This is a genomic window from Enterobacter sp. 118C5 (assembly GCF_034107645.1).
GTDB lineage: Bacteria > Pseudomonadota > Gammaproteobacteria > Enterobacterales > Enterobacteriaceae > Enterobacter > Enterobacter nematophilus.
The window spans coordinates 798,759-856,429 of record NZ_JAWNEU010000001.1; the positions used below are offsets into that span (position 1 = coordinate 798,759).

The 57,671-nt window shown below is 56.7% G+C and carries 52 protein-coding genes (2 of these 52 cut by a window edge); 27 read left to right on the plus strand and 25 right to left on the minus strand.

Annotation, left to right across the window (positions count from 1 at the left end):
* On the minus strand, positions 1–262 hold the start of the coding sequence (locus UTO39_RS03735; protein WP_320726511.1) for an aldehyde dehydrogenase family protein. 1,238 nt of this gene lie to the left of the window's left edge; only the first 262 of its 1,500 coding nucleotides appear in the window; the start codon lies at positions 260–262; its stop codon lies beyond the left edge, outside the window.
* 241 nt (positions 263–503) lie between these two features.
* On the opposite strand from UTO39_RS03735, the gene feaR reads away from it, so the two are divergent.
* A complete protein-coding gene (feaR, locus tag UTO39_RS03740; protein WP_320726656.1) occupies positions 504–1,412 on the plus strand; it encodes a transcriptional regulator FeaR in 909 nt (302 codons plus the stop codon).
* Here feaR and UTO39_RS03745 read toward each other — a convergent pair whose 3' ends face one another.
* From UTO39_RS03745 to UTO39_RS03755, 3 genes are read right to left on the minus strand one after another with little or no spacing between them, the layout of a single operon-like run.
* Entirely contained in the window at positions 1,413–1,730 is a 318-nt protein-coding gene (locus UTO39_RS03745) for a YdbL family protein (protein ID WP_320726512.1), read from the minus strand.
* Positions 1,731–1,737: 7 nt separating this feature from the next.
* Positions 1,738–1,923, minus strand: a complete 186-nt coding sequence (locus UTO39_RS03750; protein WP_028013019.1) for a YnbE family lipoprotein — start codon at positions 1,921–1,923, stop codon at positions 1,738–1,740.
* Positions 1,920–4,559: a YdbH family protein gene (locus UTO39_RS03755; RefSeq protein ID WP_320726513.1), complete on the minus strand. Its 2,640-nt coding sequence runs from the start codon at positions 4,557–4,559 to the stop codon at positions 1,920–1,922. The genes UTO39_RS03750 and UTO39_RS03755 overlap by 4 nt, the downstream gene beginning before the upstream one ends.
* A 210-nt stretch (positions 4,560–4,769) precedes the next feature.
* Here UTO39_RS03755 and UTO39_RS03760 point away from each other — a divergent pair, with 210 nt between their 5' ends.
* Complete coding sequence (locus UTO39_RS03760; protein WP_116340177.1) at positions 4,770–5,759, plus strand: 2-hydroxyacid dehydrogenase; 990 nt, start codon at positions 4,770–4,772, stop codon at positions 5,757–5,759.
* A 19-nt stretch (positions 5,760–5,778) separates the two neighbouring features.
* On the opposite strand, the gene UTO39_RS03765 is transcribed toward UTO39_RS03760, so the two are convergent.
* The 3 genes from UTO39_RS03765 to dcp all read right to left on the minus strand — a co-directional run bounded on the left by UTO39_RS03765 (position 5,779) and on the right by dcp (position 11,406).
* On the minus strand, positions 5,779–6,987 hold the full coding sequence (locus UTO39_RS03765; protein ID WP_320726514.1) for an MFS transporter: 1,209 nt from the start codon (positions 6,985–6,987) through the stop codon (positions 5,779–5,781).
* Positions 6,988–7,415: 428 nt separating this feature from the next.
* The gene (locus UTO39_RS03770; protein ID WP_320726515.1) at positions 7,416–8,963 is read right to left on the minus strand and encodes a methyl-accepting chemotaxis protein; all 1,548 of its coding nucleotides are present in this window, start codon (positions 8,961–8,963) and stop codon (positions 7,416–7,418) included.
* 409 nt (positions 8,964–9,372) lie between these two features.
* Positions 9,373–11,406 (minus strand): peptidyl-dipeptidase Dcp, encoded by a 2,034-nt coding sequence (gene dcp / locus UTO39_RS03775; RefSeq protein ID WP_320726516.1) that lies wholly within the window; start codon positions 11,404–11,406, stop codon positions 9,373–9,375.
* 142 nt (positions 11,407–11,548) lie between these two features.
* On the opposite strand from dcp, the gene ydfG reads away from it, so the two are divergent.
* Together ydfG and UTO39_RS03785 are read left to right on the plus strand one after the other, a co-directional pair.
* Positions 11,549–12,295, plus strand: coding sequence for a bifunctional NADP-dependent 3-hydroxy acid dehydrogenase/3-hydroxypropionate dehydrogenase YdfG (gene ydfG / locus UTO39_RS03780; RefSeq protein ID WP_320726517.1), 747 nt, complete (start codon positions 11,549–11,551; stop codon positions 12,293–12,295).
* 91 nt (positions 12,296–12,386) lie between these two features.
* The gene (locus tag UTO39_RS03785) at positions 12,387–13,073 is read left to right on the plus strand and encodes a GntR family transcriptional regulator (protein WP_320726518.1); all 687 of its coding nucleotides are present in this window, start codon (positions 12,387–12,389) and stop codon (positions 13,071–13,073) included.
* A gap of 33 nt (positions 13,074–13,106) precedes the next feature.
* Here UTO39_RS03785 and UTO39_RS03790 read toward each other — a convergent pair whose 3' ends face one another.
* Positions 13,107–13,538, minus strand: coding sequence for a universal stress protein (locus UTO39_RS03790; RefSeq protein WP_151413836.1), 432 nt, complete (start codon positions 13,536–13,538; stop codon positions 13,107–13,109).
* Positions 13,539–13,826: 288 nt separating this feature from the next.
* Between UTO39_RS03790 and ydfZ the strand changes: the two genes are divergently transcribed.
* Positions 13,827–14,030 carry a putative selenium delivery protein YdfZ gene (ydfZ, locus tag UTO39_RS03795; RefSeq protein WP_028013008.1) on the plus strand — a complete coding sequence of 68 codons (204 nt, stop codon included), beginning with the start codon at positions 13,827–13,829 and terminating at the stop codon, positions 14,028–14,030.
* Between the two features lie 43 nt (positions 14,031–14,073).
* Here the strand turns inward: ydfZ and UTO39_RS03800 are convergent, their stop codons facing one another.
* The 4 genes from UTO39_RS03800 to manD form a co-directional block, all read right to left on the minus strand.
* On the minus strand, positions 14,074–15,537 hold the full coding sequence (locus tag UTO39_RS03800; protein ID WP_320726519.1) for a mannitol dehydrogenase family protein: 1,464 nt from the start codon (positions 15,535–15,537) through the stop codon (positions 14,074–14,076).
* 219 nt (positions 15,538–15,756) lie between these two features.
* Positions 15,757–17,124, minus strand: coding sequence for an MFS transporter (locus UTO39_RS03805; protein WP_320726520.1), 1,368 nt, complete (start codon positions 17,122–17,124; stop codon positions 15,757–15,759).
* A gap of 73 nt (positions 17,125–17,197) precedes the next feature.
* Positions 17,198–18,217: a Zn-dependent oxidoreductase gene (locus tag UTO39_RS03810; protein ID WP_320726521.1), complete on the minus strand. Its 1,020-nt coding sequence runs from the start codon at positions 18,215–18,217 to the stop codon at positions 17,198–17,200.
* A gap of 14 nt (positions 18,218–18,231) precedes the next feature.
* A complete protein-coding gene (manD, locus tag UTO39_RS03815; RefSeq protein WP_061098342.1) occupies positions 18,232–19,446 on the minus strand; it encodes a D-mannonate dehydratase ManD in 1,215 nt (404 codons plus the stop codon).
* 298 nt (positions 19,447–19,744) lie between these two features.
* Here manD and UTO39_RS03820 point away from each other — a divergent pair, with 298 nt between their 5' ends.
* Positions 19,745–20,083 (plus strand): DUF1283 family protein, encoded by a 339-nt coding sequence (locus UTO39_RS03820; protein ID WP_008502414.1) that lies wholly within the window; start codon positions 19,745–19,747, stop codon positions 20,081–20,083.
* Positions 20,083–20,643: a spermidine N1-acetyltransferase gene (gene speG / locus UTO39_RS03825; protein ID WP_262770196.1), complete on the plus strand. Its 561-nt coding sequence runs from the start codon at positions 20,083–20,085 to the stop codon at positions 20,641–20,643. The genes UTO39_RS03820 and speG overlap by 1 nt, the downstream gene beginning before the upstream one ends.
* Before the next feature lie 17 nt (positions 20,644–20,660).
* On the opposite strand, the gene UTO39_RS03830 is transcribed toward speG, so the two are convergent.
* Positions 20,661–21,407, minus strand: coding sequence for a YnfC family lipoprotein (locus UTO39_RS03830; protein WP_407065095.1), 747 nt, complete (start codon positions 21,405–21,407; stop codon positions 20,661–20,663).
* A gap of 69 nt (positions 21,408–21,476) precedes the next feature.
* Between UTO39_RS03830 and UTO39_RS03835 the strand changes: the two genes are divergently transcribed.
* From UTO39_RS03835 to dmsD, 3 genes are all read left to right on the plus strand, one after another.
* A complete protein-coding gene (locus UTO39_RS03835) occupies positions 21,477–21,770 on the plus strand; it encodes a DUF1161 domain-containing protein (RefSeq protein ID WP_048956357.1) in 294 nt (97 codons plus the stop codon).
* A 131-nt stretch (positions 21,771–21,901) separates the two neighbouring features.
* Positions 21,902–24,340 carry a selenate/tellurate reductase subunit YnfE gene (gene ynfE / locus UTO39_RS03840; RefSeq protein WP_320726522.1) on the plus strand — a complete coding sequence of 813 codons (2,439 nt, stop codon included), beginning with the start codon at positions 21,902–21,904 and terminating at the stop codon, positions 24,338–24,340.
* A 92-nt stretch (positions 24,341–24,432) separates the two neighbouring features.
* A complete protein-coding gene (dmsD, locus tag UTO39_RS03845; RefSeq protein ID WP_253541806.1) occupies positions 24,433–25,047 on the plus strand; it encodes a Tat proofreading chaperone DmsD in 615 nt (204 codons plus the stop codon).
* Between the two features lie 81 nt (positions 25,048–25,128).
* Here the strand turns inward: dmsD and UTO39_RS03850 are convergent, their stop codons facing one another.
* Both UTO39_RS03850 and UTO39_RS03855 read right to left on the minus strand, forming a co-directional pair.
* Positions 25,129–26,316, minus strand: coding sequence for an outer membrane protein transport protein (locus tag UTO39_RS03850; RefSeq protein ID WP_320726523.1), 1,188 nt, complete (start codon positions 26,314–26,316; stop codon positions 25,129–25,131).
* 31 nt (positions 26,317–26,347) lie between these two features.
* A complete protein-coding gene (locus tag UTO39_RS03855; RefSeq protein ID WP_320726524.1) occupies positions 26,348–27,961 on the minus strand; it encodes a mechanosensitive ion channel domain-containing protein in 1,614 nt (537 codons plus the stop codon).
* A 308-nt stretch (positions 27,962–28,269) separates the two neighbouring features.
* Between UTO39_RS03855 and UTO39_RS03860 the strand changes: the two genes are divergently transcribed.
* Complete coding sequence (locus UTO39_RS03860) at positions 28,270–29,748, plus strand: DUF1254 domain-containing protein (RefSeq protein WP_320726525.1); 1,479 nt, start codon at positions 28,270–28,272, stop codon at positions 29,746–29,748.
* A 12-nt stretch (positions 29,749–29,760) separates the two neighbouring features.
* Complete coding sequence (locus UTO39_RS03865; protein WP_320726526.1) at positions 29,761–31,224, plus strand: DUF1254 domain-containing protein; 1,464 nt, start codon at positions 29,761–29,763, stop codon at positions 31,222–31,224.
* A gap of 55 nt (positions 31,225–31,279) precedes the next feature.
* Here UTO39_RS03865 and UTO39_RS03870 read toward each other — a convergent pair whose 3' ends face one another.
* Positions 31,280–32,113: a MipA/OmpV family protein gene (locus tag UTO39_RS03870; RefSeq protein WP_320726527.1), complete on the minus strand. Its 834-nt coding sequence runs from the start codon at positions 32,111–32,113 to the stop codon at positions 31,280–31,282.
* A 203-nt stretch (positions 32,114–32,316) separates the two neighbouring features.
* Between UTO39_RS03870 and UTO39_RS03875 the strand changes: the two genes are divergently transcribed.
* From UTO39_RS03875 to UTO39_RS03885, 3 genes are all read left to right on the plus strand, one after another.
* Positions 32,317–32,994: a response regulator gene (locus UTO39_RS03875; protein WP_320726528.1), complete on the plus strand. Its 678-nt coding sequence runs from the start codon at positions 32,317–32,319 to the stop codon at positions 32,992–32,994.
* Entirely contained in the window at positions 32,994–34,382 is a 1,389-nt protein-coding gene (locus tag UTO39_RS03880; RefSeq protein WP_320726529.1) for an ATP-binding protein, read from the plus strand. The genes UTO39_RS03875 and UTO39_RS03880 overlap by 1 nt, the downstream gene beginning before the upstream one ends.
* Before the next feature lie 137 nt (positions 34,383–34,519).
* Positions 34,520–34,999, plus strand: coding sequence for an Rrf2 family transcriptional regulator (locus UTO39_RS03885; RefSeq protein WP_061098353.1), 480 nt, complete (start codon positions 34,520–34,522; stop codon positions 34,997–34,999).
* Positions 35,000–35,058: 59 nt separating this feature from the next.
* On the opposite strand, the gene oqxB is transcribed toward UTO39_RS03885, so the two are convergent.
* Both oqxB and UTO39_RS03895 read right to left on the minus strand, forming a co-directional pair.
* Positions 35,059–38,211, minus strand: coding sequence for a multidrug efflux RND transporter permease subunit OqxB (oqxB, locus tag UTO39_RS03890; protein ID WP_028012992.1), 3,153 nt, complete (start codon positions 38,209–38,211; stop codon positions 35,059–35,061).
* Between the two features lie 24 nt (positions 38,212–38,235).
* The gene (locus UTO39_RS03895; RefSeq protein ID WP_320726530.1) at positions 38,236–39,411 is read right to left on the minus strand and encodes an efflux RND transporter periplasmic adaptor subunit; all 1,176 of its coding nucleotides are present in this window, start codon (positions 39,409–39,411) and stop codon (positions 38,236–38,238) included.
* 333 nt (positions 39,412–39,744) lie between these two features.
* Here UTO39_RS03895 and UTO39_RS03900 point away from each other — a divergent pair, with 333 nt between their 5' ends.
* A complete protein-coding gene (locus UTO39_RS03900) occupies positions 39,745–40,098 on the plus strand; it encodes a helix-turn-helix domain-containing protein (RefSeq protein WP_266178138.1) in 354 nt (117 codons plus the stop codon).
* A 69-nt stretch (positions 40,099–40,167) separates the two neighbouring features.
* Positions 40,168–40,485, plus strand: a complete 318-nt coding sequence (locus UTO39_RS03905) for a YebG family protein (RefSeq protein WP_061098355.1) — start codon at positions 40,168–40,170, stop codon at positions 40,483–40,485.
* Positions 40,486–40,564: 79 nt separating this feature from the next.
* On the opposite strand, the gene catA is transcribed toward UTO39_RS03905, so the two are convergent.
* Positions 40,565–41,242: a type A chloramphenicol O-acetyltransferase gene (gene catA, locus UTO39_RS03910; protein WP_320726531.1), complete on the minus strand. Its 678-nt coding sequence runs from the start codon at positions 41,240–41,242 to the stop codon at positions 40,565–40,567.
* Between the two features lie 114 nt (positions 41,243–41,356).
* A complete protein-coding gene (locus UTO39_RS03915; RefSeq protein WP_061098357.1) occupies positions 41,357–42,241 on the minus strand; it encodes a LysR family transcriptional regulator in 885 nt (294 codons plus the stop codon).
* A 115-nt stretch (positions 42,242–42,356) separates the two neighbouring features.
* Between UTO39_RS03915 and UTO39_RS03920 the strand changes: the two genes are divergently transcribed.
* The 3 genes from UTO39_RS03920 (at position 42,357) to UTO39_RS03930 (ending at position 45,651) form a co-directional block, all read left to right on the plus strand.
* Positions 42,357–43,484 (plus strand): alpha/beta hydrolase, encoded by a 1,128-nt coding sequence (locus UTO39_RS03920; RefSeq protein WP_320726532.1) that lies wholly within the window; start codon positions 42,357–42,359, stop codon positions 43,482–43,484.
* 48 nt (positions 43,485–43,532) lie between these two features.
* Complete coding sequence (locus UTO39_RS03925; protein ID WP_320726533.1) at positions 43,533–44,717, plus strand: MFS transporter; 1,185 nt, start codon at positions 43,533–43,535, stop codon at positions 44,715–44,717.
* Positions 44,718–44,913: 196 nt separating this feature from the next.
* Complete coding sequence (locus UTO39_RS03930) at positions 44,914–45,651, plus strand: YoaK family protein (RefSeq protein ID WP_061098359.1); 738 nt, start codon at positions 44,914–44,916, stop codon at positions 45,649–45,651.
* 6 nt (positions 45,652–45,657) lie between these two features.
* On the opposite strand, the gene UTO39_RS03935 is transcribed toward UTO39_RS03930, so the two are convergent.
* On the minus strand, positions 45,658–46,062 hold the full coding sequence (locus tag UTO39_RS03935; RefSeq protein ID WP_320726534.1) for a MerR family transcriptional regulator: 405 nt from the start codon (positions 46,060–46,062) through the stop codon (positions 45,658–45,660).
* 91 nt (positions 46,063–46,153) lie between these two features.
* Between UTO39_RS03935 and UTO39_RS03940 the strand changes: the two genes are divergently transcribed.
* The 6 genes from UTO39_RS03940 to clcB all read left to right on the plus strand — a co-directional run bounded on the left by UTO39_RS03940 (position 46,154) and on the right by clcB (position 52,221).
* Complete coding sequence (locus UTO39_RS03940; protein ID WP_061098361.1) at positions 46,154–47,101, plus strand: NAD-dependent epimerase/dehydratase family protein; 948 nt, start codon at positions 46,154–46,156, stop codon at positions 47,099–47,101.
* A gap of 275 nt (positions 47,102–47,376) precedes the next feature.
* Positions 47,377–48,087: an ABC transporter permease gene (osmY, locus tag UTO39_RS03945; protein ID WP_248178801.1), complete on the plus strand. Its 711-nt coding sequence runs from the start codon at positions 47,377–47,379 to the stop codon at positions 48,085–48,087.
* An 18-nt stretch (positions 48,088–48,105) separates the two neighbouring features.
* Positions 48,106–49,005: an osmoprotectant ABC transporter substrate-binding protein OsmX gene (gene osmX, locus UTO39_RS03950; protein WP_151413851.1), complete on the plus strand. Its 900-nt coding sequence runs from the start codon at positions 48,106–48,108 to the stop codon at positions 49,003–49,005.
* A gap of 8 nt (positions 49,006–49,013) precedes the next feature.
* A complete protein-coding gene (osmW, locus tag UTO39_RS03955; protein ID WP_028012983.1) occupies positions 49,014–49,661 on the plus strand; it encodes an osmoprotectant ABC transporter permease OsmW in 648 nt (215 codons plus the stop codon).
* The gene (osmV, locus tag UTO39_RS03960; protein ID WP_061098363.1) at positions 49,661–50,809 is read left to right on the plus strand and encodes an osmoprotectant ABC transporter ATP-binding protein OsmV; all 1,149 of its coding nucleotides are present in this window, start codon (positions 49,661–49,663) and stop codon (positions 50,807–50,809) included. The genes osmW and osmV overlap by 1 nt, the downstream gene beginning before the upstream one ends.
* A gap of 101 nt (positions 50,810–50,910) precedes the next feature.
* Positions 50,911–52,221, plus strand: coding sequence for a voltage-gated ClC-type chloride channel ClcB (gene clcB / locus UTO39_RS03965; protein WP_320726535.1), 1,311 nt, complete (start codon positions 50,911–50,913; stop codon positions 52,219–52,221).
* Here clcB and bioD read toward each other — a convergent pair.
* From bioD to UTO39_RS03980, 3 genes are all read right to left on the minus strand, one after another.
* On the minus strand, positions 52,156–52,851 hold the full coding sequence (bioD, locus tag UTO39_RS03970; protein WP_061098364.1) for a dethiobiotin synthase: 696 nt from the start codon (positions 52,849–52,851) through the stop codon (positions 52,156–52,158). The two genes, clcB and bioD, sit on opposite strands and share 66 nt — an antisense overlap.
* Positions 52,852–52,981: 130 nt before the next feature.
* Entirely contained in the window at positions 52,982–54,202 is a 1,221-nt protein-coding gene (mlc, locus tag UTO39_RS03975; protein ID WP_041910244.1) for a sugar metabolism global transcriptional regulator Mlc, read from the minus strand.
* 130 nt (positions 54,203–54,332) lie between these two features.
* On the minus strand, positions 54,333–55,229 hold the full coding sequence (locus tag UTO39_RS03980; protein ID WP_048961364.1) for a LysR family transcriptional regulator: 897 nt from the start codon (positions 55,227–55,229) through the stop codon (positions 54,333–54,335).
* Between the two features lie 121 nt (positions 55,230–55,350).
* Here UTO39_RS03980 and UTO39_RS03985 point away from each other — a divergent pair, with 121 nt between their 5' ends.
* Complete coding sequence (locus UTO39_RS03985; RefSeq protein ID WP_320726536.1) at positions 55,351–56,604, plus strand: MFS transporter; 1,254 nt, start codon at positions 55,351–55,353, stop codon at positions 56,602–56,604.
* Between the two features lie 70 nt (positions 56,605–56,674).
* Here the strand turns inward: UTO39_RS03985 and UTO39_RS03990 are convergent, their stop codons facing one another.
* A protein-coding gene (locus UTO39_RS03990) for an APC family permease (RefSeq protein ID WP_061098366.1) crosses the window boundary here: on the minus strand, positions 56,675–57,671 show its 3' portion. Its footprint extends 395 nt past the window's final position; 997 of the gene's 1,392 nt are visible here — the last part of the coding sequence; its start codon lies off the right edge, out of view — the gene reads right to left on this strand; it ends in the stop codon at positions 56,675–56,677.

Sequence of the window (57,671 nt, forward strand, 5' to 3'; positions counted from 1 at the left end):
GCAGGATCCGCTCGCGCTCCGCCGGTAATTTTCCGGCCCAGCAGCGGGTAACAAAGGCACGCCAGCCGGACATGACGGCCCGGTCAACGTCATCGACGCTGGCATCGGCTGTCGAGGCAATCACCTCGCCCGTGGCCGGGTTGTAGACGTTTAGCCGCTTTTCGCTGTCCGACGCGGCCTGACGCCCTTCAATCCACAGGCCGTGGTGTCGGTCTAAAAACTGCTGCACGGCAGGCAGAATAGCCACCGATGATTCAGACATAGGATACTCCTTCGTTATTCTTCGCAGGGTGTTCATCCAGTCTAAGTGGGGTTTTGCATTCTCGCTTTTGTCTCTGTGACATTCGCTTTGCCACCTGTGACAGGTGCCGCAAATCACGATAATCGCCGCTTATATCGCTGTTACCGGTGAGTGTTCTTTCCTATAGTCAGCCTCATAGCTCAGACAAAATGCAACACAAATGCAACAATGCGAAAACGTTGACGGTGCAGCGAGAGAAACGATGGCGTGTGCAAGCGAGCAGGAACAGTATCAGCAGTGGCTGGCGCAAATTAACCAGGTTTGCGGGCGTTTTAACGCCCAGCCCACCGAAGGCAAATTCTTCGGCGAACTGGAGACCAGCTACGCGCGCAGCCTGAAGCTCAGTACCGTCACCGCAGGCGGCGTTAACCTGTTCCGCTCCCGTCAGGAGATCGCACAGAGTAACGATGCGTGGTTCTATACCGTGTTCCAGCTTGAAGGCAGCGCGCAAGTTGAGCAGGATGCGCGGCGCGCGGTGCTCAGAACCGGGGATATCACGCTGATTGACGCCTCCCGTCCCTGCTCGATCAACTGGCAGGAAAAGTCCCGCCAGATTTCGCTGCTGGTTCCCCGTCAGATTATCGAGCAGCAGTGCCGCTTTCAGGAGATAAGCTGCGCGCTCGCCCTTTCCCGCACGTTGCCCACGGTACAGCTGAGCCATCGCCTGCTGATGGAGAGTATGAACAACCCCGACCTGAGCGACCGGGAGAGTGAAGCGGCGCTTGAGGCGATGGTCTGCCTGCTGCGCCCCGCGTTCCAGCAGCGCGACGTGACCCAGCCGCGCAAGGAGCGTCAGTTTCAGCACGTGGTGGCGCTGATTGACAACCATATTCAGTCTGAATCGCTGCGCCCGGAATGGATTGCCGCCGAGAGCGGAATGTCCGTGCGCAGCCTCTACCGCATGTTTGCCGAAAAGGGGCTGGTGGTAGCGCAGTACATTAAAAACCGTCGTCTGGATCTCTGCGCGCAGGAATTGCAGTCAACCGGCGATGATGAAAAGCTGGCGGGCATTGGCTACAGCTGGGGATTCACCGACCATAGCCACTTTTCAACGGCGTTTAAGCAGCGCTTTGGCGTCTCGCCGGGGGAATACCGCAAGCGCTACCGCTAGCTACTTTTTCAGCCACTTACCGTTAATGCCCTTCACGTACTCGCCAGGCTGCGCGCGGGCAACCAGCTTTTGCCCCGCCATTTTCGCCACTTCATCAACCGGCAAATTGTTGCTGTCGGCCAGCTTCTGGTAGCTCTCCGTGCGCGCCGCGTTAATGCGATTCACCAGCGCCAGCGTTTCGGCATCCTGTTGGATCGGGGCCAGGTAACCGCTCAGGGTTTCCCCCACGCGCCCCTGCGCGCGGGCATCGTTTAAGGTCAGGGCAGCCGCCTGCGCGTTCATCCCCAGAGCCAGTAAAATCAAAGCTACTCGTTTCATGGCGTCCTCAGAACAGATCGCTGCGCGATTTCAGCAGGGCTTCAACGTCTTTATCGACCTTAATGTGGATTTCGTGTTCGATTTTGACATTCATATTGATGGTAATCGGCTCCTTTGGCGCAGCGACTTCAATGCGCGGCGTACAGCCGGTCAGTAGCGCGGCAACGGTGAGCGCACCAGCCATCTTTTTCATTGTTGTTCCTCACTTTCCTTGCCGGTCGAACTGCGGAGACCGGGAATCGCCGCGTGTTGCTCAAACCAGGTTTGCAGGTTGTCTCCAAAACGCAGGCTGCGCCAGAGGGTAAAGACATTCTCGTCATGGGTATAGTTCAGATTGACGGAGCTGCTTTTGCCGTCCACGCGGCTGGTCCCCTTGATGGTCGCCTGCATGGTTAATTCACCCAGATTATCTAAATTGATTTTCGTCCACGACCGCGAGATTTCCATATAGCGGAGCCAGTTAATCGCCGCGCCCGCGACCATATTATCCTTCACGATGGCGTCTGCCGTATCTTTGTCGATGCGCAGCGTCATTGGCCCAGGGTTGGTCAGCCAGCCATCTTTAATGATCCATTTTTCATTGTCCAGCCAGAACGGCAGCGCCCCGCTCACCGGGCCCGACAGGGTAAACTGCTTCGGGTTGACGGCGCTAATCAGCTCGCTTGAGGAGATATTGTCCACGCGCAGCAGAGCCGGATCGTGCTGCGGCATCCGCAGCTGCTGCATGGTGATCTTCCCACCGAGCGTTTCCACCTTAACGTTGGTGAGCAGGAGCGGGTTGTCCTCCGTCCAGGGGTAATTCCCCTGCAGGTCCGCGGTAATGTTGCGCGCGGTCACCAGGTTTTCCACTTCGCCAATGCGCAACGTGACCGGGCCGCGCGTGCCCAGGGACCATGTCCCCTCGCTGAAGCGGAACGGCAGCACAAAATCGACGCCGTTGATCTGGTTATCCGGCATCCAGGCGCTGCCGGATTTCAGTACACCATGTCCGCCCGCCTCAAAGCCCTGATCGGGAGCCGCCGAGAAGGCAACCTGCGCATAGAGTTCCCCGTCACGCAGCGTCATTTTCCAGTCCGGCGGGACCAGCGGCTGGAAGACGGTGAGCGACTGTTTTGGCCACCAGGCCTGTCCGCGAAGGCGCTCCCCATCCCAACGACCGTTCACCTGCACCGGGCCGATGGCGTCCGCGTGCAGGTTGCCCTTAAACTGGAAAATGGTCGGATCGGTGCCGTCGACGCTGAAGGTCAGGACCGACGGCGGCAAAACGCTGCCGCCGGAGAAACGGGTTTGCCCGGCATTGAGCGACAGCGCGCCGCTGAAGGTTGGCTTTTCGGGATCCCGGACCCAGCGCACCGGTTGCTCCAGCGCCAGGCGCGGCTTGCTGACGTCCATCGTGCCGTACTGGAGCTTGTCAAAACCGGTGGAGAGCGCCGTCAGCTCAATGAGGTTGTCGCGCCACTCGCCTTTCCCGGCGACATCCCAGCGGGCATTCATCGGCGTAAAACGCCCTTTGCCCCAGTAGCGCCACTGCCACAGGCCGTTATCGGGTAAAAAGTCGTTGGCCTGCCCGTCCAGATGGAGTTCAAAATCGCCCATCTCGTTTTCATGGGCGCGCAAAATAGCCTGCAGACGACCGTCCACGCCCTTTTGGGTGAGCTTCACGCCCGCCAGAGGCCAGCGGATTTCATCGATATCAAGCGAGTCAATAATGCGCCCGCGCGAGCGAAGCAGCGCGCCCGGCGCAAAGGCCAGCTGCGGTTCATACAGGCTGCCGGTGAGTTTTGCCGGCAATTTGGCGTAAAGAATGAGATCGTTTTGCTTCGCCTCGCCGCTCAGATGCAGGGGCATGTCGCTGTTTTCCATGCTGAGCCTGCCCGGCCCAATATTCAGTACCGCGTTGCCTTTCCCTGCGTCACCGCGCGTAAGCACATTCAGCCGTCCGGTCAGGGTGGTTTTCTCCAGCCCCTGCTGCCAGTTGTCGGCGCGAAGGGAAACCCGGCCGCTCAGCGGCATACCCGAAAGACCCCAGTTCCAGCGTCCGTCGCTGATGTTCAGCTGTTCCGCCGTGATCTGCCACGGCAGATCGAGCAGCGGTTCAGGGTTATCCCGCGCCATCACCACCAGCTGTCCCTGATTGTCTTCCCAGTCCAGATCGGCATCGACCAGCGACGTGAGCTGTGGCACGTTAAAGGTCGCGACCGCGTGGCCTTTCACCGGCACGCCGTCCGGCACCAGCGGCAAAGTGAACTCGCCCACCAGCTTAATCGGCTGCGGCTGGTCAGGGAGCTGAACATCAAACTGGCTGACCGAGAGCGTCTGGCCGCGAAGCGTGCCTTTGATGCTGACCTGCTCGCCTTTATAGGCGATCTCCTGAACGGATGGCGTCAGCGACGCATTAAGCTCGCCCTGCCACTGCTGCCAGGGCGAGAGCGTCAGACGGTGAATGGTGAGCCAGGTGTTCGGTAACACCGCCTGCCACTGGGCCAGCGTTTTTGGGGCGACGGTTGAGGGCGCAGACTGGGGAATCTTGCTCAGACAGACGGCGTTAAGATCCAGCGAGCCGATATCCAGCTTCCAGCGGCTCGGATGTGACAGCGTCACGTTATCGATGCGGGCAATCTCGCACTCTTCAACCAGATAGCGGAGATCGGGGATCACCAGCGCGTGACGTGTGAGTTTGGGGCTCTCTTCGAAAGCGATACGCGTTCCAACGGGGAGCCAGATCCCGGCGAGCGTCGGCACCCACTGGGCGAGCGTCATCAGCAGCGTCAGCGGCACCAAAATCAACAGCAGTAAAACCGCAATGGCGGCTTTGTATTTACCCTTCATGGGCAGTTAATATCCTGATTTTTCGAAAGAATTAAGCCGGCAATGCCGAATATTGTCGCATGTTTAGCCATTCAGTTGAAGGAAATGCCATTTTTAAGGATAGATGCTCTAGAATAATTGATAGAACTTATTGAATTCAATAATATTTTATAAATTGTAAGATAATTTTAATCATGCTAACGTGAATGCAAAATCACTGGAGAAAGTCTTATGAAACTCGCGGTATATAGCACAAAGCAGTACGACAAAAAGTATCTGCAACATGTTAACGAAGCTTACGGGTTTGAGCTTGAATTTTTCGACTTTCTGCTGTCCGAAAAAACCGCCAAAACGGCGCACGGCTGTGAAGGCGTCTGCATTTTTGTTAACGATGACGGCAGTCGTCCGGTGCTGGAAGAGTTGAAAAAGCAGGGGGTGAAGTATATCGCCCTGCGCTGCGCCGGCTTCAACAACGTGGATCTCGACGCGGCGAAAGAGCTGGGTCTGAGAGTGGTGCGCGTCCCGGCATACTCACCGGAGGCGGTTGCGGAACACGCTATTGGCATGATGATGTCGCTGAACCGTCGTATTCACCGCGCTTATCAGCGCACCCGTGACGCCAACTTCTCTCTGGAAGGGCTGACCGGCTTTACCATGTACGGCAAAACCGCGGGCGTGATCGGAACCGGTAAAATCGGCGTCGCCGCCCTGCGCATTCTGAAAGGCTTCGGCATGCGCCTGCTGGCATTCGATCCGTACCCGAGCGCCGCGGCGCTGGAGCTGGGCGTAGAGTACGTTGACCTGGCGACCCTGTTCTCGCAGTCTGACGTGATATCCCTGCACTGCCCGCTGACCCCGGAAAACTACCACCTGCTTAACCAGGCGGCGTTTGACCAGATGAAAGACGGCGTAATGATCATCAACACCAGCCGCGGCGGACTGGTTGACTCTCAGGCTGCTATCGAAGCGCTGAAAACGCAGAAAATTGGCGCACTGGGGATGGACGTGTATGAGAACGAGCGCGATCTGTTCTTTGAAGACAAGTCTAACGATGTGATCCAGGACGACGTGTTCCGCCGTCTGTCTGCCTGCCATAACGTCCTGTTTACCGGCCACCAGGCGTTTCTGACTGCCGAAGCGCTGATCAGCATTTCGGAAACCACGTTGGGTAACCTGCAGCAGCTGGAAAAGGGTGAAACCTGCCCTAACGAACTGGTCTAAGCGTGACCCCGGGTGGCGGCTATGCCCCACCCGGCATGCTGTCTGTTTCCCAGGTCCGGTGTGCGAAGCGCCACCAGAGCAGGACGGCCGCCAGCGCAATCGCGCTCAGCACGCTGAATGCCGCCGCAAAGGAGTAATGACCGGCAATCGTGCCGGTTAACGCCGGGCTCATGGATGCCCCTACCCCCTGCATCAGCATCACCACACTCTGCCCGGCATTGACGTGCCCGCTCCCGCGCAATAGCACCACGATAAACGACGGTACCACGACCCCCAGGATCCCGGCGGCCAGTCCGTCGAGAATTTGTACCGGGATCATCATCAGCGGCGCGTCCGTCATTGCTGCCAGCGCCGCGCGCACCGGCATAACCAGCAGAGCCAGCATAATCAGGCGCCAGTAGCCGTAACGTTCTATTCGGCCTGCAACCCAGATGGCAACGGGGATCATCACCGCCTGCGAGATGATAACGGTGCCTGCCGCGAACAGGCCAGGGTTGATCGAGGCGGGTGCCGCGGCCACCCTCATGCTCAGCATCGGCAGCAGTGCGGCGTTCGCCAGGTGGAACAGCAGCAGCGTCAGCCCGGTCACAAACAGCGCCCGGTTTTTAATTAACACCGCGAAGCCGGGGACAGGAACGTTACCTGAAGATGAAAGCCCTCGCGCCGCATCGTTATCAATATCCCCGTTCCGGATGGCAAGCAGCGCGCAGAGCGTCAGCAGCGTCGTGAAGGTCATCAGCAGGAAAATCCCCCCGACGCCCCAGTACCAGGCAATGCCGCCTGCTATCACTGCGGTGACAAAATTGCCGCCGTGATTGAACGCCTCATTTTTGCCCATCTGCGCGCTAAACCCGCGCTGGCCGGTCAGGCCTAGCGTAATCCCGGCGACGAGAGGCCCGACAAACGCCGCGCAGATGCCGGTGACCATTTGCGAGACGGCGACAACGCTGGTCTGCTGGCTAAACCAGAGCAGCAGCGTGCTCAGGGTGATCAAAATGCAGAGCAGCGCCAGCAAGGCGCGTTTGTTGCTGGAGGTGTCGGTAATAACCCCCGCCGGCAATGTGGCCAGTAACCCCGCCAGCCCTCCGGCCGTCATCAGTAAGCCGATATCATCGGGGGTCCAGTGTCGCTCAGTGAGAAAGATACCGAGAAAAGGACCAAGGCCATCACGGACATCCGCAATGAAAAAACTTGTCAGGCATAACGCCCGCAGCGAACGAAGAGACATACTTCCTGCCTGTGAATTATCCGGCTCGCGTTTCGCAATGACCCGCGTCCAGACGATCGTACAATAAAATTAAAAATGTAGCCTAGCGCTGCTTTTTGAAAATCAGATGACGGACCAAAAGACCGGATTAACCAGGGAGGCTACGCGTCACACCAGCCTCCGACGAGCTGTAGCAAAATGTGAATAGCCGCCGGGAACATCAGCAGTAAAAGTAAAACCGTCACCACAGCAATCGCCATCAGAAACTCCTTTTAAATTTTTCGTTTTACGAAATCGTAGTCAGTATTTTTATATTGTCACTGGCGATCGGCTATTTTCTTCATTATTCACGAGGACGCCCCTTTTTTATTAAGGCGCCCTCGTTGCTGGTTTGATTAAAATTCGCGTTTAAAACGCCGGAGCTTTACCTTTTCATTATGCTTTGCCGCTCAAATAGCAAAGTTTTCCGTCATCTGCTTCAGTGCCCTGGACTGCTCGGTCAGCGCCTGCGATGCCGCAGCGGACTGCTCAACGAGCGCCGCATTACCCTGCGTCACGCCATCCATCTGGGTGACGGCAGCGCTGATTTGCATGATGCCCTGCATTTGCTCAACCGAAGCCATTGAAAGACTGTCCATGGTTTCTGCCAGCGTAGCCACGTTGCTCGCGGCCCGCAAAATCGTCTCTGCCGTTCTGGATGCCACCGACACACCGTTATCGACATCCTCAACGGCATGCTCAATCAGCGCCCCAATTTCTTTAGAAGCCGTTGCGCTGCGCTGAGCGAGATTTCTGACTTCCGTCGCCACCACGGCGAAGCCGCGACCATGCTCACCGGCACGTGCAGCCTCGACCGCCGCATTCAGCGCCAGAATATTAGTCTGGAAAGCTATCCCTTCTATAACGTTGGTGATTTCCTTTATCTTCAGCGCGTTAGCCGAGATATTCTGCATCGTTTCGCTCATTTCGCCCACGGCAGACTCACCTTCGCGTGCCAGTGCTTCCGTCTTTCTTGCTGACGTTGCCGTATGCTCAGCGACCTCGGTATTGTTCCGAACGGTCATCGTCAGCTGCTCCATGCTGGCGGCAGTCTGCTGCAGCGCCGCTGCCTGCTCCTCGGTACGAGACGATAACTCCATATTGCCCTGCTCGATCTCCCCGGCAGCCAGATCCACCGACGTCGCGGCCTCTTTGATTTCAGTGACAAGGGTTTTCAACTGGGTCTGCATGTTGTCCAGAGCCGCAAGCAGCGTGCCGGTTTCATCCATCCGGGTAATACGTATGGTTGAGGTGAGATCGCCGGCGGCAATGGTGTTCGCCGTATTCAGGGCCTGCTTTAGCGGTCGGAGAATACTGCGCGACAGCAGTGTGCCCGTCAGCAGCGCGGTGACAACCGCCGCAATCATTCCCAGGATTATCATCATGCGCGTACGGAAGCGTTCTTCAGCCAGTCGGGTTTGACGTTCAGCCATAATGCTGTATTCGTCGTTCAGCGCTTGCTGAATAACGCCCCGCATAGCGTCCATTTGCTCTTTTCCGGTATTACGCTCCAGGCTACTGATGAACGCATCCATATCTTCGCCCCCGCGGGATATCCTCTCTCTTCGCTGGATTAACGGCAGCGCAAATGACCTTTTCCATTCTTCTTCAAGCCTGGAGAGGGTGGTTAATTTTTGCTGCTGCGACGGGTTATCACGCGTAAGCCCGGTAATTTCATCAACTTTGCTTTTAAACCTCTCATCCCCCTGCGTGAAGGGTTGAAGAACGTCCTGATTGCCGGTGAGCGCAAAACCGCGAATGCCGGTTTCCATGTTGATCAGGTTTTCGGTTACGGAGCGAAGGTTATCGACCACTTTATAGCTATGAACGTTGAGCTTGCTGACGGCCGTCACTCTGTCAAAGCTCAAATAGAGCAACCCGCAGACGACGGACATTAAAACCACAATTGCGCCAAATGCTATGGTAAGCCGGGTGCCGATGTTGAGATTTTTAAACATGACTCTTCCTTAATAATTAGCATAGGTTCATCTTCTGGAGATGAATTTTAATAACGGCTTATTTTTTGTGGGTAATGGAAATAGGTTTCCACCACGACCACACCCATGCTAATCGGCAGAGGAAATTAATACTTTAGGCTGCAATAAAAATATATTAACCCTCTTTTTGCGATGATTCTTATATGCAATTAACGGCCGTACTTCAATCAGTATAAATAATTAAATTAAGTTGCGAGAATTATAAATTTGAGATTCGAAAAAGCACCTAAAATTAAGCACATTTAATGTAAATGCATTTCAAAGCATTAATAAATGTAAATTTTCGTTCTTTTTTTGACCACTTAAGGACTTTCAGACCTATAAAAAAACCGGGCGCGAGGCCCGGTTCTCTTCGTAGCTAAAAGTGACGCTATGCGCTCAACCCGCGATTCTCCAGCATCGGTTCAATCTTCGGATCGTGTCCGCGCCAGCTACGATAAAGTTCGGCTAAATCAGCGCTGTTGCCACGAGACAAAATAGCCTCACGGAATTTCTGCCCGTTCTCGCGGGTTAAGCCGCCCTGCTCCACGAACCACTGATAGCCATCGTCCGCCAGCATTTGCGTCCACAGGTAGGCATAGTACCCCGCCGCGTAGCCGCCGCCAAAAATATGGGCAAAGTAGCTGCTGCGGTAACGCGGCGGCACGGCGGGCAGATCCAGACCCTCTTTTTTCAACGCCGCGGCTTCGAATTCTTCAACGCTCGACACGGCCTCGCTGATGCCGTGCCAGTTCATGTCCAGCAGCGCCGCACTCAGCAGCTCCGTCATGTCATAACCCTTGTTGAAATGGGTCGCGTTGAGCATGCTTTCCCGCAGCGCGTCCGGCATCGGTTCACCGGTTTCGTAGTGACGGGCATAGTGGCTGAACACCTGAGGATGGCTGGCCCAGTGCTCGTTGATTTGCGACGGGAATTCAACGAAATCACGCGGCGTATTGGTACCGGACAGCGTGGCGAAGCGCTGGCTGGCAAACAGACCGTGCAGGGTATGGCCAAACTCGTGGAACAAGGTTATCACGTCATCCCAGGAGAGAAGCGCGACGCCTCCGTTACCCGGCTTTTGGTAGTTGCAGACGTTGTAGATCACCGGGCGGGCAGCAAATTCGAAGGACTGCTCGATGAAATTGCCCATCCAGGCACCGCCCTGCTTGGAATCGCGGGCAAAGAAGTCACCGTAAAACAGCGCCATGCCCTCACCGGTGTGGTCAAAAATTTCCCATACGCGGACGTCAGGGTGATAAACCGGAATATCGAAACGCTCCACAAAACGGATGCCAAACAGCTGGCTGGCCGCCCAGAATACGCCATCCTGCAATACGGTATTGAGCGCAAAATAGGGTCGAATCTGCGATTCATCGAGGGCGTATTTCGCCTGGCGCACGCGCTCGGCATAAAAGGCCCAGTCCCAGGCCTGCGCGGTGAACCCACCCTGCTCGTCATCAATGACCTTCTGAATATCGGCCTGCTCGCGCTCTGCACGGGCACGCGCGGCGGGCACAATTCCGCGCATAAAGGCCAGCGCGGCGTCGGGAGTTTTCGCCATCTGGTCGGCGATGCTCCAGCTGGCGTAATCCTCAAAGCCCAGCAGACGTGCCTGCCGCGCGCGCAGCGCCGTAAGACGCAGGATCAATGCGCGGGTGTCGTTTTCATCCCCTTTCTGGGTGCGCGTCCAGCCGGCGTTGAACAGGTTTTCGCGCGTCTGCCGGTTGCGCAGCGCGGCTAGCGCAGGCTGCTGTGTCGTGTTCAGGAGCGGGATCAGCCAGCGGTCGTTCAGCCCTTTTTCCGCGGCGGCCTGCGCCGCGGCAGCGATCTCTTCTGCGCTGAGGCCTTCAAGCTGGTGCGCGTAATCCACCACCAGCCCGCCCGCGTTGTTGGCGGCCAGCAGACGCTGGTTAAACTGGCTGGTCAGGGACGCGGCCTCGGTATTCAGCGCCTTCAGCTCGGCTTTTTCCGCTTCATTCAGGCGCGCGCCGGCCAGAATAAAGCGCTGGTACGTCTCCTCGACCAGCCGACGGGATTCGGCATCCAGCGCGGCGCGGTCCTGCCAGACGCTCTCGACGCGGGCGAAAAGGGTGTCGTTCAGCCAGATGTCGTTCGCCAGCGCGGCAAGTTCGGTGGAGAACTGCTCCTCCAGCTCCTGCAGGTAGGCATTGGTGTGCGCGGAGGTCATGGCGAAGAAAACGCTGCTGACGCGCGCGAGCATAACGCCGCTTTTCTCCAGCGCCAGCACGGTGTTAGTGAAGTCAGGCGCAGCGGTTTGATAAACTATCGCGTCTATGTCCGCCCGCTTCTGGCGAAGCGCTTCATCGAAGGCCGGACGATAGTGCTCGTCTTTGATGGTATCAAAATGGGGGGCCTGGTAAGGCAGCAGGCTGATGTCAAAAAAGGGGTTGTTGGCCGTCATCTTTCACTCCTCAGAACGGATATCTTCCCAGAGTAGGCCAGGCCGCCATCGCCTGCAACGCCGTCATACAAATGTTGCCTTAACGCACCCTCTGCGGGCGTGCTATGTTAGTACAACACAAAAAGCGTTGAGGAACAGTGAGATGATTATTTTAGTTACCGGAGCAACGGCGGGTTTTGGTGAAAACTTCACGCGTCGCTTCGTCGCCAACGGGCACAAAGTGATTGCAACCGGCCGTCGTCAGGAGCGCCTGCAGGAGCTGAAGGACGAGTTAGGAGACAGCATCCTGACCGCGCAGCTGGACGTGCGTAACCGCGCGGCCATTGAAGAGATGATTGCTAGCCTGCCGGCAGAGTGGCGCGCCATCGACGTGCTGGTCAACAATGCCGGTCTGGCGCTGGGCATGGAGCCTGCCCACAAGGCCAGCGTTGAGGACTGGGAAAACATGATCGACACCAACAACAAAGGGCTGGTGTACATGACCCGCGCGGTGCTGCCGGGCATGGTGGAGCGCAACCGCGGCCACATTATCAACATCGGTTCTATCGCCGGGAGCTGGCCTTACGCGGGCGGTAACGTCTACGGCGCGACCAAAGCCTTCGTTCGCCAGTTCAGCCTGAACCTGCGTACCGATCTTCACGGCACCGCTATTCGCGTCACCGATATCGAGCCGGGGCTGGTTGGCGGCACCGAATTCTCCAACGTGCGCTTCAAGGGCGATGACGCGAAAGCGGATAAAACCTACGAAAACGCCAATGCGCTGACGCCGGAAGACGTCACCGAAGCGGTCTGGTGGGTCGCGACCCTGCCAAAACACGTCAACATCAATACCGTAGAGATGATGCCGGTCAGCCAGAGTTTTGCCGGACTTAGCGTCCATCGTGGCTAAATAAGCCCTTCCCGGCCCGCGGGCCGGGTCTGTTTCGGGTTATAAAAGAATGGTAGTATGTTCAGGCTAACTCTCTGAGAAATGACAACTCATGGCCGCTGAATCGCAACTCAATCCTACCCAGCCCGTAAACCAGCAAATTTATCGCATTTTGCGACGCGATATTGTCCAATGCCTGATCCCGCCGGGAACGCCGCTTTCTGAAAAAGAGGTCTCCGTGCGTTTTGACGTCTCCCGTCAGCCGGTGCGTGAAGCGTTTATTAAGCTTGCTGAGAACGGCCTGATTCAGATCCGCCCGCAGCGCGGCAGCTACGTAAACAAAATTTCACTCTCACAGGTGCGCAACGGCTGTTTTGTACGCCAGGCGATTGAATGCGCGGTGGTGCGCCGTGCCGCAGCGCTTATCAATGACAACCAGTATTACCTGCTGGAGCAAAACCTGCATCAGCAGCGCATTGCGATTGACCGTAAGCAGCTCAACGATTTCTTCCAGCTTGATGACGAGTTTCACCAGAAGCTGGCGCAAATTGCGGACTGCCAGCTGGCCTGGGATACCATCGAGAACATCAAGGCCACAATTGACCGGGTGCGCTACATGAGCCTCGATCACGTCTCCCCGCCGGAAATGCTGCTTCGACAGCATCACGATATTTTCAGCGCGCTGGAAAAACGCGATCCGGACGGGGTGGAAAAAGCGATGACGCTGCATCTACAGGAGATCGGCGAGTCCGTGCAGCTTATTCGTCAGGAAAATAGCGAGTGGTTTAGCGAAGAGTAATATTTGCCGCCCCTTTAGAGGGCGGCGTCGTGATTAGCGAACGACCAACACCGGAATTGTGGCGTAGCGCAGAATAGATTCCGCATTTGACCCCAGCAGATGGGTGGTGATGCCCGGATTTTTCGACCCGATGACAATCACGTCAAATTCCCCTTCTTTGCTCAGCTTGATAATTTCATCGCGGACGCTGCCAAAACGAACCAGGGTGTGAATATTCTCCGGGGAGATATCGAACAGTCGTTTTAACTCGTTCATTTTCTTCCCGGATTCTGCGCTCATATACTCTTCAAACTTTTTAATATCGGCGTTGAATCCGCGCAGGAGAGACCGACTGCTGGCAGGCAGAATATTGACCAGGGTAATCGACGCGCCCTCGGCCTTCGCAAGGTTAGCCGCGTGGCGAACCGCTTTGTCGCTCAAATCCATTTCAAACACGTCAACAGGCATCAAAATCTTCTTATACATAAGCCTGACTCCTTATTCCGATGAAGGGTTATTTCCTGCACCCAGAATGACATCGGGAATATAAACCAACCCTCAACGCTTCCCCGTTGAAACTATCAATAAATGAAAATAACGGTCTGCTTTGTAAAATGCTGTCGTGAAGCGTCAGCGCCCCACGAAATAAAGAAAAAAGTGTGAGTTTGATCAAAAACAAAAACATGACTGGCAGACAGGCGTATTTATAGTGCCCCGTGAACGGCAAAACCTGAAATAGCGCCGTAACGGATAGTTTAGAGAGGAGAAAATACCATGATGACATACGACCGTAACCGCAATGCAATCACCACCGGCAGCCGCGTCATGATTAGCGGCACCGGCAAAACCGGCGTGATTAAGGCGATCCACAGCGACGGGCTGGATGCCGCGCAGGTGCGCCGTGGCAAAACGGTGGAAGTGGAAGGATGCGAAGGTAAGTTCGAACCAATTGAACTGATTCGTCTGGGTATGCACTAAATTGTGCGCCGACATGCCGCCGCGAACGGCGGCATGTGTTGTATTACAGGCGTGACGCGTACTCCGCCACCGTAGCCTTCGCGCCCTTCTGCAGCAGCGTCTGATACGCGCTCATCACGGCGTCTGTGAAGACTTTTTCTCGCGGCAACTCTTTTCCAAAAATGGCTTCAATGCCGAGCAGCGCGTTAACCCGGTTCTCACCTTCCGCGCTTCCCTTCACCGCCGCCTGAATCGCCGCCAGCTGCGGGTCGCTCACGTCGATGGCGTTACCCTGCTCGTCCACGCCGCCGACGTAGCGCATCCACCCCGCCACGCCCAGCGCCAGGAGTGGGAAAGGCGTCTGGTGCACCAGGTGCCAGCGCACGGAGTCCAGCATGCGCTGCGGGAGCTTCTGGCTGCCGTCCATCGCAATTTGCCAGGTACGGTGGCGCAGGGCCGGGTTGCTGTAGCGGGCGATCAGCAGGTCAGCGTAGCGTTCTAAATTCACGCCCTTCACTTTCAGGGTCGGTGCCTGCTCGCTGAGCATCAGCGCGTGCGCGGCGACGCGGTAGTGCTCGTCTTCCATACACTCATTGATGTGCTGATAACCGGCCAGATAGCCCAGGTACGCGAGGAACGAGTGGCTGCCGTTGAGCATGCGCAGCTTCATCTCTTCAAACGGGATCACGTCTGAAACCAGCTCGGCACCGGCTTTTTCCCATTCCGGACGCCCGGCCACAAAGTTATCTTCGATAACCCACTGGCGGAACGGCTCGCAGGCCACCGCCGCCGGATCGCGGACGCCGGTCAGCTGCGCGATTTTATCCAGCGTATCGGAAGTGACCGCCGGCACGATGCGATCCACCATGGTTGACGGGAAGGTGACGTTAGCCTCGATCCAGTCCGCCAGCTCGCCGTCTACCGCCCGGGCGTAAGCGCAGGTTACGTTGCGCATCACGTGACCGTTCTCCGGCATGTTGTCGCAGGACATCACGCTAAACGCGGGCAGCCCCGCCGCTTTACGACGCGCCAGCGCTTCCACCACCACGCCCGGCGCGGATTTCGGCTGATGCGGGTTTTGCAGATCCGCGGCAATTAACGGGTGATCGAGCATCAGTTGCCCTGTCGCCGGAGAGTGGCAGTAGCCTTTTTCGGTGATGGTCAGCGAGACAATCGCCACCTGCGGTTCACACATTGCCGCCAGCACGCTCTCCAGCCCGTCGACCTGCGCGTGCAGCGCCTTTTTGACTACGCCAACCACGCGGGAGGTCCAGGCATCGGCAGACATTTCCGCTACGGTGTAGAGGTTATCCTGCGCCTTCAGGTCGGCAATCTGCTGCTCGCCGCCAATCAGGTTAACCTCACAGTAGCCCCAGTCGCTGCCGTGTTCAGCCGCGAGGATGTCGGCGTACACCGCCTGATGCGCGCGGTGAAACGCGCCGAAGCCTAAATGGACAATGCGTGCTTTAAGGCTGTCGCGATCGTACTGAGGCAGCGTCGCGTTGGCCTGTAATAAGGTGTTTTCCATGATTAAGACTCGCTAATTAGAAAGCTGTGGATCGCTGCCGCCCGGTCCAGAGCGGCAGCGCCTGCTGACTACACCAACTAGAATGGCAGTCGGGGTAAAAAATAACTGCCATCAACCATACTGATACTGCCGTTTGAGTTTTTGATTTATATTAACTTTTGCTCAGGTGGTGTGACATAAACAAAAAGTTGTGTGATAAGTCACGCAAGATATAAACCGCTAGCGTCGCGTGGAGACCGCACCGTAACCCACGCACTCTTTCGGCGCGGCCTCCGCAGCATCTTCCGCCGCGCTGAGGTCCCGGTCGCGGACTTCCGGCATCAGGAACGCCGAAACCAGCCCAATCAAGGAATAGGCCACCAGCATGGCAACGATCGGCCACCAGGAGCCTGTCATGTTGCAGAAGATCCCCGCCAGTACCGGGCCAAAGCCCACCGCCACCAGACCGCCCGCCTCTTTGGAGATAGCCATGCGGGTAAAGCGATTCCGCGAGCCAAACATCTCCGCCATGGTGATATTTTCCAGCGCAAACAGCCCCAGCACGGCGAAATTATGGATAACGATGATCGAGAGCATGATCGTCCCCGGCGCATAGCTTTTATCGACGATAATCGACAGCATCGGGTAGGCCAGAATAATGGCGGAGATATTGAGGATAATGTACGGCAGCCTGCGCCCCACTTTGTCGGAAAGCCAGCCCAGCAGCGGGATGGAGATAAACCCGAGAATGGAGCTTATCATCAGCGCATCGGTAGGAATCGCTTTATCGAACAGCAGCGTCTGGACCAGATAACCCGCGAGGAAGGTCTGGATCAGCCCCGAGTTGCCCGCCTGACCGAAACGCAGGCCGGTCGCCAGCCAGAAGGATTTACTTTTCACCATTGAACCCAGCGAGGTGTCCGGCTGCACGGTTTCTGCATCGTTTACTTTCTCAAAGACCGGGCTCTCCTTAAGGTTCATTCGCAGCCAGATGGCAAAGATCATCACCACAACGCTGGCAAGGAACGGCACGCGCCAGCCCCAGGCAAGCAGCTGTTCACGATCGAGGGCAAAGAACATAATGGCCCAGATCGCCGTGGCGCTCAGCGTTCCGCAGTTAGTCCCCATCGCCACCAGCGAGGAGATAATGCCGCGCTTCCCTTTCGGCGCGTACTCCGCCAGCATGGTCCCTGCCCCGGAGATCTCTGCCCCGGCGCCCAGCCCCTGAATAATACGCAGCGTCACCAGCAGAACGGGCGCAAAAATGCCGATCTGCGCGTAGGTTGGCAGCACGCCAATCAGCGTGGTGCAGATCCCCATCATGGTGATGGTGATAAACAGCACCTTTTTACGGCCAATGCTGTCGCCCATTCTGCCAAAAATAAAGGCCCCGACGATACGCGCGATGTACCCCGCGCCGTAGGTTCCCATCGCCAGAATCAGCGCCATCGCGGCCGACTGTTCCGGGAAGAAGATTTCATGAAATACCAGCGCCGCCCCCAGCGAGTAGAGCTGGAAATCCATAAACTCCAGCGCGGTGCCCAGCCAGCCGGAGACGGCGGCTTTCACCAGATCGGAGGTGGTTCTTTGAGGTTGTGCTTGCGTCATAATGGCTATCTCTAAAAGGTAAGATGCGTACCACTCAGAGCCCGTCTTCGCGGGCTCTTAACCGCGTGTAGGGTTATTGCCCGAACGTCAGTAAAACCTTGCAGCACTGCCGCTGGTCTTTTTCAAACAGTTCGATGGCGTCTGTTACATGGCGATAGTCAAAGGTATGGGTGATCAGTTTTTCCGGGTCGATCAGCCCTTTTTCCAGCCAGTCGATGACGACCGGGAATTTGTTAGCGTTCAGGCGCGAGGAGAAGATCGCCAGCTCTTTGCCGGTGATGCCCTGCTGAACTATCTGGCTCGGTTCGCTGGAAAAGCCCATCAGCACGATGCGCGCCGCCGGAGAGGCCAGGGTGACCGCTTCCTGTAAAATCGACGGATGACAGGCGGCGTCAATAATCAGCGTCGGCTTGATGCCTTTTTCGTCCAGCGCGGCCTGCAGCGAGTGCTCGGCATTATTTAACACCCAGTCCGCGCCGCTGCGCTGGGCCATAGCCAGCCGCTCATTGATTCTGTCGACGACGATAACCTGCTTCACGTTGTAGACGCCCTTCAGCGCCTGCACGGTGACCAGCCCCATCGGCCCAGCGCCGTAGATCAGCGCAACGTCCTGTTCGGTAGGTGTAGCCTGCCCCGTCACGTTGGCGGCAATGGTGAAAGGCTCAACCATGACGGCGTGTTTATCCGGGATCGCATCCGGGATGCGCCAGGCATTTTTCGCGGGCACGGCGGCATATTCGCTGAAGCCACCGTCGCGGTGGACGCCCAGCACCACCAGCGAGGTGCAGACGTTAGGCTTACCGACGGAGCACGGGTAGCAGTGCCCGCAGCTGATCACCGGATCCACCGAAACGCGCTCCCCTAACCGGGACGGTTCTACGCCCTCGCCTACGGCGTCGATCTCGCCAAAAAACTCGTGGCCGATCACGCGCGGATATTTTGCAAACGGATTATGGCCGCGGTAGATATGGCTGTCTGACCCGCAGATCCCGGCCAGCTTGATTTTGACGCGGACTTCACCTGCGCCGGGCTCCGGGCGAGGACGTTCTTCAATTACCAGCTGGTTCGGCTGTTGAATCACTACGCTTTTCATCGTTCGCTCCTCGGTTACCAGTTCCACAGCGTGCCGTCTTCGAGACGGGCCACCGGCAGATAGGCCGGATCGTACGGGTATTTCGCCGCCAGCTTTTCATCAAACTCAATGCCCAGCCCCGGCTTCTCGCCCGGGTGCATATAGCCGTTATCAAAGCGCCAGCCGTGCGGGAAGACTTCCAGCATCTGTTCGGAGTAGCCCATATATTCCTGCACGCCAAAGTTCGGCACCCACAGGTCGAAATGCAGCGCGGCCGCGTGGCAGATCGGCGACAGATCTGACGGGCCGTGCGAGCCGGTACGCACCTGATAGAGCGACGCGAAGTCCGCGATGCGGCGCATCCCGGTGATCCCGCCCGCATGGGTGATGGTGGTGCGGATATAGTCGATAAGCTGCTCTTCGATAAGCTGCTTGCAGTCCCAGATGCTGTTGAACACCTCGCCCACCGCAACTGGCGTGACGGTATGCTGGCGGATCAGGCGGAAGCACTCCTGGTTTTCAGCGGGCGTAGGGTCTTCCATCCAGAACATGCGGAATGCTTCGATGCTCTTGCCGAAGCGCGCCGCTTCGATGGGCGTCAGCCGGTGGTGCATGTCGTGCAGGAGATGTTCATTGAAGCCAAACTTGCTGCGCACCGCGTCAAACAGCTTTGGCGTGAAGTCGAGGTATTTCTCGGTGGACCAGAGCTGTTCTTCCGGCCAGTCGCCTTTGGTGGCGGGCTCGTAGGCCAGCCCCTTCCCTTTGGCCATGCCGTAGGTGGTTTTCATACCCGGCACGCCGCACTGCACGCGGATCGCCTTAAAGCCCATCTCCTTATGGCGGGCGTAATCTTCCAGCACGTCGTCAATGGTGTGCCCGGTGGTGTGGCAGTAGACCATGACGCCCTCACGGGATGCGCCGCCCAGCAGCTGGTAGAGCGGCATGTTGGCCGCTTTGGCTTTAATGTCCCAGAGCGCCATATCCACGGCGGAGATGGCCGACATGGTGACCGGCCCGCGACGCCAGTAGGCGCCCTTATAGAAGAATTGCCAGATATCTTCGATACGGTGCGCGTCGCGGCCAATCAGCTGCGGGCAGAGGTGATCTTTCAGGTAGGAAGCAACGGAGAGCTCACGCCCGTTCAGCGTGGCGTCGCCGAGCCCCACAATCCCCTCATCGGTGGTGATTTTAAGCGTAACAAAGTTACGCCCCGGGCAGGTAACAAACACGTCAGCCCCGACAATCTTCATAATTCCTTTCCTTACATCGCTCGTTGTGATGACGGAAATTTACCCACCCACACGACTACCATACAAGTATGATGATCATAAAATCAGCTAACGATCACAAAAAAGTGCACCTTCTCGTATCTCTAAAATCCATCATTTTGTGCCTGTTTCACTTCAGGTGACGATTCATTTAGGCAGCGTACCTGAAGATATCTTTTACTTGTCCATACCCCGTGCCGCGGGTATGCCGTTATTGCTCTTTGGTGTAGAATCTGAACGGGGAAACTTGCTCATCTGCACCCATTTAAAAGGAAACGCTATGACTACATTAAGCAAACGCCTTTGTCTGACAGCCCTGCTGGCGCTGTCATCGTTCGCCTTTGCCGCCTCTGCGACAGCGGAAACCAGCAAGCTCATTATCGAGTCTGGTGACAGCGCGCAAAGCCGCCAGAACGCCGCGATGGACAAAGAACAATGGAATGACACCCGCAGCCTTCGTCAGAAGGTCAACAAACGTGCCGAAAAAGAGTGGGACAAAGAAGATGTCGCCTTTGACGCACGCGATAAGTGTCAGCAAAGTGCGAACGTCAATGCCTACTGGGAGCCGAACACCCTGCGCTGCCTGGATCGCCGCACCGGTCGTACGGTAGCCCCATAATGTCGGCGCCCTGTGACGTAAAACTCCGGCCGCTGGAGCGTGAAGACCTGTGCTTTGTCCACCAGCTCGACAATAACGCCAGCGTGATGCGCTACTGGTTCGAAGAGCCTTACGAGGCCTTTGTCGAGCTGTCGGATCTTTACGACAAGCACATTCACGATCAGAGCGAGCGTCGTTTTGTGGTGGAGTGTGAAGGTGAAAAAGCCGGGCTTGTGGAGCTGGTTGAGATTAACCACGTTCACCGCCGGGCGGAGTTCCAGATCATTATTTCGCCTGAGCACCAGGGGAAAGGCCTGGCCTCACGGGCGGCGAAGCTGGCGATGGATTACGGATTCAACGTCCTGAATCTCTACAAGCTTTATCTGATCGTGGATAAAGAGAACGAAAAAGCGATCCATATCTACCGCAAGCTGGGCTTTATGGTAGAAGGCGAGCTGATTCACGAGTTCTTTATCAACGGCGAGTACCGCAACACCATCCGCATGTGCATTTTCCAGCATCAGCACCTGGCGGGACACAAGCCGTCAGGCGCCAGCCTGCTGAAACCAACCGCGCAGTAACCTGCGCGGTTTTATCCTCAGTAGTACTCAATCGTATTCTTGATGGTGTACTTGCGCTCAACGGCGGGTTTGACGCTGTCGTCCTTGATGGTGAGATCGCAGCTCACCGGGTTGTTATGTCGATCGTAATCGCAGCTCTGCGTCACGTTGCCCATCGGCTTGTCGTTTAACAGGCTCACGGCCGAGTAATCCATTCTTTTGCGCAGATCCTTAGACGGCGTTGACTGTACCGATAAATGCTGATCCCCTGAGACGGTGGTTTTGCCCAGCGGGTAGCCATCCGCATCGTAGCGGTACTTCACCTCCATCTCTTTGCCGTGCGCGGCCACCACGAAGCCGTTGTCGTCGGTATCCCACGTCACCCCGGCTGACGGCAGTTCGGCCAGCTGGCATTTGCCCTGCAGCTTCACCTTACGCTGCTGGGTTTCTGCATCGATGTAGTAGTTGGCATCCAGCACCAGCGCTACGCCCGTGTTAGCCTCCAGGTCGTGCAGCTCCAGCGTGTCGAAACACCCTTCTTCCGACACGGTGCCGGTGACCCGTTTGGACACTTCGCCCTTCTCGTTGAACAGCGTCTGGGTAAAATCTTTGACCGGGCCGCGCAGAGGGTCGAAATCAAATTCGTTCGAAAAACTCGCCATCTCGGGCGTAAACGACAGCGGTGCGGAGTTGTTATCACAGCCCGCGAGAGTAGCGGCCAGGAGCGTTATCGCTGCATATTTCTTCACATTCTTTACCAATACAGAGAGATTATTCCCAATCATATTAGCAAATACAGTTGTTTACACGAAGCCTGCTAAAATTAATCTATACAAAGTGAAAAGGAGCTACAGATGAAACGGTTACCCTGGATTACCGCCCTGCTGTTAATGAGTGCCTCAACGGCCGCGCTGGCGGCACCGGACTCCTGCGAGCGCGTGAAAAGCGACATTCAGCAGAAGATCGTCAACAACGGCGTGCCGGAGTCTGGTTTTACGCTGAATATTGTGCCGAACGATCAGGCCGACCAGCCGGACGCCCAGGTGGTGGGCCACTGTGCCAACGACACCTTTAAAATTTTGTACACCCGCACAGGCAGCGGGGCGGCGTCCGGCAATCAGGATAATGCGCCGGCTGAACCTCAGTAAATCACCGTCAATCCCCTTTGATTTGACAAGGATTAATATTTAATACCTCCAAATAAGTAACACTCACCCCATCATTAGCCCGGTTATCATTTCGGGAAAAATAATACGTAATCACAATGGTGGGGTGAGCCATGTCCGATATCGAACATCACGGCGGAATTAGCCGTCGAACACTCGTAAAATCTACGGCGATAGGTTCTCTGGCGCTTGCCGCTGGCGGCATTTCGTTGCCTTTTGGACTGAAAAGCGCTGCAGCCGCGGTACAAAACGCAGTGAAACCGGCAGAAGATAAAGTGGTCTGGGGCGCCTGCTCGGTCAACTGCGGCAGCCGCTGCGCGCTGCGTCTGCACGTCCGCGATGACGAAGTGTACTGGGTCGAAACGGATAACACCGGTGAGGATATCTACGGCAATCACCAGGTCCGGGCCTGCCTGCGCGGACGCTCTATTCGCCGCCGCATCAACCACCCTGACCGTCTGAACTACCCGATGAAACGCGTGGGTAAACGGGGTGAAGGCAAGTTCGAGCGCATCAGCTGGGACGAGGCCCTGAACGCCATCACCGCCAGCCTGAAAGACGTGGTCAGCAAATACGGCAACGAAGCGGTGTACATAAATTATTCCTCCGGGATTGTCGGCGGCAATATCACCCGTTCCTCCCCTTACGCTTCGCTGGTGGCGCGCCTGATGAACTGCTACGGCGGGTTCCTGAGCCACTACGGCACCTACAGCACGGCGCAAATCGCCTGCGCGATGCCTTATACCTACGGCAGCAACGACGGCAACAGCACCTCGGATATCGAAAAAACCAAACTGGTGGTGATGTTCGGCAATAACCCGGCGGAAACCCGCATGAGCGGCGGCGGGATTACATATTACCTGGAGCAGGCCCGCGAGCGCTCCAACGCGCGCATGATCGTCATCGACCCGCGCTACACCGATACGGCAGCCGGACGCGAAGACGAGTGGATCCCGATCCGTCCGGGTACCGATGCCGCCCTGGTGGCGGGAATTGCCTGGGTATTGATCGACGAAAACCTGGTTGACCAGCCGTTCCTGGACAAATACTGCGTTGGGTACGACGAAAAAACGCTGCCGGAAGGTGCCCCCGCGAATGGTCACTATAAAGCGTATATTCTCGGCCAGGGTGATGACAACACGGCGAAAACGCCTGAGTGGGCCTCGCGCATTACCGGCATTCCAGCAGATCGCATCATCAAGCTTGCCCGCGAAATCGGCTCCGCGAAGCCGGCCTATATCTGCCAGGGATGGGGACCTCAGCGACAGGCGAACGGTGAACTGACCGCCCGCGCCATCGCGATGCTGCCGATTCTGACCGGCAACGTGGGGATCAACGGCGGCAACAGCGGTGCCCGTGAGTCGACCTACACCATCACTATCGAACGTATGCCGCTGCCGGAAAACCCGGTTAAAACGCAAATTTCCTGCTTCAGCTGGACGGACGCCATCGCCCGTGGCCCGGAAATGACCGCTCTGCGCGACGGGGTGCGCGGTAAAGATAAGCTGGACGTGCCGATTAAGTTCATCTGGAACTACGCGGGTAACACCATTATTAACCAGCACTCCGATATCAATAAAACCCACGATATTCTGCAGGACGAAAGCAAGTGCGAAACCATCGTGGTGATCGACAACTTTATGACCTCATCGGCGAAATACGCCGATATCCTGCTGCCAGATTTAATGACCGTCGAGCAGGAAGACATTATCCCTAACGATTACGCCGGGAACATGGGCTACCTGATTTTCCTCCAGCCCGTGACCGCACCGAAGTTTGAGCGCAAGCCTATCTATTGGATCATGAGCGAAGTAGCGAAACGCCTCGGACCGGATATCCATCAGAAATTCACCGAAGGGCGCACGCAGGAAGAGTGGCTGCAGTACCTGTATGCAAAAATGCTCGCTAAAGATCCCGCACTGCCGTCCTATGACGAGCTGAAAAAAATGGGCATTTATAAGCGCAAAGATCCAAACGGACACTTTGTGGCCTATAAAAAATTCCGCGAGAACCCGGAAGCCAATCCGCTGAAAACGCCCTCAGGCAAGATTGAGATTTATTCCAGCAAGCTGGCGGATATTGCGGCGACCTGGGAGCTGGCAAAAGATGAGACCATCAGCCCGCTGCCCGTCTACGCATCCACCTTTGACGGCTGGGATGCGCCCGAACGCGCGCAGTTCCCGCTGCAGCTGTTCGGCTTCCATTTTAAAGCCCGCACCCACTCGAGCTACGGTAACGTCGACGTGCTGCAAGCGGCCTGCCGCCAGGAGGTCTGGCTGAATCCCGTTGATGCCGCGAAACGTGGCATTAAGAACGGCGATACGGTGCGCGTCTTTAACGATCGCGGTGAGGTGAGAATAGAAGCGAAAGTCACGCCGCGCATCATGCCAGGCGTAAGCGCCATGGGCCAGGGAGCCTGGCACGATGCCAATATGAATGGCGATCGTATCGACCACGGCTCGTGCATCAACACACTGACCACGCACCGCCCGTCACCGCTGGCAAAAGGCAACCCGCAGCACACCAATCTGGTGCAGATTGAGAAGGTGTAAGAGGTGAACTCTCTGACCCTGGCTTATGCTTTGGTCTGTATTAATGGTTAATTACGTCGCGCGGACATCACCGCGCGAGCAAGGAAGGTTTAATGAAAGACGTCTCACACCGTGACTCGTTCGCATTCAGCGCCCGCGTACTGGGCGCTCTGTTTTACTTCGCGCCTGACAGCGAGCAGACAGCCCCGCTGGTGCAGGCACTGACCGCTGGCGAATGGATAGAGGACTGGCCCCTGCCGCCGGAAACGCTGCAGCCCGTTGCCGAAACCTTTGCCTCGTCTTCCGATGAGCCGCTGACGGATGCCTGGCAACGGCTGTTCATTGGTCCTTATGCCCTGCCCGCTCCGCCGTGGGGTTCCGTCTGGCTGGACCGTGAATCCGTGCTGTTTGGCGATTCCACTCTCGCCCTGCGCCAGTGGATGCGGGAAAACAATATCGCGTTTCAGATGCAGCAAAATGAACCGGAAGATCATTTCGGCACCCTGCTGCTGCTGGCGGCATGGCTGGCCGAGAATGGCCGCGACTCGGAGTGCGATCGGCTTCTGGCGTGGCATCTGCTGCCGTGGAGCACGCGCTTTCTGTCGGTGTTTGTCGACAACGCCGGGCATCCGTTCTATATCGCGCTCGGCAGGCTTGCGCAGCTGACGCTGGCGGACTGGCGATCGGCGTTGGTTGTTCCGGTTGCGGAAAAGACGCTGTACCGCTAGCTGAAATGGCTTGCCTGCCGTTGGCGGGCAAGCCATCAACACGGCAGTACTATGCTCGTCGAAAATAGCTTAAGAAACCCGTCAAAACTGATAGCTGTAGTTCACGCTGGCAAACCACAGATACGGATCGTCATAGCTTCCCTTAAATTGTTCTGGCGATTTCACGCGCGAGGACTGCATATGCAGATACGAGACGGCAAACCCTATATTGCTTTGCGGCGTCACCTGATACTGGGCGCCCGTTGCAAAACGCCACTCGTCCCCGGTAGGTAAGGAAAGTGCAACATCGTCCTGAGATTTGTAGACGGTACTGTCAAACGCGACGCCCGCATTGATGCGCCATAATTCGGTTGGACGATACTGTACCCCCAGCGCGGTATGCCACGAGTCTTTAAGACGATTTTTGCTTTCGGCATCTTGTCCGGCTACTGAAATCTGCGGGTTGCCAAATTGGCTCCAGTCCTGCCAGCCAAGGTCTCCCATTACCGACCACGTTTTATTGAAATCATGCACCAGGCTTAACATAATTTGCTGAGGCGCCCTGACCTGTGCAGAAACGGGAATGTCATATTCAACGTTGGGTAAGTTTGGGAAGCGGGCTTTGGCATCAATATTAAAGTCATAATCCGTTTTACTGGTCCATGCGACCCCCACCCGCGTTCGATCGGTAAGCGCCATCAGTAAGCCCAGACGGTAGCTCAGCGCCCAGTCATGATCGTTTTCTTTTACGTCTTCATCGTCGACATGGCGAGTAAGAGAAAGGAATCCGTAATTGACATTGACGGAACCGCCCACGGACACCCGCTCGCTCAGCTTATAGGCTAAGGACGGACTCAGGGTCATCGCGACCATCGTGCTTTTTTTGATGAGCCGTTCGCCTGCCCAGTTATCAAAATCAATGCCCAGACCATAATTGCCGTACAAACCAACGCCAGCATACAGCGCATCATCAATTTTCTGGGTGTAAAAGGCACTCGCATTTGGAAAAAAACGCAGGATATCGCCAGGGCTTTTGCGGCCCGATTCATCGTCAAGGTGATACGAAATATCCCCGTCCATTGCCTGTAATCCACCGGTAAACATATGGTCAGGCAGCCGCGTCATCCCGGCCGGGTTGGTCACTATTGTGGATGCATCCTGAGCGCGGGCGGCCTGGCCCGCCCCCGCAAGCGCGGTATCTTCAGTCCCTATTTCATAGAAATAGAGCGCGCTGGCCTGAGTCGCCTGCGAAAAAAACAGTCCCAGATAAAACAACGTCGATTTTCTCATGTGCCCTCTGCCTGCGAATGAATGCCCGTTTTTATTTGTCCCGCTCAGGTGCCACTGCCGGTGCCGGATACCAGTTCTCTTTGGCGACCATGACGCTGCCTTCAGGCTGCATAACGAAGTTGGGCGACATGATCTGCACGTTGAATTCGTTGAAAACATCCTGAATGTTGCTGAACAGCACATTGCGCGCGGCAGCCAGCGGTTGTCCGGGTAGCAGCCTGACCTGAAGCTCATAGGCGATATACCAGTCCATTAACGCCAGCTGACGCACCAGCGGCGCGGTCGTAAGATCCACGCACGCTGTCCGTTTGGCGGCCAGCTCAAGCATGGCATGAACCTGTCGCCAGGGCGTGTCGTACCCGATGGTGACGCTTACGGTCAGGTTGATGCTGCCATCATTATTTTGAGCGCTGAGGTTCGTTATTTTGCCGCTCACCACGACGGCATTAGGTACGGTCACTACGTAGTTTTCACGCGTGATAATTTTGGTGGCGAGCATACCGATTTCACTCACCTTCCCTTCGTTATCCGCGACCCGAATAACGTCCCCTTTGCGCAGCGCGCGCGAATAAATCAGTACGAGGCCGCTCATGGCATGATTCATCACCCCGGCAGATCCCAGCGTGAGCATAAGCCCAAAAAAGACGCTTATGCCCTTAAAGGCCAGCGAATTGGCGCCGGGGAGAAACGGGTATGCGGCGGAGAGCGCGAACAACCACACCACCACAGAGAGCAGTTTTCTGGTTGCCCCGACGGTTTCGGGGTGAAGTCCCGGAAACTGTAAACGGCCCGCCTCCACCTGATTGAGTACCATCTTCAACAACTTAAGAATGAAGGCGGTGATGATAAAAATAATTAAAACAATCAGCAGGCCCGGTAAGGCAGAGACGATGGATAAGAAAATCTGACGAACGACGCGCAGGGACCAGTCGCCCAGCGAGGTTGCCCAAACCCGCGTCCAGGGAAACAGGCTAAACGCCCAGCTAAGCCAGACATAGAAAGCTATCATCCCCAGCAATATCATCAGCAAGGCGTATAGACGGGCTTCAACGGCACCAACGTAACGCCGCCAGGTTTTGGGGATCAACCCGCGATTTTCTGCAATCCGGCGACGAAAGTGGCGCTTGACCCGACGCCAGGAACGCCACGCACCCCAGATAAGCAATAAGCAACCGGCCAGCCCCAGCGCGGTTTTCACCGCGGAAAGCACAAGCCATCCGGTGTCGTATTGGTCGTGAAGCGCCGTGCGCTGTGCCTCCAAACGCGCCAGCACGCGCTGCGCGGCCTGATCGAGAGTCAGGTCGTCACCTTCATCAAGATCCGCCTGCGTCAGCAGCATAAGCGGCTTGCCATTCATCACGAACAGCTTGCCCTGCTGGTTATAACGGGTGACGGGGACAATTTTTATCGGTTCACGGACATCCGCCTGGCTGAAATTACGCAGCGTGTTGCGGATGCGTAAAACGCGTTCTTCCGGGGTTGTCAGGCCGAACTTAGCCTGAAGCATGACGATGGGGGTATGGAAAATATACAGCGTGCGCGCTTGCTCCTGCTCCGTCGGTTCCTGACGGGGCTCAGCAGCAAACGCGCCAGACGTTAAAAGGACTATCACAAGCGTTAAAAATGCGAGCGCTCTCTTATTCATACCCGGCACCGAGGAGCGTGAAATTATCTTTTTTCATTACTCTGCCAACCAAACGGTAGACGCACGATTTTCTGAGCATAGACCAGCGCTTCAGTTCTGCAATCTTCTTGTAAGCCCCGCTTTTTCATTCAGCAAGAAGGAAAAACTCCTTTCGCAAATTTATTAATAAATAAATCTAAAGATTACATTTTTGCAGCGTTAACTATCATTAAATGGCATTCGGCATATTCAGCGTCAGACGGCAGTGTCCTACAGGTTGAGGTGACATATTCCGCTGGCTATTCAGCTTATTCACTCAGGATAGTGTTATGAAATTTCATGTAATAACCTCTGCTGTATTACTGGCACTGGCATTTTCTCAGCCGGTATTCGCGGCCGATGCGCCTTTATCGCCGTTAATGAAACAGCTCAATAACGGCAACTGGCTGGCACCGGAAGAGGCGCAGACGCTTAGCGACGAACTGTATTATCAGGATGCCATTCAGGCATACATTCAAACCTTGCCCCTTTTGAATACTATCGGTTTGCGTGATGGTTCCGAGGCAGCATTTGGCAAAGGCTACAATGTCCTGCCAATCTGGAAAGAGCGCATGGACAGCCGTGCCGTCGTGCCGACGCCAAACGGGGATGTTATCTATTCGATGAGCTACCTGGATCTTAAAGAGACGGGTCCGCTGGTGGTTAAAGCTCCGGCAAACGTCATCGGCATGTTTACCGATTTCTTCCAGAAAACCATCACCGACGTGGGAGCTATCGGCCCGGACCGGGCTCGCGGTGGCTTGTATCTGCTGTTACCGCCTGACTACGAAGGGCCGGTCCCTCAGGGTTACTACGCCTTTAAATCATCAACTTATAACGTATTCCTCTTCTTCAGAACCATCATGGGGAAAGGCGACGGTAAGCCTGACCCGGACCCGGCGGTAAAAAATGCTGAAACGACGCGAATTTATCCGCTCTGGGACGTAGAGAAAGAGGTCAAGCCGATGCAGTTCCCGGATGCCAGCGGCAAGCGCGTCAACATGATGTATCCAACGGACGCCAGCTACTGGCAGAAACTGAAAACCTTCGTGGACTATGAGCCTTTAACGGCGATCCCGGAGGAGACGCGTAGCGCATTGTTAAGCATCGGCATGGTTAAAGGGAAACCTTTCGCACCGACGGCGAAGCAGCAGGAAATGCTTAATAAAGCGGTCGCCACCGCACCGCGAATGATTCTGGCTCGTCGACAGCTTGGGCGCGACGATCAGCGTCAGCTGTACTACAAAGACAGACAGTGGGAAAACTCATGGGCAGGTGCAACCGCAGAATGGATGCAGTACGGCACGCTTGATGCTAACCAGCGCGCGGCCTTCTTCCAGATTGCCTATTCCAGCGCGGCCGCGATGGTAATGCATACCACCGGGGCGGGCTCGAAATATCCTTACACGACCAAAGACAATACCGGTAAATTCCTGAACGGCAGCAATACTTACAAACTGCATCTGCCGCCGAATCCGCCAGCCGCGCTGTTCTGGGCGGTAACGGCCTACAACATCACCGACGGCACAATGCCTGAAACCGATCAGCTGCTGCCCTCCACCAACGGTTATTACAACATTCCGAAAAACAATGACGGCTCCATCGACCTCTGGTTTGGGCCAAATAAACCGGACGGCGTAGCCGACAGCGCGTTTATCAAAACGGTTCCCGACCGTAACTTCCTTGTCGCCCTTCGCCTGTACGGCACCGAGGACGGCTTCTACGATCAAACCTGGATACCGGACGATCTGGTTCAAACCAACAAATAATTGAGAGAAAACATGAAAAAACGCTACCTTGCCCTCTTCACCGCGCTGGCGCTCAGCGCCGGTATCCATGCGCAAACTGCGCCGCTCACCATTCCGCATCCCACCCAGTTTGATCGGTTAAACCAGCCGTCTGCGGATGTGACGATGCCTGAAAGCTATGTAAAGGCCATTGCGCAGCAGGCCTACATCTGGGGCTGGCCCATGGTGAACCAGTTCAACCGCCGGGAAACCATCACCAAAGCGCCCTATCCCGCGCTTAATGGCGGGATGGTCCCGGTCGCACCTATGGGTCAGCTCAGCATGCTGACGGACTATATCAAGCCGGAAGAAACCTTCGTTACCTGCCCAAACCAGGACGTTGCCTACGGGCTTGGCTTCTTCGAGTTAGATAAAGAACCGATCGTTATTCAGGTACCTGATTTTGGCGAGCGTTTCTGGGTCTACGCTATCTATGACGCCCGCACGAACCAAATTGGTAACGTCGGTAAGCCTTACGGCACGAAACCCGGATTTTATTTATTAGTCGGGCCGAACTGGAAAGGTGAAACACCGAAGGGTATTGAAGGGGTTATTCGTTCCTCCACTGAAATGGCTAACGTCATTCCACGCGTGCAGATGGATGATACGCCGGAAGACCGCAAAGCCATTCAGGCTCCTATCAAAGAAATCATGACCTACCCGTTAAGCCAGTTTGACGGGAAAATGAAATCCTATGAGTACTCAAAAATTCCCGCCATTGGTGATAAACCGGATGCCAGCGCGGGCGAGACGCGTTGGGTGGTGCCAGAAAAATTCTTTGACCAGTTTGCAAACGTGCTGGAAAAAGTGCCGCCGCTGCCCGGCGAAGAGGCCATGTACGCGCAGTACCGCCATCTGGTAGAGGCCGGGAAGAAAAACCCTGAAGTACGCAAATGGATGGATGAAGCAGCCATCGAGACCGATAAAACGGTGATTGCAGACTTCTTTAAATGGAAAAATAACGGAGTGCCTGCCGGCAACGGCTGGAACCGTTCGAAAAACAACGCCGAGTTCGGGGTGGACTACTACAACCGAACCGGCACCTCCAAATCGAATATGTTCGATAACAAGCCGAATGAAACCCAGTATTTCTACACCGACAATGATGCCGCTGGAGGACAGCTATCTGGAGATCATGACTACACGGTAACCTTCGCCAAAGGCGAGCTTCCTCCTGTAAAAGGTTTCTGGTCACTCACGCTTTACAACAGTAAGCATCTTTTTAGCCCCAACGAGCTGAACCGTTATTCACTGGGGACGAAAAATAAAAACCTGAAGTACAACGAGGATGGTTCGCTGACGCTCTATGTCAGCAAAACCCGCCCTTCTGACGATAAGGTCAATAACTGGCTCCCGGCTCCGGACGGTAATCTGTCACTCTACATCCGCGCCTACTGGGGTGAACAGCCTATTCTGGACGGCACCTGGCAGCCACCGAAGATCGAAACGGTTAAATAAGCCAACGCGGTCGCCCCCGGATGGCTGTTCGGGGGCGTTTAGCAGAACCTACACGCTAAAAACTGTACGTCACCTTCAAGCTCCCCGTGGGTGACGTTTTACGTTTCACTATCGGGCTATCACCCGCATCCCCCGTCAGCTGCGTAACGCCCGCGGAAGCAAGCACGCTCCAGCGCGACGTGAGCTTATGGCTCCAGTCAAGGTTCATCGAATACGCATAAATTCCCGCTCCGGCGTCATGTCGGGCGAATCCCGACGCGCTCGACTGGGCGTTACTGACGCCATAGTAGGTCTGCATATACTTGTCGGAACCCCAGCTGCCGGTCAGCGCCAGCGTCACCGAATTTTTTGGTGATGTATAGAGCGGGCTGGAAATGCCGAAATGCACCGCCTCACCGTTGTCTCTTTCAGAAACAGGAACCTCAGCCTGCAGCTGCAGATTAAGCCAGTCGGTCACTTTATACCCCAGCCCGGGCACAATGATTGCAGAGCCTTTTATCTCGCCCATTCCTCGCAGCTCGTCGCTGCCGGAGCCGATCGCATCGCTGCTGACGTCTTTATCTTTCCGGCCCGTGCGATAGCTCAGGGCAGCGCTGTAATCGAGATTACCGATATTATTGCCGTAACCGATACCCCGCGTGGTGCTGATAAAGAAGCCATTCGCCATCGAGTAATCCACCACCTGAGCCGCGCTAACGCGGCTTTTATCCGAACCCGAGTAGCGCGGCGCGACGTCCACGCCTCCCCCCAGAGTTAAGACATTGCCCTTCTGTTCTGCTGCCATTACCGGGGTGGCCAGTAACGCCAGAACAACGCCCGGCACAATGCTTTTCAGTCTGTAGCCCGAAAGTGAATGGGGGAACGTATGACGCAGTTCGATGTTTCTCATTAAAGAAGCCCTTATGGATTCAAATGGTTGCGATGCAGGCGGTGAAACGCCAGGACGCCCATTTTGAATACCGACCCTAAGGTTCTTATGAGCCGAAAATGAAGAAACGCTGAAGCGCGAGCCGGTGCTGTAAACCGGACGGATTTCCTGCTACCGTTTTTTTCTTAAGTTGTTCTTCATCCACGGTTGTTACAGTTACCAATGTGAAAATTTTACTAATCGAAGACGACCTGGATCTTGGCAACGGCGTGCGTATTGCCCTTTCAGATCAGGGATTTGACGTCATATGGGTTCGCCGTAAAGAGGATGCGCTGCATCAGCTTGACGTCTGCGTGCCGGAACTTATTTTGCTCGACTTGGGGCTGCCCGACGGCGACGGCATGAGCCTGATGACGCGTTTGCGCCAGCATCTTAAGGGGATCCCCGTCATTATCCTGACGGCGCGAGGCACGCTGCAGGATCGCCTGTGCGGCCTGGATGCCGGTGCAGACGACTACCTTGTCAAACCCTTCGTTCTCGCCGAACTGCTGGCGCGAGTCAGAGCCCTTGCGCGACGCAGCTACGGTTTTGAAAATGAGGCGATAGAGATCCGGGGCTTATCGCTTCATGTCCCGACGCGCCGCGTGACGGTGAGCGCGCGTCACGTTGAGCTGACGGCCAGTGAATATGCGCTGCTTGAAACGTTGATGCTGCGCGCTGACCGGGTGATTACGCGGCGATTCCTGGAAGAAAGGATATTCGGCAACAAGGAAAATCTCAGTAATGCGCTCGACGTGCATATGGGAAATTTGCGGCGGAAAATCGGCGAAGGCTATGTGCGAACGGTGCGGGGCGTCGGGTACGTCATTGATACCGTCTCTGTTCAGAAGGTGACGGGTTAATGCGAAACGTCTGGTATCTCCTAAAGCGTCCCACGCTGGTGCGGCGAATTATCATCGCCCAGATGGTGCTGCTTACCCTGCTGTGGTCTCTTTTTTTGACCTTCATACTGCTGGAGGACCTGCGTAGCCCTCCGATACTGACGGGCAGTAAGACGTACGACACTGTTTTTTCCCTGGTCGATCGTCTTGGCGAACGCCCTCAGGACCTTAACGAGGTGCTGGAAGCGTTCAGTAAGGCGTTGCGGGAAGGCTATGGCGGCGGCGAAGATCCCGCATTATCTATCAACCTCATCGTTCGCAAGAATAACGCAATCATTTTTTCATCCGCTGGCGCACCAACGGGGGTAATGAACACCAGGCTGGGTGAAATGCAGCGTGTTCAGAGTGACGGTCGTACCTGGACCAGCCGTACCCTCAAGTCCCCTCGTTCCGACGTGGACGTTACCCTTTTCACCCCGGCCGGCAGCTGGAACTTCTTTATCTATCTGAACTCACGCGGCTACTACATTATGCCGCTGCTGGTCTGTATTCCTTTTCTTCTGTTTCCCGCGTGGCTGTCGATCCGCATTGCGATGCGTCCCTGGAGCAAGGTGGTCAATGAAATTTCATTACGCAGGCCAGACGATCTCTCTCCCTTAAAAGCCGGTCCGAGGCACAGGGAGCTTCGCAAAATGGTGGACGCGATAAACGATTTTCTTGCCAGAGTGCGGGAAAGCGCTGAACGGGAACGGGTTTTCATTGCGGACGCCGCGCACGAGCTGCGTACGCCGCTGGCAGCGATGCGCATCAACGTGGAGGCGCTGCAGTCATGGGCGAGCAGCGAGAGCCAGCGGCAGCTGCTTGCAGGGATTGTGCGCAGCAACGGCCGGGCGGCGCGTCTCGTCAACCAGCTGCTGCTGATGATGCACAGTGAAGCGCGCATTGACACCGCGATGGAGCCCGTACCGCTGACGTCGCTCATACAGGAGCGGATGGCTGCGCTGGAGCCGCTAGCGTCGGGGCGCAGGATTGAGCTGGAATTCTTCGCTGAGGATGAGATCTGGATTGCTGGCGTCAGGGAGCGTCTGATGTCGCTGATCGACAATCTGATTGAAAACGCCGTGAAGTACAGCCCTGAGGGCGGGCGGATTCAGGTAGAGGTACGCTCAGCAGATAAATCAGCCCAGCTGCGCGTCTCCGATGAGGGGCCGGGCATTCCGGTTGAATTGCGCGAGCGCGTCTTCGACCGGTTTTTCCGCGATCCCAATCAGATGCAAAGCGGGAGCGGGCTGGGGCTTGCCATTGTCAAAGCGGTTGCACAACAGCACGGCAGCAGCGTAAACCTGAGTACTTCCGCAGAAGGTGGCCTCCTGGTGACGGTTGACTTCCCGGACCGCACGTTTAGCTAAACCAGAACAGGGTGTTCGATCGCAAATGCCGCAGATTGCTTCAAAAAAATTACCGTATTTGTTATATTGTTGTTTATTGCTTATTCACCTCTGCGGTGCCAAAAAGAACAAGATTCACCGCAACCCAGGAAAGAGAAATGTTAGATTACCGCTTCCCGACAGCTTTGCAGATGGTTCTCAGCGTAGCGATGGCGGAGCAACTAGGAGAACGTTCGACGAGTGCGATTCTGGCCTACGGCCTGGAAGCCAACCCGAGCTTTATCCGCAAATTGATGGTTCCACTCACGCGTGACGGCATTATCGTCTCAACGCTTGGCCGCAACGGCTCAATCCATCTTGGACGTCCGCCGGAAAAGATTACCCTGCGCGATATCTACCTTTCAGTCACCGAAGATAAAAAACTCTGGGCGTCGCGCCCGGACGTGCCGGCCCGCTGCGTGGTCAGCGCCAACGCCTGCTGGTACTTCAAATCGATTTCCGAAGAAGCAGAGCAGGCTTCGCTCGCGGTATTAGCGCGCCACACCGTGGCAAGCGCGCTGGACGAGGTCAAAAAAGCCGATACCAGCGGGTGCGATCCTTTACCTGAACTCATTGCCCAGTACAAAAAAGCCCAGTAATTTTCGCGAAAAAAAACCGCCTTTACGATAAAGGCGGTTTTTTGTTATCTGCGGTATCCCTACGCGGGCAGAACCTCTCTTTCCACTTTGCCGCGCGTGACGAACTTACGCAGCGTCACGTAGAACACCGGCGTCAGGAACAGACCAAACAGCGTTACGCCCAGCATCCCGGAGAAGACCGTAATCCCGGTGACGCCGCGCACTTCTGCGCCCGCGCCGTGGCCGAGGATCAGCGGAATAGTCCCGGCGATAAAGGCGATGGAGGTCATCACAATCGGACGTAAACGCAGGCGGCACGCTTCCAGCGCCGCTTCCATGATGCCTTTGCCCTGAATTTCCAGCTCGCGGGCAAACTCCACGATAAGAATCGCGTTTTTACAGGCCAGCCCCATCAGCACCACCAGCCCCACCTGCACGAAGACGTTGTTATCGCCCCCGGTCAGCCAGACGCCAAACAGCGCGGAAAGCATGGTCATCGGAACAATGAGGATCACCGCCAGCGGCAGCGTCCAGCTTTCATACAGCGCCGCCAGCACCAGGAACGCCAGCAGCACCGCGACCGGGAAGACGATCAGCGCCGTATTGCCCTGCGTGGCCTGCTGGAAGCTCAGATCCGTCCATTCAATATTCATTCCGTTCGGCAGGATCTGCTTAGACATCGCGTCCAGCTGCGTCATTGCCTGCGCGGACGAGAGCACGCGCGGGTCGGCATCGCCGATCAGGTCCGCTGCCGGGTAGCCATTGTAGCGGATCACCGGATCCGGCCCGTAGGTGGTCGTGATTTTCACCATACTGCCAATCGGCACCATTTCGCCCTGGCTATTCCGGGTGCGTAAATTCGCAATATCTTCCACGCTGTCGCGGAACTGCCCGTCTGCCTGCGCCATCACGCGCCAGGTGCGTCCGAACTGGTTGAAGTCGTTCACGTACGACGAGCCCAGATAGGTTTGCAGCGTACCGAACAGATCGGTCAGCGACACGCCCTGCGCTTTCGCCTTATCGCGGTCAACCTGCACGTCCAGCTGCGGAACGTTAGCCTGATAGGTGGAGATCGGGAAGTGCATCCCAGGCGTCTGCATAATCGCACCGGACATGGTGTTCACCGCGTTTTGCAGCGCGCCATAGCCCAGACCCGCGCGATCCTGAATATACAGCGAGTAGCCTGACCCCTGACCCAGCCCCAGAATCGGCGGCGGCAGAATGGAGAAACCAAAGCCCTGCTGGATTTGCGCGATTTTGGCGTTAATCTCCGCGTTAATTTCCGCCGCAGAGTGCTTGCGCTGGTCAAACGGCTTCAGGCCGAAGAACACCGTCCCGGTATTCGGCGTGTTGGTGAACTGCAGCGCGTTCAGCCCCGGGAAAGCCACCGCGTAGTCCACGCCTTCGGTATTCATGCCGATTTCGCTCATTTTGCGGATCACCGCGTCGGTGCGCGCCAGCGACGAGCCTTCCGGCATCTTCACGCCGCCAATCAGGTAGAGCTTATCCTGCGTCGGAATAAACCCGCCGGGTACCGCTTTAAACATGACGCCCGCGGCACACAGCAGCAGCAGATACACCACAAACACCGCGCCGCGTCTGCCCAGCGTTTTGCCTACCAGTCCCTGATAGCCGTTCGAGCTACGATGGAAAAAGCGGTTAAACGGACGGAAAATCCAGCCGAACAGGCGATCGATAAGCCGGGTCGGGAAGTCTTTCGGCGCCCCGTGCGGTTTTAACAGCAGCGCAGCCAGCGCCGGAGAAAGCGTCAGCGAGTTGATGGCGGAGATCACCGTGGAAATCGCTATCGTCACCGCAAACTGCTTGTAGAACTGACCGGTAACGCCGGAGAGGAACGCCATCGGCACGAACACCGCGCACAGCACCAGCGCAATCGCGATAATGGGCCCGGAGACTTCACGCATCGCCTGATGCGCGGCCGCCAGCGGCGCAAGCCCCTCTTCAATGTTTCGCTCGACGTTTTCCACCACCACGATGGCGTCGTCCACCACGATACCGATGGCCAACACCAGCCCGAACAGGCTGAGGGTGTTAAGCGAAAAGCCCAGCAGATAGAGAATGCTGAACGTCCCCACCACCGACACCGGCACCGCGATCAGCGGAATGATCGACGCACGCCAGGTTTGCAGGAACAGGATCACCACCAGTACAACCAGCACTACCGCTTCCAGCAGGGTTTGCACCACCGCACGGATGGAGTCGCGCACGAACACCGTCGGATCGTAAGGTGCCGCCCACTTCATATCTTCCGGGAAACGGGTGGACAGTTCGTCCATTTTGGCGCGCACCGCGTTAGACAGATCGATGGCGTTCGCACCCGGTGACTGGAAGATACCAATCCCGACCGCGTCTTTGTTGTTAAGCTGGGAACGCAGCGCATAGCTGCCGGAACCCATCTCGATACGCGCCACGTCGCGCAGGCGGACGACCGAACCGTCCTCCGACGTTTTCAGGACAATGTTGCCAAACTCTTCTTCGGTATGCAGACGACCCTGGGCGTTAATGGAGATCAGGAAATCGCTCTCTTTCGGCAGCGGCTCGGCGCCAAGCTGCCCGGCGGACACCTGCACGTTCTGCTCCTGCATTGCAGTGACCACGTCCGAGGCTGTCAGCCCGCGGGCCGCGACCTTGTTCGGGTCCAGCCAGATGCGCATGGCGTATTCACCGGAACCGAAAATTTGAATCTGGCCTACGCCGGGCAGACGCGCCAGCTCGTCCTTCACCTTCAGCGTGGCGTAGTTGCGCATGTACAGTGAATCGTACTTACCGTTGGGCGAGAACAGATGCACCACCAGCGTCAGCGTTGGCGACTGCTTCTGCGTCGTGATGCCCAGGCGCCGCACGTCTTCCGGCAGACGCGCCTCGGCCTGCGCGACGCGGTTTTGCACCTGCACCTGCGCCTGATCCGGATCGGTACCCGGACGGAACGTGACGGTAGTGACCAGCACGCCGTCCGAGCCGGCGACGGATTTCATGTACATCATGTTCTCAACGCCGTTGATTGCCTCTTCCAGCGGCGTCGCCACGGTCTCGGCAATCACTTTCGGGTTGGCGCCCGGATACTCCGCGCGCACCTGCACGCTTGGCGGTACGACGTCAGGATATTCGCTCACCGGCAGAAGCGGGATGGCGATTAATCCTGTGATAAAAATCAGAATCGACAGTACGGCAGCGAAAATCGGCCTGTCGATGAAAAAGCGGGAAAAGTCCATGGGAAGGATTCTCTGGTCAAGTGATCAGTTGAGGGCGGTGCTGGCAGTCATGGCGACGGTTTTCGCGTTCACCGGCATACCCGGCATGAACACTTTCTGTAGACCGTCAACGATGACCTTATCGCCAGGTTTCAGCCCCTGCTGCACGATGCGTAAACCGTCGGCCAGACGCCCCGGCGTAATATCGCGACGCTGCGCTTTGCCCTCTTTGTCCACGATATAAACATACTTGCGATCCTGGTCAGTCAGCACCGCTTTGTCGTCAATAAGCGTGGCCTGGAATTCAGCGCTGCCCGGCAGGCGCACGCGGGCAAAGAGTCCCGGCGTGAACTGACGCTGCGCGTTATCCAGCAGCGCGCGCATGCGGATCGTACCGGTACTCGGCGTAAGCTGATTATCAAGGAAATCCACTTTGCCCTGATGGGGGTAGCCCTCCTCGCCGGCAAGGCCGATCTCAACCGGTAGCGCCGTATGGTGGCTGGACGCCCTCTGACCGTTGCGGGCGAGATTTTGATAGTGAAGATAGGTTGACTCGTCCACGTCAAAGTAGACGTAAACCGTCTTCTGCGAGACCAGCGTGGTAAGCACGCTGGCGCTGTCGCCCGCGGAGACCAGATTGCCGCTGGTGATTAACGCCCGGCTGGCGCGGCCATCAATAGGTGCCGTCACTTTGGTGAAGTCGAGATTCAGCTGCGCGGCGTCTACCGCAGCCTGGGCCGCGCGAATATCGGCCTGCGCCTGAATGGCGGCCGAACGGCGCTGCTCCCACTCTTCACGGGATACCAGGTTGGTATTGATTAATTTATCGGTACGGTTAGCCTCGCTTCGCGCCAGGCTGGCCTGCGTTTTGGCTCTCTCCAGCGTCGCCTGCGCCTGCTCCAGCGCGGCGCGATAGGTTCGGTCATCAATCGTGAACAGCACCTCGCCCTTTTTCACTTCCTGGCCGTCGGTGAAATTCACTTTGTCGATGTAGCCAGAGACGCGGGGACGAAGCTGCACGCTTTCCACAGCTTCAATCCGGCCGTTAAAGCTATCCCACTGGCTAATAGATTTCACAACCACGTCAGCAGCATTGACGGCGGGCGCGGGCGGCGCGGCGTTTTGCGCGACGCTGTCATCACATCCGACGAGCAGCACGGAGAGCAGCATCGCTCCCAGCGCATTCAGATGATAGTTTCCCCAGGTTTTTTGCAGGCTCATTATTTTTATTCCGGTAATTGTAGCCGCCGGGCAAGACGCAGCGGGAGGCGCCGCGCCACTTCCTTTGTCCGGGCTGGCTTAAGGCCATTTGTGTCGTTCATCGCCACAAAACTGTAACAGTTTCGAATACACTATCGCGGCGATTGTAGGAATGCGCCTAACTAAGTGCAAGAATAATTGTTGCACTTTATGTGCTATTTGCGTCGTCGATAAAAGGCCCGTTTTGGGTAAGGATTTAAATGCAACAATAAAACTTGCAATTATCGTGAAACCAGGCCACCTTAAAATGCAACAGATAAAGATACTTTTCTATCGCTGCGTGGGGGAAACCTGATGAACACTGGCGCATTTATGCATGATTTACTCGACTGGATTGATAACAACCTCGACAGTCGCCTGGACATTGAGACCGTCTCAAGGCGCTCCGGCTATTCGAAATGGCACCTCCAGCGCCTGTTTAAAGAGCACACGGGCTATCCCCTCGCCGGATATATTCGCGCGCAAAAGCTGCAAAAATCGGTTGAGCGCCTGGCACACAGCGATGAGCCCATCCTGAACGTGGCGATTGCGCTCGGGTTTGACTCTCAGCAGTCCTTCAACCGCAGTTTCAAACGCCAGTACGGTCAGGCACCTGGCGCATGGAGACGCAGTATCGGCGGTCGTGAAACGCAGCCGATGCACCAGTAGCTCACTTTTTACTGCAACATCATCCCGAAGCTGATACACTGTATATAAATACAGTATGAGAGGTGCGTGATGGCTGTTGAAATAAAATATGTTGTCGTAAGAAAAGGTGAAGAGAAAATGACATTTGCCAGTAAGAAAGAGGCTGACGCTCACGACAAGCTGCTCGACATGGCAGACGCGTTCACCGACTGGCTGTTGCAAAGCGGAATGCAGATGGATGAAACGCAGGCTGAAAATCTTGGTCTGTATCTCGCCGAGCAGAAAGAGACCGTGCAGCATATTCTGCGGACCAGCAAGCTCCCTGCTCTCGATGCCCCTGCGGCTGATGATAAAACCGAATCAGATGCGGCTGACAGTAAAAAAATCAGAGCGGTAAAAGCTGCCTGATCGGCACATCGTCACCGAACCTGACGCCGCAAGCAGCATGCTGCTTGCGGCTTTTTTATTAACGTCAGCGCCTGGCGCATCACGCGCTGGGTTGAGCCGAGTCGCGCGGCAAGGCATCAATCATCTCTTGCAACTCATTGTACAGCCTTGCCACATGGAAACCATCGCACACGGAATGATGAACCTGAACGGCGAGGGGTAATAATACTTTGCCATCGTGTTCGTAGTATTTTCCAAGCGTAAACATAGGGGCAAAAAAGTTCTTCATGTGCGCAACGTTAACGTTAAAGCTGGTAAAGCTCACCCAGGGAATACCTGATATGAAAAAGATATTTTCCCTGGATTCGTCCTTAGGCCAATAAGCAAGATTATTACCGTAGCGCGCAATGTCTTCAGCGTAGGTCTTCTGGAAGTGCTGAATATTGCCATCGTAATGGCTCCATAATGATGAAAACGTCTCTGTTTCATTATGGAAAATGGTATAGTTTGGATGAACTTCGTTCCATATAATAAGCTCATTGTCTTTCATGGCCATACGGAACTCAGGACGACTGTTGACGATCTTAGAAATGAGAAAAATAATCGTCGGGTAAAATTTCCAGCCAACCGATTTGATATGTTTTAACAGCGCGGTAATATCGATTAAAACCGTCTGGTTAAACGTCGACTGAGCGAACCCCTGAAAAATTTCAAAATGTTCCTTCCTTGCCCAACGAGATAAGTCAACGGACGTATATTCCGGGAGTATTTTTTTCATTTTTTAACTCTTAATGAGCCATTACATATCTGATGTTAGCCTAATTTTTTTTCATCAATCAAGCAATCAGACGTCCGTGGAGACAATGTCTCAGAATAACCGCTATCGCAGTAATCAAATTTTCAGCGTATCAATTACCGCTCTCAGCGCGGGCGACACGTTGCGGTGCGGGTAATAGAGATACAGCCCATCCATGCGCAGGCTGTAGCGTTGCAATACGCGGATAAGCGTTCCTCGCTCCAGATCGTCAGCTACCAGCTCCAGCGGGACATAGGCCAGCCCCAGCCCCAGCCGGGCGGCTTCGGCCTCCATATAGCTGTCCGACAGCGCCCACTGCCCTTCTGGCCGATGGGTGATTTTTTTCCCGTCCTGAACCAGCTCCCACTGATAATCACTGCCATCGGCAAACTGATAGGCAATGCAGGGATGAGCCACCAAATCGGCCGGCGTCTGGGGAAAACCGTAGCGCCTGAAGTGTCCCGGGGCGGCCACGACGGCCATTTCCATGTCAGGCGTGATGCGCACCGCAATCATTCCCGGCCCCACCTCCGGCCCCAGCCTTACGCCCGCATCAAACCGCTCGGTGATAATGTCAACGAAGCGGCTTTCATTCATCAGCTCGAGCCTGATATCCGGGTAACGCTGTTTAAAAATGGCGAGCTTTGGCAGCAGACATTTGTCGATGGCGTGCTGGCTGGCGTTGATGCGCACCGTACCGGACGGCGTTTGACGATAATGTGCCAGGGTCGCCAGGCCCGAATCGAGCTCATCGAACGCGGATCCGGCGGTCTGATAGAGCTGTTCCCCGGCGTGGGTGAGCGACAGCTTGCGCGTGGTGCGAACAAGAAGCTGGACGCCCAGCCGCTCCTCCAGTTCGCGGACCGAGCGGCTGATGCCGGACTGCGCCAGCCCGAGCCGTTGTGCAGCCGCCGTGAAGCTCCCCTCCCGCACCACCTGCATAAACAGGTACAGCTCATTATAATTTTCTCGCTTCGCCATCCTGCCTCGCCTATTCATAACAATATGATATTAATCTTAGCATGTTTCAGCCTCTAATCAGCACTATTACTGCTAACTATAATGACCGCAACACAACAGCACAGGGGATCTTTTCATGAAAACATTCACCCAAAAATTGTCCGTTGCGATGCTGCTATGCGCATCATTAAGTGGAGTTACAACAATGAGCTATGCAGAAACCATCAACCCAAACGCGCCTGTTTCGATGGTCACCACCTGGGATAAAACCTTCGCCGAGAGCGACAAGGTCGACCACCGCAAGGTGTCCTTCCAGAACCGCTACGGGATTACCCTGGTAGGCGATCTTTATCTTCCTAAAAACCGCGGAGACGGTAAGCTGGCGGCGATTGCCGTCAGCGGGCCATTCGGCGCGGTCAAAGAGCAGTCCAGCGGCCTCTATGCGCAGACCCTGGCGGAAAAAGGTTTTGTAACCCTGGCGTTCGACCCGTCGTACACGGGCGAAAGTGGCGGCCAGCCGCGCAACGTCGCGTCCCCGGACATCAACACCGAAGATTTCAGCGCCGCGGTAGATTTCCTGGGTCTGCAGAAAGAGGTCGACCGTAACCGCATCGGTATTCTTGGCATCTGCGGCTGGGGCGGTATGGCGCTGAATGCGGCATCTATGGATACGCGCGTGAAAGCCGTCGCCACCAGCGTAATGTATGACATGAGCCGGGCGATGGGTCACGGCGTGGGCGACGGGAAAGATCGTTATTCAGCGGCGGATCGCCATGCTGTGCTGCAATACCTGAACGAGCAGCGCTGGAAGGATGCCGAGAGCGGCACCTTTGCGCAGGGTGGCCATGACATTTATGTTGACGAAAATGGCAAAGTGACCGCGGCCGAGCGTATTCTGCCAGAAGCCTTGCCTGCCGATCCGCATCCGGTTTTGAAAGAGTTTTACGATTACTACCGTATGCCGCGCGGCTTCCATGCGCGTTCCGTTAACTCAACCGGCGCATGGACTGCGACGATGCCGCTCTCGTTCATGAACATGCCGCTCCTGAGCTATGCCGGGGAGATCGCTATCCCGACGCTTATCGTCACCGGTGAAAAAGCACACTCCCGCTATTTCGCCGAAGATGCGTTTAAAGCAGTCGGCAGCAAGCAGAAAGCGCTGGTGATTGTCCCGGGTGCAAACCATGTCGATCTCTACGACAATGCTGCCGGGAAGATCCCGTTTGCTCAGTTTGAACAGTTCTTCAAAACCAGCCTGAAATAAACCCTTCTGCCGCCCGTTTTGACGGGCGGCCCTGCGCGAAATCTGACTATGTCCACATTAAGCCACGCTACCTCACAGCATGAGGAACCTGCGCACTGGGGCGGTATTTTTGCCATGACCCTCTGCGTATTCGTCCTGATTGCCTCAGAATTTATGCCCGTGAGCCTGCTCACCCCGCTTGCCGGAGATTTAGGCGTTACGGAGGGGCTTGCAGGCCAGGGTATTGCAATCTCCGGCGCGCTGGCGGTACTGACCAGCCTCTTCCTCTCCCGGCTTGCCGGGAATATGAATCGTAAACACCTTCTGCTGGGCATGACGATACTGATGGCTCTCTCGGGGCTGATTATTGCCTTTGCCCCGAACTATCCGACGTATATGACCGCCCGCGCGCTGATCGGCATCGCCATCGGCGGGTTCTGGTCCATGTCTGCGGCAACGGCTATTCGCCTTGTTCCTTCGCATCAGGTGACTCGTGCGCTGGCTATTTTCAACGGCGGTAACGCGCTGGCAACGGTGGTTGCCGCCCCGCTTGGCAGCTACCTGGGAGCCACCATCGGCTGGCGCGGCGCCTTCCTTTGCCTGATGCCCGTGGCGGTAGCGGCATTCATCTGGCAATGTTTTAGCCTGCCGGATATGAACGGGCGTAAAAACGGAGCGTCAGGCGAAAGCGTCTTTCGGCTGTTCCGCCAGCCCGTCGTTTCCGTCGGACTGATGGCCTGCGGCCTGTTCTTTATGGGGCAGTTTGCGTTGTTTACCTACGTACGCCCTTTTCTTGAGACCGTCACGCACGTCAGCGCCTCCGGGCTGTCGCTGATTTTGCTCACCATCGGGATTGCCGGTTTTGTTGGCACCCTGCTCGTTGCGCTGGTCCTGAACGCGGCGTTTTACCTGACGTTGATAGCCATTCCACTGCTGATGGCCGCCATCGCTGGCGCGTTGATTCTGACCGGGCACAGCGTGTGGATTGTTGCCCTGCTGTCAGGCCTGTGGGGAATGCTGGCGACGGCGGCACCGACGGGCTGGTGGACGTGGATCGCCCGAACGCTGCCGGAGAGTGCCGAAGCGGGCGGTGGGTTGATGGTCGCGGTGATCCAGCTCGCCATTGCGCTGGGTTCAACGGCGGGCGGTATAGCGCTCGATCGTCTCGGCTGGCAGAGCACGTTTGCCCTGAGTGGAATATTGCTCCTCAGTGCGGCCGTGCTGACGTTTATGCTTTCACGTATCCATCGATAACGCGGCGGGGATAAAGGTAGCGGAAATAACGGCAGGGTTTTAATTATTCACATCCGCATCTTGAGTAAGGATATTTTATTTAATTACAAAACCCTGAAGCCTGTCAGAGGGAATAATAATTAAGCCATATCCTGGACAGCCCGTTGCACCGCTTTGCTAGCCTGATAGTCAGGCAAAGCTCAACCCGGAGGTATTCTTGCTGATTAGACTCAAGAAAGAACGAACGCATAAGGAGGATCGCCGGCTTGCCCTCTGGCTGGCGACCTCGGCAGGTTTGCTTAACGCCATCGCCCTTGGGGCATTTGGCTTTTTCCCCTCTCACATGACCGGCAACACCTCACAATTATCCAGCGAAGTCTCCTCCACCGATCTGAGCGACATGATTTTCTTTGGCTCGATTATTCTCTCTTTTGTCACCGGCGCAATCCTTGCCCGTCTTATTGTGCTATGGGGCATTATCCATAATATCAGGCTGGTTTTTTGCCAAATTCTTTTTGTCGAGGGGGTACTATTGACCGGCGTCTCTCTCTACGAGATGTATTTCCACGCTCTCACGAGCAACCGCGAGATTATTATTTTTCTGTGCGGCCTGATGGGCATTCATAATTCAACCTCCACGCAGCTCTCCGGCGGACGGGTGAGATCGACGCATATCACCGGTACGCTGACGGATGCAGGCATATCGCTGGCTTCCGTGCTGGTGGCGATGCTCCGCAGGGATTACTCGAAGGATACCGCGGCGCAAAAAAGTCAGCTGAAAACCCACTTAACCACCATTTTCTCGTTTATGACCGGGGGTATCGCAGGGCTGCTGCTGTTCAGATGGGTTGGCTTTAACGCCATGCTGGCGCTGGGGCTGATGCTCACGATTGTTGCGACGGTTTCCATTATTACCGTCTCGACGCGCGTTCGCCGGGTGCGCGCAGCGGCGTGAACCCGGTCAATCGCCCTGCAGCTGCCCCAGCAGGCGCTGTATATTGTCGTCACAGGCGATCCCCTCCGGCCGGTTCGCGATACTCGTGACCAGGTCCAGCAGCTCTCTTCTGTTTTCCTCGAGCTGCTTTTGCATAGCCTCTATCTGCGTAATGCGCGTCTTAAGGGATTCGATCAGTGCTTCATGATCCCAGCGCTGTTGCGGCTGCGGCAGGAAGCGGCGTATTTGCTCGAGCGTAAACCCGGTGCGCTGAGCGTTATCGATGATTTTCAGCAGCGCGGCAGCGTTCGTAGAATATACGCGATATCCGTTTCCCTGCCTTACTGGCCGTGGCAGTAAGCCTTCCGCTTCATAAAACCGAATTCGCGACGGGGCGATCCCCGTCATTTTCGACAGCTCGCCAATTTTCATTTCTTTAGCTCTGGCATATTGACCTTAAAGTTAACTTTAATCTTAAACTTTTTATAAGGTCAACCGGATCGCCATCTCTCACGGAGCTAAAATGCAAACTATTCTGGGAGCCAGCGGGCAAATAGCCCTTGAACTGGCCCGCGAGCTAAAACGCGGCTATACCGACGATATCAGGCTGGTCAGCCGCCATCCGCAGAAAATCAACGCCAGCGATACCCTCTTTGCGGCCAACCTCCTGGATGCACAGCAGACGCAGAAGGCGGTCAACGGCAGCAACACGGTCTATTTTACTGCCGGTCTGCCGCCAGATTCCGCGCTCTGGGAGCGCCAGTTTCCGACCATGCTAGAAAACGCCCTGCAAGCCACGCGAAGCGCGGGCGCAAAATTCGTCTATTTTGATAATACCTATATGTATCCTCAGAACGACGTGCCGCAAACCGAAGAGACGCGCTTTGCGCCCCGGGGACGGAAAGGCAACGTGCGTGCGCTGATGGCCAACCGGGTGCTTGATGAAATGCAGCGGGGCGATATTCCCGTTCTCATTGGTCGGGCACCGGAGTTTTACGGGCCTGAGAAAACGCAGAGCTTCACGAACGCGCTCATTATCGACAGGCTTAAGCAGCACAAACGCCCGCGCGTTCCGGTACGTGACGATACGCGTCGCACCCTCATCTGGACGCCAGATGCCAGCCGCGCGCTCGCCCTGCTGGGCAATACGCCGGAGGCCTTCGGGCAGACGTGGCATTTACCCTGCTGCGACGAAAGGCTGACGTATCAAAAGTTTGTCACTCTCGCCTGTGAGATCTTCGGCCAGAAAGCGGACTACGCCGTGCCGGGCAAGCTGGCATTCGCCGCGACGGCGCTGTTTTCGCAGGGTGCGCGCGAAATGTGGGAACTGTTGCCCAGATATGACGCTGACAATCTCTTTGATTCAACGAAGTTCAGGCAGCGTTTCCCCGAATTCGCCGTTACCCCTTACCGACAAGGGCTTGAAAGCATCTGGCATGAGTGGAATTCGAAAACATATAAAACAGCATAACTACGTTGCCGCACCGTCAGGGGGCGGCCCCTAAATTGTGACAACGTCACATTACAATCTCGTGTTTAGGACTATTCTGCCTGCCCGACAATCAGCCCTTATGCCATCAGGCCTGGCTGAAGGTTGCCACTAGTTTCATAGGGTTACTGATTTCACCCCTTCGCTGGAACCCTTCCCAAACGCTTGCTATAGGTCAATTACCCCTGCCGAAACATGGCATAACAACAGGCAACCGTCGGTTGCTATAACGCATGCGCACAGGGAGACACACCGCAATGCACCCATTACTCAAACGCTCGCTGCTGTTTGTCGGCGCCATTTTCGTGGTCCTCGCCCTCCTCGTCTGGGGAATCGGGCTTGAGACAATCAAGGCGCGCCAGGTTGACCTGGTCTACCTCGGGCAACAGCACATGATTCTGGTTTTCTCGTCGATGTTTTTTGCCCTGCTGGTGGGCATTCCGGCCGGTATTTTGCTGAGTCGTCCGGCCGCGCGGGGCGTCGCCGAATACGTGATGCAAATATTCAACGTTGGCAACACCCTGCCGCCGCTGGCCGTGCTGGCGCTGGCGATGGTGGTGATAGGTATCGGCGATACGCCTGCCATCATCGCCCTGTTCCTCGCCTCGCTGCTGCCGATTGTGCGCAATACCTACGCCGGGTTGTGCTCGGTCCCGTCGTCGCTGCTGGAAGCGGCAAACGGCATTGGCATGACGAAATGGCAGCGCCTGCGTCAGGTTGAGCTGCCCAACGCCTGGCCGGTTATGCTCTCGGGGATCCGCATCGCCACCGCCATTAACGTCGGCACCGCGCCGCTGGCGTTCCTGATTGGCGCCAGCAGCTACGGCGAGCTGATTTTCCCGGGCATTTATCTGAACGATTTCCCGACCCTGATCCTCGGCGCGGCGGCCACCGCCCTGTTCGCCCTGATCCTCGACACCCTGCTGGCGGCGCTGGGTCGCGTGATGAGCCCCCATCTCGCTCGATAACAATAACAAGGAGCTTTTATGAGACTGTTTTCCAGCCTGACGGCGCTGTGTGCCGCGGCGCTGTTCACCGGCCAGGCGCTGGCAGCCCCGCTGATTCTGGCGACCAAGAGCTTTACCGAGCAGCATATTCTCTCGGCAATGACCGTACAGTACCTGCAAAAGAAAGGTTTCCAGGTTCAGCCAAAAACCAATATCGCCACGGTGATCTCCCGCAACGCGATGATCAACAAGCAGATTGATATGACCTGGGAGTACACCGGCACGTCGCTGATCATCTTCAACCACATCAACAAGCGCATGTCGCCGCAGGAATCATACGAGACGGTGAAGCGCCTCGACGCGAAGCACGGTCTGGTATGGCTCAAACCCGCCGACATGAACAACACCTATGCCTTCGCCATGCAGCGCAAGCGCGCCGAGGCGGAGCATATCAACACCATGTCAGAGATGGTGGCGAAAATTGAGCAGGTTCGCAAAACCAACCCGGACAAAAACTGGCTGCTGGGCTTAGACCTCGAATTTGCCGGGCGCAGCGACGGCATGAAGCCGCTGCAGGAGGCCTATAAGATGGATCTGGACCGTCCGCAAATCCGGCAGATGGACCCGGGTCTGGTCTATAACGCCGTGCGCGACGGCTTCGTCGACGCCGGGCTGGTTTACACCACCGACGGACGCGTGAAGGGCTTTGATCTCAAAGTGCTGGAAGATGATAAAGGCTTCTTCCCGAGCTACGCGGTCACCCCGGTGGTGCGCAAGGACACCCTGGAGGCCAACCCCGGTCTGGAAGAGGCGCTCAATACCCTCTCTGCCCAGCTCAACAACGACGTTATCACCGAGCTGAACAAGAAGGTGGATATCGACCATCAGTCACCGCAGCAGGTCGCCCGCGATTTCCTGCGTAGCAAGCAGCTGCTGTAGGAGGCGCTATGGATACCGTTCACTACATTCTGGACAACTGGGACTATCTGTTAACCCTGACGCTGCAGCATCTGTGGCTGGTGGCGCTGGCCGTGGGCTTAGCGATTATCATCGGCGTCCCGCTGGGCATTTTGATTGTCCGCCACAAGTGGCTGGCGACGCCGGTGCTGGGGATAGCGACCATCGTGCTGACCATCCCGTCCATTGCCCTGTTTGGCCTGATGATCCCGCTGTTTTCGCTGATCGGTCAGGGGATTGGCGCCCTGCCCGCTATAACGGCGGTGTTTCTCTACTCGCTGCTGCCGATCGTGCGTAACACCCACACGGCACTGGACAGCCTGCCGCCGGGCCTGCGCGAAGCCGGACGCGGCATCGGCATGACGTTCTGGCAGCGTCTGCGCTGGGTGGAAATTCCGATGGCGCTGCCGGTGATTTTCGGCGGGATCCGCACCGCCGTGGTAATGAACATCGGCGTGATGGCAATCGCCGCCGTGATAGGCGCGGGCGGGCTTGGCCTGCTGCTGCTTAACGGCATCGGCGGAAGCGATATTCGTATGCTGATTGCGGGCGCGCTGATGATCTGTCTTTTAGCGATTGTGCTCGACTGGCTGCTGCACCGTCTGCAGGTGGTTCTGACTCCAAAGGGGATTCGATAATGATAAAACTGGAAAACCTCACCAAACAATTTTCACAGAAGCACGGCCAGACCTTTAAGGCCGTCGATAACGTCAACCTCAACGTGCCTGAAGGGGAAATGTGCGTCCTGCTCGGCCCGTCCGGCTGCGGGAAAACCACCACCCTGAAGATGATTAACCGCCTCATCACCCCAAGCAGCGGGAACATCCTGATTAACGGCGAGGACACCAGCGGGATGGACACCGTGACCCTGCGCCGCAACATTGGCTACGTAATCCAGCAGATTGGCCTGTTCCCGAACATGACCATTGAAGAGAACATCACCGTCGTGCCGCGCATGCTGGGCTGGGATAAAGCGCGGTGCAAAGCCCGCGCCGAAGAGCTGATGGATATGGTGGCGATGGATCCGCACAAGTTCCTCCACCGCTATCCGCGCGAGATGTCCGGCGGCCAGCAGCAGCGTATTGGCGTTATTCGCGCCCTGGCGGCGGATCCCCCGGTGCTGCTGATGGATGAACCGTTCGGCGCGGTGGACCCGATCAACCGTGAGGTGATCCAGAACCAGTTCCTGGAGATGCAGCGCAAGCTGAAAAAAACCGTCATGCTGGTGAGCCACGATATCGACGAAGCCCTGAAGCTCGGCGACCGCATTGCGGTATTCCGTCAGGGAAAAATCGTCCAGTGCGCCAGCCCGGATGAACTGCTGGCGAAACCGGCGAACGAGTTTGTCGGCTCGTTTGTTGGCCAGGACCGCACGCTGAAGCGCCTGCTGCTGGTCTCCGCGGGCGACGTCACCGACCAGCAGCCGACCATTACGGTGCGGGGCTCTACCCCGCTTCCTGACGCGTTTGCCACCATGGACGATAACGATATTCGCGCGATTACCGTGGTTGACGAGCACGGCAAGCCGCTGGGCTTTGTGAAGCGTCGCGAAGCGCGCAACGCCAGCGGTACCTGCGCCGACATCCTGCATCCGTTCCGCATGACCGGCAAGGCCGAGGACAACCTGCGCGTGGTGCTTTCCCGTCTGTATGAAAGCAACACCAGCTGGATGCCGATCGTGGACGAGGACGGGCGCTATAATGGCGAAATTTCACAGGACTATATTGCCGAATACCTGAGCTCAGGGCGTACGCGCCGGGCGCTGAATATTCACAGCGACAGTTAATTTTCCGGCCGGGCATCGCCCGGCTTTTTCGCACGCATACCTTTTGCTAACCCCGCGATTTCCCGCCACAATATTGTATCGTCCCCGTTTAGTCGTAACTCATGCAACGTCTTCACGCTTACCCCGACATCCGCGCGATGTTTCGCCGACTGCTGATTGCCACCGTTACCGGCGTGCTCGCCGCGCTGGCCGTTGCGGTGTTCCGTCACAGCATGTACCTGCTGGAGTGGCTGCTTCTGAGCAACGACAGCGGCAGCCTGGTGAATGCCGCCGCGTCGCTCTCTCCCTGGCGACGCGCGCTTACGCCTGCGCTGGGTGGGCTTGCTGCCGGATTGTTGCTCTGGGGATGGCAGCGCCTGACCGCCCAGCGTCCCCACGCGCCGACCGATTATATGGAAGCGCTGGAGACCGGCGACGGTCAGTTTGACTACGGCGCGAGCCTCGTTAAATCTCTTGCTTCGCTGCTGGTCGTTGCCAGCGGAAGCGCCATCGGCCGTGAAGGAGCCATGATCCTGCTTGCCGCCCTCGCCGCCTCCTTTTTCGCCAGGCGATTTACGCCCAAATCCGAATGGAAGCTTTGGATCGCCTGTGGCGCCGCCGCCGGGATGGCCAGCGCCTACCATGCCCCCCTGGCCGGCAGCCTGTTCATCGCTGAGATTCTGTTTGGCACGCTAATGCTGGCCTCGCTCGGCCCCGTGGTGATTGCGGCGGTGGTCGCGCTTCTCACCACGCAGCTCCTGGCACCGGGTGCCGGTACGCTCTACGAGGTCCATCTGAGCGGCATCCTCACCGCGACAGATTATGCTCTGCTGGTCGCAATGGGCCTGCTGGCAGGCCTCTGCGGACCGCTGCTAATGTGGCTAATGGCGTTCAGCCACGGGCTTTTTCTGCGCCTTAAGCTTTCGCCGCCGTGGCAGCTGGCGCTCGGCGGCTCGATCGTCGGGCTGCTTTCTCTTCTGACGCCGAAGGTGTGGGGGAACGGCTACAGCGTGGTTCAGGCTTTTCTTCTCGCCCCGCCGCTGCTCTCGGTGATTGCCGGGGTGTTTATCTGTAAATTGCTGGCGGTGCTGGCAAGCAGCGGTTCGGGGGCGCCGGGAGGGGTGTTTACGCCTACGCTGTTTGTCGGTATGGCAACGGGGATGCTGTTCGCGCAGCTTTTCGCGCTGTGGCTGCCGGGTTCTGAGACGGCGATGCTGCTGGGGCTGGCCGGAATGGCAACGCTGCTCGCCGCGACCACGCATGCGCCCATTATGTCGGCGCTGATGGTCTGTGAAATGACCGGGCAATATTTTTTACTGCCCGGTTTACTGGTCGCCTGCGTGATGGCGTCCGTACTGTCGCGAACGTTACGCCACGACTCGATCTACGGTCAACACGCCACCGAGGGCAGAGAGATCGATGTACTGCGCTAGCTCGCGCTGCTCGGCGCGAGGCAGATAAGGCAGCTCGCCAACCAGCGGGCCGGGCAGCTTGGTGCTCAGCACGTCGATGATCTCAGCGTAGTGCGCGAGGCCCGGATTAATGCGGTTTGCCACCCAGCCAACCAGCGGCAGGCCGTCATTGGCAATCGCCTGCGCCGTCAGCAGCGCGTGGTTGATGCACCCTTCCTGGATACCCACCACCATCACTACCGGCAGTTGCTCCTGCACGACCCATTCAGACAACGGGCGCAAATCATTCATCAGGCTGCGCCAGCCGCCCGTCCCTTCGACCACCACGTGATCGACCTGCTCGCTCAGGTTCGCCAGGCCGTCGGACAACAGGGGGTAATTGATCGGGCCGCTGTGCGCCACGCTGCTCTCCTCTTCGCTTAACGCAATAGGATTGACCGCGTGATAAGGCAGTTCCAGCGACGAGACGCTTTGCAGCACCAGGGCGTCTTTATTTCGCAATCCCTCTGGCGTCTCTTTACTCCCTTTTGCGACCGGTTTGTACCCTGCGACGCGTTTACCGCTTGCTGCCAGAGCCTGCAGCAATGCGCGGGATACAACGGTCTTGCCGACAGAGGTATCTGTACCAGTAACAAAGAAACGCTTAAGCATGACTCACTCCACCTCTTGGGTATGCTTCGAAAATATCAACCAGGTAAATAATTCAGTGGAGGAAGTCTACGGGATGCGTGCGCTACCCGGCTTGAGATAGCGCAATTTTTCTTACATCTGCGGAAAAGAGTTAACCCTGTAACAGGCGGATAAGCAGCGAGCCGTTGTACATGGCATCTTTGACCAGCGCCGCGCCGGCCATCGTGCCCTGGTTGGAAAACTGGGTACTTTCTACCGCAATGTTTCTGCTGTAGGCGGGAAGCGACTGCTGCTGAATACAGGCCGTAATCGCCGGAAAAAGGATCTCCGCCGCCTGGCTCAGCGGTGAGCCAATCAGGATTTTTTGCGGATTGAAGAGGTTCACCATAATCGCCAGAATGCGGCCTACGTTATTTCCCACTCCGGTAATAATGTCCTTCGCCAGCAGATCTCCCTGACGCGCGGCGGCGCAGAGGGAATCCACCGTTAAGGGCTGGCCGTGAAGCGAGGAGCTCATGGACTGGCTGAGCCTCACCTGCGCCAGTTCAAGCACGCTTTCCACGCTGGCGATCGTCTCCAGACAGCCATGGTTCCCGCAGTAGCAGCGCTTGCCGTACGGGTCGACCTGGGTGTGGCCAATCTCCACCAGGCTGCTGCTTCCGGCGTGGAGGAGCCGTCCGTCGGTGATCACCCCCGCCCCGACGTTATGGTCGATGACCACCTGAATGACGTCACGCGCACCGCGCGACGCGCCGAACAGCGCTTCCGCCATCGTCCAGGCGCTGATGTCGTGCTGAATATAGACCGGCACGCCGGTATGGTTTTCCAGCACTTCGCCCAGGGGCATCTCTTTAACATCGTCGTAAAACGGCATGCGGTGAACAATACCATTTTCGGTATCAATAATGCCGGGCATGGTGATGGCAATCGCCGTTAAGCGTTCAAGCCGCTGCTGATGGCGAATAAAGAAGCGATCGATATGGGAGACAATCGCATCGAGAAGCGGTTCCTCGGCGTTGAGCGGCAGCTCAAGCCGGTCTTCCACCACCAGCTTGCTGCTGAGGTCGCGCAGCGCAAGGAAGATCTCTCCGCGGCTGATGCGCAGCGAGAGGTAGTGCCAGGCTTCGGTCTCGACCACCAGGCCAACCGCCGGACGACCACGGCTGCCCGGCTCCTGAATTTCCGTCTCCTGGACCAGGTGCGCTTCCAGCATTTCGCGGACAATTTTGGTGATACTGGCGGGTGCCAGCTGTGCCAGGCGCGACAGATCGATACGCGAAACCGGACCAAGCTGATCAATCAGGCGATACACCGCGCCAGCGTTGGTCTGCTTAATCTGATCAATATGCCCTGGCTGACTATCAGCAACCACCTCGTACTCCCTTATTTTCGAGCTTCGAAATAAACTTTTGGCTATGGTGAAGCACTTCCATGGGTGTCGTCAAATATTTACTTAGCCATGTGATTTACCGCACATTTTTACCCGTTTTTCCCGGGAAATATCAGACCGCGGAGGCCTGGATTAACCGCTGTTTGAAGCGCTGCGCAGCATGGCTCTGTTCGCGATGTTTTGACCACACCAGCCACATCTCGGACACGGCATCCTCCTCGGCAATGGTCACCCAGCGCATTTCGCGCAGCTGTACCCGCTTAAAGGAGGCCGGGAGTATCGACACCCCAAGCCCGGCGGCGACCAGGCCGATAATGGTCATCGCCTCTCCCACTTCCTGGGTGATGACCGGGGCAAGATCGTAGCGGCGCATCAGCCCCAGAATATCGTCATACAGGCCCGTCCCGACCTGCGGGTCAAAAAAGACAAACGGCTCTTTTGCCAGCTCTGCCAGCGAAACCGCCGGACGCGACGCCAGCGGGTGGTCGTTCGGGATCATGGCCATCAGCGGTTCGCGCAGGATCACCTCCCACGCCAGGGTGTCCGGCAGCTGGGTATTACGCATCAGCCCCAGATCGAGCGCGCCTTCGTTCAACGGCGCAATCTGCTCGCGGGTATTAATTTCGCGCGTCTGAATATGCACGTCCGGAAAATGACGGCGGAATGACGATAGCGTCTGCGAGACGGCGCTGATAAACGGCGCGGACGAGGTAAACCCGATCCGCAGCTCTCCGGCTTCCCCAAGATAGAGCCGTTCCGCCCGGGCGGCGGCGTCGTCGACCATGCTCAGGATTTGGCGGCTGTCGATCAGAAACTGCTTACCCGCCGCCGTCAGGCTCACGCTGCGGTTGGTGCGGGCCAGAAGACGCGCCCCGACCTGCTGCTCGAGGATTTGAATCTGCTGGCTTAAGGGCGGCTGAGAAATATTCAGCCGCGCCGCCGCGCGGCCAAAATGCAGCTCCTCGGCGACGGCGACAAAGTAGCGAAGATGACGCAGCTCGATATTCATATTTTTAAAGTATCATTTGAGATTATTAATATATTAGACAGAATATTTACATTTTCCTACCCTGAAGGCGTGGTCATACCCGTCACCAGAAATCACGGGGATGTTTAAGCAAGGAAACTGTGTGAGTCGTACATCTACCATTGATATCGATCCGGCCAGAGATATTAATGATTTGCCTGTAGCATCGCAGCCGGTTCAGTTCATCAAACGCGGTACCCCCCAGTTTATGCGCGTCACCTTGGCGCTCTTTTCCGCCGGTCTGGCAACGTTTGCCCTGCTCTACTGCGTTCAGCCGATCCTGCCCGTGCTCTCCCACGAGTTCGGCGTATCGCCCGCCAGCAGCAGCGTTTCGCTTTCCATTTCAACCGGGATGCTGGCAATTGGCCTGCTTTTTACCGGCCCGCTCTCCGACGCCATTGGCCGTAAACCGGTGATGGTAACCGCCCTGATGCTGGCCTCGGTCTGTACGTTACTCTCCACGATGATGACCAGCTGGCACGGCATTTTGATGATGCGCGCGCTGATCGGGCTATCGCTCAGCGGCGTGGCGGCAGTCGGGATGACCTATCTCAGCGAGGAGATCCACCCGAGCTTCGTTGCCTTTTCGATGGGGCTGTACATCAGCGGGAACTCGATTGGCGGCATGAGCGGGCGTCTGCTGAGCGGGGTGTTTACGGACTTCTTCAGCTGGCGCATTGCGCTGGCGGTAATCGGGTGCTTTGCGATGGCATCGGCCCTGATGTTCTGGAAAATCCTGCCGGAGTCGCGCCATTTTCGCCCGACTTCTCTGCGCCCGAAAACGCTGTTTATCAACTTCCGCCTGCACTGGCGCGACAAAGGTTTACCGCGACTGTTTCTGATGGGATTCCTGCTGATGGGTTCCTTCGTGACGCTGTTTAACTATATTGGCTACCGGCTGATGCTCTCGCCGTGGCATCTGAACCAGGCCGTTGTGGGTTTGCTTTCCGTGGCCTATCTCACCGGCACGTGGAGTTCGCCGAAAGCCGGGGCGATGACGGCGCGCTTTGGCCGCGGGCCGGTGATGCTGGTATTTACCGCGGTGATGCTGCTCGGCCTGCTGCTGACGCTCTTCTCTTCCCTGTGGCTTATCTTTGCCGGTATGCTGCTCTTCTCCGCAGGGTTCTTCGCCGCTCACTCGGTCGCCAGCAGCTGGATTGGCCCGCGCGCGCGTCGCGCCAAAGGACAGGCATCGTCACTGTATCTGTTTAGCTATTATCTGGGCTCAAGCATCGCCGGGACGCTGGGCGGCGTGTTCTGGCATCACTACGGCTGGAACGGCGTGGGCGGGTTTATCGCGCTGATGCTGTGCGCGGCGCTGCTGGTGGGAGCAAGTCTTCATAAACGTCTGAGATAGTAAGGGACTGATGCCCGGTAAGACGAGCGATCCCGATAAACGGCACCAGCGTACTGGTGCCGTTTCACGTTCAGGAATCCCAGGCCTGCTCTATCTTACCGGCTTCAAACTGCGGAGGCGGTTTTCGGAAGCGGCGCGTTAGCCATGCGAGGTAAAGAACCCCCAGTGCCGCCCAGATGAGGCCAAGCGTCAGGGACGTCGCTTCGAGGTTTATCCACAGCACGCCGACCGTTGCGGCACCAATGAGGGGCAGCAGGAAGTAGTGGAGCCGATCTTTCCACGTTTTGTTCAGCCCTTTACGCCGCCAGAAATGGTTGTACACCGAGAGATTAACAAACGTAAACGCCACCAGCGCGCCAAAGTTGATTAGCGCCGTCGCGGTCACGAGATCAAAGTACAGGGCCGACAGCGCCACTATCCCTACCATAATGACGTTCAGGGCCGGCGTGCGCCACTTCGGATGCACGTAGCCAAACACCCGCTCCGGGAAGACGTTGTCACGCCCCATCACGTACAACAAGCGTGAGACGCTGGCGTGCGAGGCCAGGCCTGAAGCGAGCGTATTCACAAACGTGGTGCACAGAAACACCGACTGGAAGAGCTTGCCGCCCACGTACAGCGCAATTTCCGGCAGCGCGGCGTCCGGGTTCTTGAAGCGCGCGATCGTCGGGAAAAAGAGCTGCATGAAAAACGAGGCAATAATGAATATCAGCCCGCCATACAGTGCGGTCAGGAAAATGGCTTTGGGAATAACCCGCGCCGCGTTTGGCGTCTCTTCCGACAGCGTGGTGACCGCGTCAAAGCCGAGGAAAGAGAAGCAGACGATCGTCGCGCCGGTAATAATCGGGATCAGATGTGCGTTCTCGCTGATAAACGGCTGGAGCGACCAGACGGTGCCAACCCCCTCACCCTTGTGCAGGCCATGCACCACGAGTATGACAAACACCACCATGATGGCGATCTGCACCAGCACAAACAGGGTGTTAAAGTTGGCGACCAAATTAACGCTCTTCAGGTTCGCCAGCGTCAGGATCGTCACAAACCCCACCACCCAGACCCACGGCGGG

Coding starts and splice junctions, on each gene's coding strand:
- feaR (WP_320726656.1), top strand. CDS start 504: ATGGCGTGTGCAAGCGAGCAGGAACAGTATCAGCAGTGGCTGGCGCAA.
- UTO39_RS03745 (WP_320726512.1), bottom strand. CDS start 1,730: ATGAAACGAGTAGCTTTGATTTTACTGGCTCTGGGGATGAACGCGCAG.
- UTO39_RS03750 (WP_028013019.1), bottom strand. CDS start 1,923: ATGAAAAAGATGGCTGGTGCGCTCACCGTTGCCGCGCTACTGACCGGC.
- UTO39_RS03755 (WP_320726513.1), bottom strand. CDS start 4,559: ATGAAGGGTAAATACAAAGCCGCCATTGCGGTTTTACTGCTGTTGATT.
- UTO39_RS03760 (WP_116340177.1), top strand. CDS start 4,770: ATGAAACTCGCGGTATATAGCACAAAGCAGTACGACAAAAAGTATCTG.
- UTO39_RS03765 (WP_320726514.1), bottom strand. CDS start 6,987: ATGTCTCTTCGTTCGCTGCGGGCGTTATGCCTGACAAGTTTTTTCATT.
- UTO39_RS03770 (WP_320726515.1), bottom strand. CDS start 8,963: ATGTTTAAAAATCTCAACATCGGCACCCGGCTTACCATAGCATTTGGC.
- dcp (WP_320726516.1), bottom strand. CDS start 11,406: ATGACGGCCAACAACCCCTTTTTTGACATCAGCCTGCTGCCTTACCAG.
- ydfG (WP_320726517.1), top strand. CDS start 11,549: ATGATTATTTTAGTTACCGGAGCAACGGCGGGTTTTGGTGAAAACTTC.
- UTO39_RS03785 (WP_320726518.1), top strand. CDS start 12,387: ATGGCCGCTGAATCGCAACTCAATCCTACCCAGCCCGTAAACCAGCAA.
- UTO39_RS03790 (WP_151413836.1), bottom strand. CDS start 13,538: ATGTATAAGAAGATTTTGATGCCTGTTGACGTGTTTGAAATGGATTTG.
- ydfZ (WP_028013008.1), top strand. CDS start 13,827: ATGATGACATACGACCGTAACCGCAATGCAATCACCACCGGCAGCCGC.
- UTO39_RS03800 (WP_320726519.1), bottom strand. CDS start 15,537: ATGGAAAACACCTTATTACAGGCCAACGCGACGCTGCCTCAGTACGAT.
- UTO39_RS03805 (WP_320726520.1), bottom strand. CDS start 17,124: ATGACGCAAGCACAACCTCAAAGAACCACCTCCGATCTGGTGAAAGCC.
- UTO39_RS03810 (WP_320726521.1), bottom strand. CDS start 18,217: ATGAAAAGCGTAGTGATTCAACAGCCGAACCAGCTGGTAATTGAAGAA.
- manD (WP_061098342.1), bottom strand. CDS start 19,446: ATGAAGATTGTCGGGGCTGACGTGTTTGTTACCTGCCCGGGGCGTAAC.
- UTO39_RS03820 (WP_008502414.1), top strand. CDS start 19,745: ATGACTACATTAAGCAAACGCCTTTGTCTGACAGCCCTGCTGGCGCTG.
- speG (WP_262770196.1), top strand. CDS start 20,083: ATGTCGGCGCCCTGTGACGTAAAACTCCGGCCGCTGGAGCGTGAAGAC.
- UTO39_RS03830 (WP_407065095.1), bottom strand. CDS start 21,407: ATGATTGGGAATAATCTCTCTGTATTGGTAAAGAATGTGAAGAAATAT.
- UTO39_RS03835 (WP_048956357.1), top strand. CDS start 21,477: ATGAAACGGTTACCCTGGATTACCGCCCTGCTGTTAATGAGTGCCTCA.
- ynfE (WP_320726522.1), top strand. CDS start 21,902: ATGTCCGATATCGAACATCACGGCGGAATTAGCCGTCGAACACTCGTA.
- dmsD (WP_253541806.1), top strand. CDS start 24,433: ATGAAAGACGTCTCACACCGTGACTCGTTCGCATTCAGCGCCCGCGTA.
- UTO39_RS03850 (WP_320726523.1), bottom strand. CDS start 26,316: ATGAGAAAATCGACGTTGTTTTATCTGGGACTGTTTTTTTCGCAGGCG.
- UTO39_RS03855 (WP_320726524.1), bottom strand. CDS start 27,961: ATGAATAAGAGAGCGCTCGCATTTTTAACGCTTGTGATAGTCCTTTTA.
- UTO39_RS03860 (WP_320726525.1), top strand. CDS start 28,270: ATGAAATTTCATGTAATAACCTCTGCTGTATTACTGGCACTGGCATTT.
- UTO39_RS03865 (WP_320726526.1), top strand. CDS start 29,761: ATGAAAAAACGCTACCTTGCCCTCTTCACCGCGCTGGCGCTCAGCGCC.
- UTO39_RS03870 (WP_320726527.1), bottom strand. CDS start 32,113: ATGAGAAACATCGAACTGCGTCATACGTTCCCCCATTCACTTTCGGGC.
- UTO39_RS03880 (WP_320726529.1), top strand. CDS start 32,994: ATGCGAAACGTCTGGTATCTCCTAAAGCGTCCCACGCTGGTGCGGCGA.
- UTO39_RS03885 (WP_061098353.1), top strand. CDS start 34,520: ATGTTAGATTACCGCTTCCCGACAGCTTTGCAGATGGTTCTCAGCGTA.
- oqxB (WP_028012992.1), bottom strand. CDS start 38,211: ATGGACTTTTCCCGCTTTTTCATCGACAGGCCGATTTTCGCTGCCGTA.
- UTO39_RS03895 (WP_320726530.1), bottom strand. CDS start 39,411: ATGAGCCTGCAAAAAACCTGGGGAAACTATCATCTGAATGCGCTGGGA.
- UTO39_RS03900 (WP_266178138.1), top strand. CDS start 39,745: ATGAACACTGGCGCATTTATGCATGATTTACTCGACTGGATTGATAAC.
- UTO39_RS03905 (WP_061098355.1), top strand. CDS start 40,168: ATGGCTGTTGAAATAAAATATGTTGTCGTAAGAAAAGGTGAAGAGAAA.
- catA (WP_320726531.1), bottom strand. CDS start 41,242: ATGAAAAAAATACTCCCGGAATATACGTCCGTTGACTTATCTCGTTGG.
- UTO39_RS03915 (WP_061098357.1), bottom strand. CDS start 42,241: ATGGCGAAGCGAGAAAATTATAATGAGCTGTACCTGTTTATGCAGGTG.
- UTO39_RS03920 (WP_320726532.1), top strand. CDS start 42,357: ATGAAAACATTCACCCAAAAATTGTCCGTTGCGATGCTGCTATGCGCA.
- UTO39_RS03925 (WP_320726533.1), top strand. CDS start 43,533: ATGTCCACATTAAGCCACGCTACCTCACAGCATGAGGAACCTGCGCAC.
- UTO39_RS03935 (WP_320726534.1), bottom strand. CDS start 46,062: ATGAAAATTGGCGAGCTGTCGAAAATGACGGGGATCGCCCCGTCGCGA.
- UTO39_RS03940 (WP_061098361.1), top strand. CDS start 46,154: ATGCAAACTATTCTGGGAGCCAGCGGGCAAATAGCCCTTGAACTGGCC.
- osmY (WP_248178801.1), top strand. CDS start 47,377: ATGCACCCATTACTCAAACGCTCGCTGCTGTTTGTCGGCGCCATTTTC.
- osmX (WP_151413851.1), top strand. CDS start 48,106: ATGAGACTGTTTTCCAGCCTGACGGCGCTGTGTGCCGCGGCGCTGTTC.
- osmW (WP_028012983.1), top strand. CDS start 49,014: ATGGATACCGTTCACTACATTCTGGACAACTGGGACTATCTGTTAACC.
- osmV (WP_061098363.1), top strand. CDS start 49,661: ATGATAAAACTGGAAAACCTCACCAAACAATTTTCACAGAAGCACGGC.
- clcB (WP_320726535.1), top strand. CDS start 50,911: ATGCAACGTCTTCACGCTTACCCCGACATCCGCGCGATGTTTCGCCGA.
- bioD (WP_061098364.1), bottom strand. CDS start 52,851: ATGCTTAAGCGTTTCTTTGTTACTGGTACAGATACCTCTGTCGGCAAG.
- UTO39_RS03980 (WP_048961364.1), bottom strand. CDS start 55,229: ATGAATATCGAGCTGCGTCATCTTCGCTACTTTGTCGCCGTCGCCGAG.